The 57,671-nt window shown below is 42.6% G+C and carries 58 protein-coding genes, 1 pseudogene and 2 other annotated features (2 of these 61 cut by a window edge); of the genes and pseudogenes, 10 read left to right on the top strand and 49 right to left on the bottom strand.

Translation table 11 applies throughout. From position 1 onward, the window contains the following. Window positions 1-705: the 5' portion of a beta-ketoacyl-ACP synthase III gene (locus FPZ44_RS01480; RefSeq protein ID WP_144986743.1), read on the bottom strand. 285 nt of this gene lie to the left of the window's left edge; 705 of the gene's 990 nt are visible here — the first part of the coding sequence; the start codon lies at window positions 703-705; the stop codon falls past the left edge of the window. 426 nt (window positions 706-1,131) lie between these two features. Between FPZ44_RS01480 and FPZ44_RS01475 the strand changes: the two genes are divergently transcribed. Further along, window positions 1,132-1,581: a general stress protein gene (locus FPZ44_RS01475; protein ID WP_144986741.1), complete on the top strand. Its 450-nt coding sequence runs from the start codon at window positions 1,132-1,134 to the stop codon at window positions 1,579-1,581. Between the two features lie 57 nt (window positions 1,582-1,638). Then, the gene (locus FPZ44_RS01470; RefSeq protein WP_144986739.1) at window positions 1,639-1,965 is read left to right on the top strand and encodes a YflT domain-containing protein; all 327 of its coding nucleotides are present in this window, start codon (window positions 1,639-1,641) and stop codon (window positions 1,963-1,965) included. Window positions 1,966-2,236: 271 nt separating this feature from the next. Here the strand turns inward: FPZ44_RS01470 and FPZ44_RS26290 are convergent, their stop codons facing one another. Both FPZ44_RS26290 and FPZ44_RS01465 read right to left on the bottom strand, forming a co-directional pair. Beyond that, a complete protein-coding gene (locus FPZ44_RS26290; RefSeq protein WP_186785875.1) occupies window positions 2,237-2,374 on the bottom strand; it encodes a hypothetical protein in 138 nt (45 codons plus the stop codon). Then, window positions 2,359-2,946 (bottom strand): accessory gene regulator B family protein, encoded by a 588-nt coding sequence (locus FPZ44_RS01465; RefSeq protein ID WP_186785874.1) that lies wholly within the window; start codon window positions 2,944-2,946, stop codon window positions 2,359-2,361. The genes FPZ44_RS26290 and FPZ44_RS01465 overlap by 16 nt, the downstream gene beginning before the upstream one ends. 992 nt (window positions 2,947-3,938) lie before the next feature. On the opposite strand from FPZ44_RS01465, the gene FPZ44_RS01460 reads away from it, so the two are divergent. Beyond that, entirely contained in the window at window positions 3,939-4,442 is a 504-nt protein-coding gene (locus FPZ44_RS01460) for a hypothetical protein (RefSeq protein WP_144986735.1), read from the top strand. Window positions 4,443-4,504: 62 nt separating this feature from the next. Here FPZ44_RS01460 and FPZ44_RS01455 read toward each other — a convergent pair whose 3' ends face one another. The 13 genes and pseudogenes from FPZ44_RS01455 to FPZ44_RS01395 form a co-directional block, all read right to left on the bottom strand. Beyond that, on the bottom strand, window positions 4,505-5,365 hold the full coding sequence (locus tag FPZ44_RS01455; protein ID WP_144986733.1) for a CPBP family intramembrane glutamic endopeptidase: 861 nt from the start codon (window positions 5,363-5,365) through the stop codon (window positions 4,505-4,507). A 25-nt stretch (window positions 5,366-5,390) separates the two neighbouring features. Next, window positions 5,391-6,041, bottom strand: a complete 651-nt coding sequence (locus FPZ44_RS01450; protein WP_144986731.1) for a TetR/AcrR family transcriptional regulator — start codon at window positions 6,039-6,041, stop codon at window positions 5,391-5,393. Window positions 6,042-6,232: 191 nt separating this feature from the next. Then, the gene (locus FPZ44_RS01445) at window positions 6,233-6,841 is read right to left on the bottom strand and encodes an undecaprenyl-diphosphatase (RefSeq protein WP_144986729.1); all 609 of its coding nucleotides are present in this window, start codon (window positions 6,839-6,841) and stop codon (window positions 6,233-6,235) included. A 541-nt stretch (window positions 6,842-7,382) separates the two neighbouring features. Beyond that, window positions 7,383-7,490 (bottom strand): annotated as a pseudogene (locus FPZ44_RS01440) (TCP-1/cpn60 chaperonin family protein); the annotation flags it as partial. Window positions 7,491-7,497: 7 nt separating this feature from the next. After that, entirely contained in the window at window positions 7,498-7,929 is a 432-nt protein-coding gene (locus tag FPZ44_RS01435; RefSeq protein ID WP_144986727.1) for a hypothetical protein, read from the bottom strand. A 71-nt stretch (window positions 7,930-8,000) separates the two neighbouring features. Continuing rightward, a complete protein-coding gene (locus tag FPZ44_RS01430) occupies window positions 8,001-8,921 on the bottom strand; it encodes a hypothetical protein (RefSeq protein WP_144986725.1) in 921 nt (306 codons plus the stop codon). A gap of 135 nt (window positions 8,922-9,056) precedes the next feature. Next, the gene (locus FPZ44_RS01425; RefSeq protein ID WP_144986723.1) at window positions 9,057-9,302 is read right to left on the bottom strand and encodes a hypothetical protein; all 246 of its coding nucleotides are present in this window, start codon (window positions 9,300-9,302) and stop codon (window positions 9,057-9,059) included. 22 nt (window positions 9,303-9,324) lie between these two features. Continuing rightward, window positions 9,325-9,486 carry an aspartyl-phosphate phosphatase Spo0E family protein gene (locus tag FPZ44_RS01420; RefSeq protein ID WP_144986721.1) on the bottom strand — a complete coding sequence of 54 codons (162 nt, stop codon included), beginning with the start codon at window positions 9,484-9,486 and terminating at the stop codon, window positions 9,325-9,327. A 316-nt stretch (window positions 9,487-9,802) separates the two neighbouring features. Continuing rightward, window positions 9,803-11,098 (bottom strand): helix-turn-helix domain-containing protein, encoded by a 1,296-nt coding sequence (locus FPZ44_RS01415; RefSeq protein ID WP_144986719.1) that lies wholly within the window; start codon window positions 11,096-11,098, stop codon window positions 9,803-9,805. Window positions 11,099-11,490: 392 nt separating this feature from the next. Further along, on the bottom strand, window positions 11,491-12,003 hold the full coding sequence (locus FPZ44_RS01410) for a hypothetical protein (protein WP_144986717.1): 513 nt from the start codon (window positions 12,001-12,003) through the stop codon (window positions 11,491-11,493). Between the two features lie 13 nt (window positions 12,004-12,016). Continuing rightward, a complete protein-coding gene (locus tag FPZ44_RS01405; protein WP_186785873.1) occupies window positions 12,017-12,883 on the bottom strand; it encodes an AlbA family DNA-binding domain-containing protein in 867 nt (288 codons plus the stop codon). A gap of 400 nt (window positions 12,884-13,283) precedes the next feature. Further along, the gene (locus FPZ44_RS01400; RefSeq protein ID WP_144986713.1) at window positions 13,284-14,282 is read right to left on the bottom strand and encodes an HNH endonuclease; all 999 of its coding nucleotides are present in this window, start codon (window positions 14,280-14,282) and stop codon (window positions 13,284-13,286) included. A gap of 141 nt (window positions 14,283-14,423) precedes the next feature. Beyond that, window positions 14,424-15,020 carry a restriction endonuclease gene (locus FPZ44_RS01395; RefSeq protein WP_186785872.1) on the bottom strand — a complete coding sequence of 199 codons (597 nt, stop codon included), beginning with the start codon at window positions 15,018-15,020 and terminating at the stop codon, window positions 14,424-14,426. A 348-nt stretch (window positions 15,021-15,368) separates the two neighbouring features. Here FPZ44_RS01395 and FPZ44_RS01390 point away from each other — a divergent pair, with 348 nt between their 5' ends. Further along, complete coding sequence (locus FPZ44_RS01390) at window positions 15,369-16,022, top strand: hypothetical protein (protein ID WP_144986709.1); 654 nt, start codon at window positions 15,369-15,371, stop codon at window positions 16,020-16,022. Between the two features lie 394 nt (window positions 16,023-16,416). Here FPZ44_RS01390 and groL read toward each other — a convergent pair whose 3' ends face one another. From groL to FPZ44_RS01355, 7 genes are all read right to left on the bottom strand, one after another. After that, window positions 16,417-18,045 carry a chaperonin GroEL gene (gene groL, locus FPZ44_RS01385; RefSeq protein WP_144986707.1) on the bottom strand — a complete coding sequence of 543 codons (1,629 nt, stop codon included), beginning with the start codon at window positions 18,043-18,045 and terminating at the stop codon, window positions 16,417-16,419. Between the two features lie 93 nt (window positions 18,046-18,138). Further along, window positions 18,139-18,420, bottom strand: a complete 282-nt coding sequence (gene groES, locus FPZ44_RS01380) for a co-chaperone GroES (RefSeq protein WP_028593286.1) — start codon at window positions 18,418-18,420, stop codon at window positions 18,139-18,141. A 326-nt stretch (window positions 18,421-18,746) separates the two neighbouring features. Continuing rightward, entirely contained in the window at window positions 18,747-19,529 is a 783-nt protein-coding gene (gene tatC, locus FPZ44_RS01375; protein WP_144986705.1) for a twin-arginine translocase subunit TatC, read from the bottom strand. A 109-nt stretch (window positions 19,530-19,638) separates the two neighbouring features. Continuing rightward, window positions 19,639-19,938, bottom strand: a complete 300-nt coding sequence (locus tag FPZ44_RS01370; RefSeq protein ID WP_144986703.1) for a twin-arginine translocase TatA/TatE family subunit — start codon at window positions 19,936-19,938, stop codon at window positions 19,639-19,641. A 154-nt stretch (window positions 19,939-20,092) separates the two neighbouring features. Further along, window positions 20,093-20,584 carry a MogA/MoaB family molybdenum cofactor biosynthesis protein gene (locus tag FPZ44_RS01365; protein WP_144986701.1) on the bottom strand — a complete coding sequence of 164 codons (492 nt, stop codon included), beginning with the start codon at window positions 20,582-20,584 and terminating at the stop codon, window positions 20,093-20,095. A 27-nt stretch (window positions 20,585-20,611) separates the two neighbouring features. Then, complete coding sequence (gene moaC, locus FPZ44_RS01360; protein ID WP_144986699.1) at window positions 20,612-21,094, bottom strand: cyclic pyranopterin monophosphate synthase MoaC; 483 nt, start codon at window positions 21,092-21,094, stop codon at window positions 20,612-20,614. 3 nt (window positions 21,095-21,097) lie between these two features. Further along, window positions 21,098-21,769: a 5-formyltetrahydrofolate cyclo-ligase gene (locus FPZ44_RS01355; protein WP_144986697.1), complete on the bottom strand. Its 672-nt coding sequence runs from the start codon at window positions 21,767-21,769 to the stop codon at window positions 21,098-21,100. A gap of 217 nt (window positions 21,770-21,986) precedes the next feature. On the opposite strand from FPZ44_RS01355, the gene FPZ44_RS01350 reads away from it, so the two are divergent. Then, window positions 21,987-23,972: an ABC-F family ATP-binding cassette domain-containing protein gene (locus tag FPZ44_RS01350; RefSeq protein WP_144986695.1), complete on the top strand. Its 1,986-nt coding sequence runs from the start codon at window positions 21,987-21,989 to the stop codon at window positions 23,970-23,972. 470 nt (window positions 23,973-24,442) lie between these two features. Here FPZ44_RS01350 and FPZ44_RS01345 read toward each other — a convergent pair whose 3' ends face one another. From FPZ44_RS01345 to FPZ44_RS01320, 6 genes are all read right to left on the bottom strand, one after another. Next, a complete protein-coding gene (locus FPZ44_RS01345) occupies window positions 24,443-26,053 on the bottom strand; it encodes a 2-isopropylmalate synthase (protein ID WP_144986693.1) in 1,611 nt (536 codons plus the stop codon). A gap of 104 nt (window positions 26,054-26,157) precedes the next feature. Beyond that, window positions 26,158-26,414 (bottom strand) — a binding site (T-box leader). Window positions 26,415-26,808: 394 nt separating this feature from the next. Then, window positions 26,809-27,105, bottom strand: a binding site (T-box leader). Window positions 27,106-27,373: 268 nt separating this feature from the next. Then, on the bottom strand, window positions 27,374-28,435 hold the full coding sequence (tsaD, locus tag FPZ44_RS01340; RefSeq protein WP_418789160.1) for a tRNA (adenosine(37)-N6)-threonylcarbamoyltransferase complex transferase subunit TsaD: 1,062 nt from the start codon (window positions 28,433-28,435) through the stop codon (window positions 27,374-27,376). A 58-nt stretch (window positions 28,436-28,493) separates the two neighbouring features. Then, a complete protein-coding gene (rimI, locus tag FPZ44_RS01335) occupies window positions 28,494-28,940 on the bottom strand; it encodes a ribosomal protein S18-alanine N-acetyltransferase (RefSeq protein ID WP_144991623.1) in 447 nt (148 codons plus the stop codon). Between the two features lie 133 nt (window positions 28,941-29,073). Next, the gene (gene tsaB / locus FPZ44_RS01330) at window positions 29,074-29,913 is read right to left on the bottom strand and encodes a tRNA (adenosine(37)-N6)-threonylcarbamoyltransferase complex dimerization subunit type 1 TsaB (RefSeq protein ID WP_144986691.1); all 840 of its coding nucleotides are present in this window, start codon (window positions 29,911-29,913) and stop codon (window positions 29,074-29,076) included. 4 nt (window positions 29,914-29,917) lie between these two features. Next, entirely contained in the window at window positions 29,918-30,394 is a 477-nt protein-coding gene (tsaE, locus tag FPZ44_RS01325) for a tRNA (adenosine(37)-N6)-threonylcarbamoyltransferase complex ATPase subunit type 1 TsaE (protein WP_261378165.1), read from the bottom strand. 330 nt (window positions 30,395-30,724) lie between these two features. Continuing rightward, window positions 30,725-30,913, bottom strand: a complete 189-nt coding sequence (locus FPZ44_RS01320; protein WP_144986686.1) for an H-type small acid-soluble spore protein — start codon at window positions 30,911-30,913, stop codon at window positions 30,725-30,727. A 283-nt stretch (window positions 30,914-31,196) separates the two neighbouring features. Between FPZ44_RS01320 and ku the strand changes: the two genes are divergently transcribed. The 3 genes from ku to ligD all read left to right on the top strand — a co-directional run bounded on the left by ku (window position 31,197) and on the right by ligD (window position 34,785). Continuing rightward, window positions 31,197-32,654: a non-homologous end joining protein Ku gene (gene ku / locus FPZ44_RS27055; RefSeq protein WP_144986685.1), complete on the top strand. Its 1,458-nt coding sequence runs from the start codon at window positions 31,197-31,199 to the stop codon at window positions 32,652-32,654. Then, window positions 32,647-33,792 carry an ATP-dependent DNA ligase gene (locus FPZ44_RS01310; RefSeq protein WP_186785871.1) on the top strand — a complete coding sequence of 382 codons (1,146 nt, stop codon included), beginning with the start codon at window positions 32,647-32,649 and terminating at the stop codon, window positions 33,790-33,792. Before ku ends, FPZ44_RS01310 begins: the two co-directional genes overlap by 8 nt. Before the next feature lie 105 nt (window positions 33,793-33,897). Next, a complete protein-coding gene (gene ligD, locus FPZ44_RS01305) occupies window positions 33,898-34,785 on the top strand; it encodes a non-homologous end-joining DNA ligase (RefSeq protein ID WP_144986680.1) in 888 nt (295 codons plus the stop codon). On the opposite strand, the gene cls is transcribed toward ligD, so the two are convergent. Continuing rightward, entirely contained in the window at window positions 34,771-36,192 is a 1,422-nt protein-coding gene (gene cls / locus FPZ44_RS01300) for a cardiolipin synthase (RefSeq protein ID WP_144986678.1), read from the bottom strand. The two genes, ligD and cls, sit on opposite strands and share 15 nt — an antisense overlap. Window positions 36,193-36,376: 184 nt before the next feature. On the opposite strand from cls, the gene FPZ44_RS01295 reads away from it, so the two are divergent. After that, window positions 36,377-37,417 (top strand): M23 family metallopeptidase, encoded by a 1,041-nt coding sequence (locus FPZ44_RS01295; RefSeq protein ID WP_144986676.1) that lies wholly within the window; start codon window positions 36,377-36,379, stop codon window positions 37,415-37,417. 29 nt (window positions 37,418-37,446) lie between these two features. After that, complete coding sequence (locus tag FPZ44_RS01290; RefSeq protein WP_144986674.1) at window positions 37,447-37,971, top strand: bactofilin family protein; 525 nt, start codon at window positions 37,447-37,449, stop codon at window positions 37,969-37,971. Between the two features lie 80 nt (window positions 37,972-38,051). Here the strand turns inward: FPZ44_RS01290 and FPZ44_RS01285 are convergent, their stop codons facing one another. The 19 genes from FPZ44_RS01285 to FPZ44_RS01195 all read right to left on the bottom strand — a co-directional run. Continuing rightward, window positions 38,052-38,264: a diaminopimelate decarboxylase gene (locus FPZ44_RS01285; protein ID WP_144986672.1), complete on the bottom strand. Its 213-nt coding sequence runs from the start codon at window positions 38,262-38,264 to the stop codon at window positions 38,052-38,054. Window positions 38,265-38,373: 109 nt separating this feature from the next. Further along, window positions 38,374-39,408, bottom strand: a complete 1,035-nt coding sequence (locus FPZ44_RS01280; protein ID WP_144986670.1) for an LCP family glycopolymer transferase — start codon at window positions 39,406-39,408, stop codon at window positions 38,374-38,376. A gap of 1 nt (window position 39,409) precedes the next feature. Next, complete coding sequence (locus tag FPZ44_RS01275; RefSeq protein WP_144986668.1) at window positions 39,410-40,069, bottom strand: hypothetical protein; 660 nt, start codon at window positions 40,067-40,069, stop codon at window positions 39,410-39,412. Between the two features lie 27 nt (window positions 40,070-40,096). Further along, window positions 40,097-40,975 (bottom strand): dTDP-4-dehydrorhamnose reductase, encoded by an 879-nt coding sequence (gene rfbD / locus FPZ44_RS01270; protein WP_261378164.1) that lies wholly within the window; start codon window positions 40,973-40,975, stop codon window positions 40,097-40,099. Window positions 40,976-41,170: 195 nt separating this feature from the next. Next, window positions 41,171-43,024, bottom strand: coding sequence for a glycosyl hydrolase family 28-related protein (locus tag FPZ44_RS01265; protein WP_144986666.1), 1,854 nt, complete (start codon window positions 43,022-43,024; stop codon window positions 41,171-41,173). A 146-nt stretch (window positions 43,025-43,170) separates the two neighbouring features. Next, on the bottom strand, window positions 43,171-44,292 hold the full coding sequence (locus FPZ44_RS01260; RefSeq protein WP_186785870.1) for a lipid II:glycine glycyltransferase FemX: 1,122 nt from the start codon (window positions 44,290-44,292) through the stop codon (window positions 43,171-43,173). A 22-nt stretch (window positions 44,293-44,314) separates the two neighbouring features. Continuing rightward, window positions 44,315-45,076 carry a formyltransferase family protein gene (locus FPZ44_RS01255; protein WP_144986663.1) on the bottom strand — a complete coding sequence of 254 codons (762 nt, stop codon included), beginning with the start codon at window positions 45,074-45,076 and terminating at the stop codon, window positions 44,315-44,317. Window positions 45,077-45,112: 36 nt separating this feature from the next. Further along, a complete protein-coding gene (locus FPZ44_RS01250; protein ID WP_144986660.1) occupies window positions 45,113-45,730 on the bottom strand; it encodes a sugar transferase in 618 nt (205 codons plus the stop codon). A gap of 79 nt (window positions 45,731-45,809) precedes the next feature. Beyond that, window positions 45,810-46,967, bottom strand: a complete 1,158-nt coding sequence (locus FPZ44_RS01245) for an aminotransferase class I/II-fold pyridoxal phosphate-dependent enzyme (RefSeq protein ID WP_144986658.1) — start codon at window positions 46,965-46,967, stop codon at window positions 45,810-45,812. Window positions 46,968-46,992: 25 nt separating this feature from the next. Continuing rightward, on the bottom strand, window positions 46,993-48,336 hold the full coding sequence (locus FPZ44_RS01240; protein ID WP_144986656.1) for a UDP-glucose dehydrogenase family protein: 1,344 nt from the start codon (window positions 48,334-48,336) through the stop codon (window positions 46,993-46,995). A 1-nt stretch (window position 48,337) separates the two neighbouring features. Next, window positions 48,338-49,282: a UTP--glucose-1-phosphate uridylyltransferase GalU gene (galU, locus tag FPZ44_RS01235; RefSeq protein ID WP_144986654.1), complete on the bottom strand. Its 945-nt coding sequence runs from the start codon at window positions 49,280-49,282 to the stop codon at window positions 48,338-48,340. A gap of 44 nt (window positions 49,283-49,326) precedes the next feature. Next, on the bottom strand, window positions 49,327-50,277 hold the full coding sequence (locus FPZ44_RS01230; RefSeq protein WP_144986653.1) for an NAD-dependent epimerase/dehydratase family protein: 951 nt from the start codon (window positions 50,275-50,277) through the stop codon (window positions 49,327-49,329). Further along, window positions 50,274-51,620, bottom strand: coding sequence for a glycosyltransferase family 4 protein (locus tag FPZ44_RS01225; RefSeq protein ID WP_144986651.1), 1,347 nt, complete (start codon window positions 51,618-51,620; stop codon window positions 50,274-50,276). The genes FPZ44_RS01230 and FPZ44_RS01225 overlap by 4 nt, the downstream gene beginning before the upstream one ends. 29 nt (window positions 51,621-51,649) lie before the next feature. Beyond that, entirely contained in the window at window positions 51,650-52,306 is a 657-nt protein-coding gene (locus FPZ44_RS01220) for a sugar transferase (RefSeq protein ID WP_144986649.1), read from the bottom strand. A gap of 57 nt (window positions 52,307-52,363) precedes the next feature. After that, window positions 52,364-53,410, bottom strand: a complete 1,047-nt coding sequence (locus FPZ44_RS01215) for an NAD-dependent epimerase (protein WP_144986647.1) — start codon at window positions 53,408-53,410, stop codon at window positions 52,364-52,366. After that, window positions 53,407-54,618 (bottom strand): glycosyltransferase, encoded by a 1,212-nt coding sequence (locus FPZ44_RS01210; RefSeq protein WP_144986645.1) that lies wholly within the window; start codon window positions 54,616-54,618, stop codon window positions 53,407-53,409. Before FPZ44_RS01210 ends, FPZ44_RS01215 begins: the two co-directional genes overlap by 4 nt. Beyond that, complete coding sequence (locus FPZ44_RS01205; protein ID WP_144986643.1) at window positions 54,615-56,006, bottom strand: glycosyltransferase; 1,392 nt, start codon at window positions 56,004-56,006, stop codon at window positions 54,615-54,617. Before FPZ44_RS01205 ends, FPZ44_RS01210 begins: the two co-directional genes overlap by 4 nt. 15 nt (window positions 56,007-56,021) lie before the next feature. Further along, on the bottom strand, window positions 56,022-57,485 hold the full coding sequence (wzy, locus tag FPZ44_RS01200; protein WP_144986641.1) for an O-antigen polysaccharide polymerase Wzy: 1,464 nt from the start codon (window positions 57,483-57,485) through the stop codon (window positions 56,022-56,024). Window positions 57,486-57,488: 3 nt separating this feature from the next. Continuing rightward, window positions 57,489-57,671, bottom strand: partial view of an MATE family efflux transporter gene (locus FPZ44_RS01195; protein ID WP_144986640.1) — the 3' end only. It continues 1,152 nt past the right edge of the window; only the last 183 of its 1,335 coding nucleotides appear in the window; its start codon lies beyond the right edge, outside the window — the gene reads right to left on this strand; its stop codon occupies window positions 57,489-57,491.

Genomic DNA, 57,671 nt, shown 5'->3' with positions numbered 1-57,671 from the left:
AAACTTCAACATATACGTAGAAGATAGTTTGAAAATAGCTCTGCCATTCATATCGAATAGGAAGTCTTCTTTTCTCTCTTCGCTGTATTCCCTAGAATGAATCATCGTTCCACCGCCACGAATTTCTGATAGATGAGCACCAGAGCTATAGGTTTCCATATGAGAAGCTATAATGAAAGATGTATGATCGCTTTTTGCTACAACAACAGCTGCAGCACCGTCACCGAATAAAATGCTGCTTTCATTTTGTCCCCAATTTAATCCCACAGAAGAAATTTCAGAAGAAATGATAACCACATTGTTGTATCTCCCGCATTCCATTGCGTAAGAAATCGTATCAAGTGCTGTTACGAAGCTTAGGCAGGTTGAGTTGACATCAAAACAGGGAATACCAGAGTGCTGTAGCCCGAGCTGTTCTTGAATAAGTGATGCAGTAGAAGGGATTGCCTGTTGAATCGTTCCGCTTCCGCAGATGATACAATCGATATCAGCCCATGTTAGCCCCGCATCTTCCACCGCTTTTTTTGCAGCTTCAGCCCCCATATAAGAAGAGGTTTCACCATCAACAAAGTATCGTGTTTTTACCCCAGATTTTTTTAATGTCCAGCCTTCTGGCACATCTAACATGCGATCTATTTCGAAAGAATCTACTTTTCGTTTTGGAAAATATGTGCCTATCCCTTTTATGCTAATATATCTTTTCATTCTCTATCTCCTCTTAATCTTTATATATCTATTTAAAAACTACGTTGTAATCTATATATTGTTGTGGAGAAATACAGAAATTTTTTGTGAAATTTAGGTTTTCCCTTAGGACCTTCTATTCATGTCTCTCTGCAAAAAGAGCAAGTTCTCAAATAGAGAATTTGCTCTTTTTGCATGAGGGTTCTTCAAATATATAATTTAGTAAAAAATTTCAAATCATTAATCATATTATAACAACTATATGAAAATGTTTAATAGTATATTTTTCACAAATTACAGATTTCAAATTCTATACATTACCAAATGATTCAAACACTTTATTTTCTTTTAACATCTAGAGACCCTGTTTTAAAAAATCAGAGCGAGGGTATTTCTAAATTAACCAAGCGAGCAACAACTTCAAAATTAATCTGGAGGTGCTTTAACATGAACAAACAAAGAATAGTAGGCTATTACAATTCAGAATCTGAAGCCATATCCGCAATTGAAGAGCTGAAAAGACAAGGATATGCAACCAATGAAATTTCGATTATTAGTAAAAATAAAGAAGATACAACTGCTATAGCAAATGAGACAGGGACACAAGTAGCAGAAGGTGCAGCAACTGGTGCTGTAGCTGGCGGCCTACTCGGCGGCTTCGGCGGATTACTTGCAGGAGTAGGCGCGCTCGCTATTCCTGGTATCGGACCTATTATTGCGGCAGGACCGATTCTTGCAGGTCTAACAGGTGCAGCTGCAGGAGCGGGAGTCGGTGGGTTGACAGGTGCTCTTATAGGTTTGGGTTTACCAGAGGAGGAAGCCCATCTATATAGTGCACATGTGAACGAAGGAAAGATTCTAGTTCTTGTCGATAACGATAGATCATCTATGTACTGATTTACCTAATCGACCTAATCATTAATAGATCAATAATTATAATTGGAGGGATTTATCATGAAAGTAAATCTAACAGTAGAAAACGTAAAGCAAGCTAAGCTAGAGGTAGAGAAACTAGAAATGCAAGGATATTCAAGAGATCAAATTTATATTTTCGCTCATTCCAAAAAGAGAGGCGAGCATATTTCAGATGCACTGCATACCGAAGAAGTGGGAATTAGTGAACAAGGCTTTATTGACAGCATGAAAAATATGTTTAACTCTCGCGGAGACGAGCTTCGCAACAAAATGGAAGCAGTCGGTCTATCTGCACATGAGGCAGATCGTGCAGAAGAGCAACTAGATAGAGGCAAACTCGTTATCGTTGCTAATAAACACGTGTAATAACATTATCATTTTATAAAACTCTGTGCAGAGTGAATGTGTAAATAGGAAGCCCCCATTGAAATGGACTGTAACGTCGATTTCGATGGGGGTTTATTTTTATCCCGCAGTTAGTCAGTAAAATTAATCTATTATTATGACGGAGTTAAATAAAAAGAAAAGGTCTCTCATAAGTTCGTTATACTTTATAAGCGGCCTTCTATAACTAATTGTAGGTTAGTACAATCTCCGTCACGAGTATATTGTTATTATCATTCATGTAATCACTTTTTTAGTTGGCTTGCTCTTTAGATGTTTTAAGTTCTTTTGGAAACGGTTGAGCACCAATCCACAACTTTCTCCCTTTAGATCCACGCTTAGCGCTCTTGCCCAATAGATTCCCCATCATTATAGCTATCCTTTGACCCATGATATCACCTCCCCCCAAGAAATTAATAACATCGCCTGTGCAAAAAATGCCAACCCTAATACATCAGACATGATAAATAAATTGGATGATACTATCAGTACAGATATTACTTTTAAATAAGGATCCAGCTTTGAAGGGTTGACCTCTATAAAATCATTAGGCGCTAATATCGCAAATAATAAGATAGACAAAAGCGTAATTATTAAAGTTATGGATTTGTTTAACATTATGAACGGTATCAGGGTAAATAATACAGATGAAACGAAAGCACATGTTGTTAGTGACCTCATATGCCAGCCACCCGAAAATCTACGTGATACAGCGAAACCAATCAATGCTATAAGCGATTCTGTTAATCTTCCCGTAAATAAAGCGAATATTACAGTAAGTAAAATCGTAGCAATTAAATTTAACCTGACCCCAAGTTCATACTCCATTATCTCCACGCTAGTCGGTCCTTCTGGGTCACTTTGCTTTATCTTTAATGCGATATATTTTGATAGCTTCTCTAATACCAGCCAAATCCCCCCTTTAGATTCATATGTATGAAATATAAAGCTTATAGCAGACATTATGACCACTACAGGCGGGCTTGCGTTAAACAGCATAACCAACGGAAATCCAATTTTAATACATGGTGAAAACAATGACTGCCCTTATAGATAAGTCTATTAGCTCCTTAGCATCATCATAACCACATGAATGGGTACAATACTGAAATAAGTAAATATACCATGTTCAGAACTAAGGATTAATAATGTTAGGAGTTGGCATGCACTATAAAACAAGCCGTGGAACCTTAACTTAAGGATCCACGGCTTGTCAAAGTAATTACCTTAATCAATTTATGTCGCATAATGAGTAGGTTCTTGATAAGATCCCTATACGCACCGTATGTGATAATATATACTGGATGCAAAAACCGGGATTTATATCTAATTTTTCTTTATAACATAATAAAGAGCAAGCAATGCTCTTAATAAAAAAACAGTATTAAAAAATATGACGAAGGTTAATACCAGTACATTGTTTAAATATCCATTCATATATCCTACAGAGAAGAGAAAAATAACTAGTACAAGGTTACTAATGAAGTTTGCAATATTACTTGATACTGTTCTCTTAGATACTAATTCAACGTAATTCCTTATAAACTTCCTCATTGTGACTCCCTCCATAATATAGAGTCTCGCCTAATCCGATGTCTACATTTTAACAATGGAAATGAAGCATGTTATACTGGATTTAAAAACCAAAATAATCCAAGAAAAAGGATGTGCTTTCATGAAATACTCTGTGGTGGGATTAGTTCTTATTGTATTCTCGGCTTTTTTGCATACATTAGAGCGTATAGCAGCTAGGATATGTTCATATATGTCCGCAATCGGGCAACAAGGAGGGTTTGACACTAGGCCGACGTATCCTTCTATAACTGATAACATCTTCGTTTTAGCATTTTTAGTAGGTGGATTAATTCTTCTCTTTATTTCATTACTCCAGAAAAAATCAACAAAACCCAAGCTATAGTCTTCATTTCCATTTTGGAATACATGAGGGTGGTACTATGATAATAAAAAGTTTGGCATTAGCCCTAGCTATCACGTTACTGTTTGGAATTACGGCTTGTGCTCAGTCTAGTGGTGATGTAGATGCTATACAGTTCTCATCATTAAGTGAAGCAACAGACTATGGACTAAAGTCTGAAAAAGCAAACTTGCTGTTACGTAAAGAATTTAAAAATAAACATTACAGGTTGATTGAAAACCATGAAAAGTTCTTTGCTCTAGCTGTTATTGATAAGAGTGGAAATTTGTATGTGTGGAACAGAGTAACTGCCTATTTAAGTACACCGTCATATATAATGTTTTCTTACAACCAAGGTTTAGACGATGAAGTAAATATAATAATAGGGAAAACTGATAAAGGAACTAAAAAAGTTAAACTCGATAATAAATTAGATGCTGTAGAACAGGATGTCTATAATGGCTACTACATGTGGTTTGATGTTCCTAAGAGCAACCATGCCTACAATGTAGAAGTGGTTGACACTTTCTGTTCTAACTGTTAATCGATTATGTGAGAAAAAAGGAGCTGCCTCCATGCAAGCTCCTAGATTGTGGACTAATTCTATTATATATGCAACTTCTCAGCCTTTTGTAAGCTGCTAGCATTGATAGCCTTTACTTTCGGCTTGATCCGATGCAACAGAAATGAAAATACGAGTCCAATTAGAAGTGCTGGTACAAATTGAAGCGCATTAAATAAATCCGTCCTTACAATACCACTGTGTGCTACATCTGAAAAGAAGGTGTACGCCCAATGAAATAATACTACAGCAAACAAATTGTACTTTGTTTTGATATAGATGTAAGTATAAATAAAGCAACTGCTCGTTATCGATATCATGAAAGTGAAAAATAACTGTTGATGCTCCTGCTGATTCGTACCGATGATATAGAACAATGGCAAGTGCCAGAAAGACCACACTACCCCAATGATTAAACTCGCCATGTTAGGACTCACAATGTTTAATAATCTCTTTAAAGCAAAACCTCTCCAACCATACTCTTCGGATAATGGGCCTAGTATTAGCAACGGAAAAATAGTAGGTAGTACAGACAATAATGCAGCATAATGAAAGTTTCCACCCAAAGCTAAATAGATAACCATCCAAGATACAGAAAAATAGGCTGCTGTTAGAACAATCGCCGTAACCCATTTCAATCCAATTTTAACTCGAAAGGCTTCCTTCATAAATGGTTTAACTCGTTGTTTACCTTCAAAAACGGTAGTAAGAATGATACCTGTTATCGAAGGGACAAAGCCTCCCATTATAAACAATATAATGGCCCACACCGGTCCAACTGCTCCACCTTTAAAGCCGATAGTTGGAACTCCCCATACAGCAAGCGGCCCCCAAAATACAAATAAGCTTAAGAAAATAGTAATGATGAAAAATACGATAACCTCTTTTAATTGTTTATTTTTCATACATAGTCCCCCAAGGAAATTTATATTATTTAACCCCTAACATATGTACAACGGAGCAGGATATCATCTTGAACATCTGTCTGACATCAATAGGATTGGCATTGACGTTATAACATCTTTGCATAACTACTTTATGAACGGCACCATCAATGGAGGTCGTAATAAAAGTAAAGATATCATGTAGCGGAAAGAGAGCCTGAAACTCTGCCTTATTTACTCCCTTCGTTATCTCGTTAAACAGTGTGCTTATGAAATATTGACCATTTTCCTGTTCTGTGAGATTGCTTTTAAACTTTTCTACCTTTTCAGGGTGATTGGCATAATATACAGTAAGTTCAAATTGAAATTTACCCAGTGTAGCGGGACTGTTATGAATATAATTTGCCAGAAAATCAAATAGTGCTTCGATGGTACGTACTGTTGTATCTGTACTTGCAATTAGCTCATCAATTTGATGCTTATAATTGTTTTTAGCCGTTTCTCTATTAAGTAAAGCGATAATCACTTCATCAATATCACCAAAATATCGATATATCCCCCCTTTGCTTATACGCGCTTCCTTAATAACATCTAGCATCGTCATTTCATATAGTGGTTTTTGTTGAAATACTACAAAGGCCGCATCTAATATTTGCGTTTTCTTTTTATAAATATAGTCTTCATTTACTTTTGGCACTCGTCGCTCCCCTTTCTTAAAATGAGATAACTCTCATTTTTGTATTCTCATCTTACTACCAATAACAGATAATGACAATACAAAAATAACCACTCCCTAATAAAATGATTAAGAAGTGGTTATTACTCGATTTATTATGTATAGCGAAAAGTCCTATTCAACTCTAAAATAGTCTTGATTATAGAAACGATCTAAACGTTTTTTGACTTGTTTTTCATTGTTCTACTGAATAGAAATTTACTTTCATATTTTTCATATAACTGTATGATGCTTTGTGTGACACTCCTTTTAGGGGCTATTACAAATATAAAAGTCGCAGACGCTAAGCTAATCAATATTCCTGTAAAAACATCTAAAGGATAATGAACCCCAACCCATATACGAGAGATTCCGACTAGAACAGCTAACAATACCCATAACATTGACCAGCCTCTCTTAAAGAGCCAGAATGTAAAACAATATGTAAAGAATAAAATGGTATGATCACTTGGAAAAGAATTGTCTTTTTCTTTATGTACCAATGTATTAACGTCGTTTAATTCATAAAAAGGTTGGTAATTCGAGTAAAATACGCCAGAAATTTTCCCTATCGCAAAAGCACAGATGAAAGCGATTGATGCACAAAGAATCATCATTCTATTATTTTTATCTCTTGTAAACCAATAAACAAGAACACTTAGTGCAAGTAAAACAACCATATGTTCAGCTATAAAGACAAATGTGGGATTCAAAAAGGGAAATTCTTTTCCTAAGTCATTAACCCACCTAAACAATGAATGATTCACTTCTGAAATATCCAAACTCAACACCATCCAATCTCTTTTTAGAACATAATAAAAAAAGATTAGACGCTCTCCCATCGAATCAACTTACATTATTTAGATTGAACTTACATGTTTGTAACATCGGTGTCACATAACATGTCAATAAATAATACTGATGAAATTCCTAGACCGTCCAGGCACTCTTACGCGGTATCTTACATTATCGAGTTGAAAATTTCATCATTATCAGTGTCAATAAAATCATTTATATTTAATTCATCGGTTTCATAAAATGGTATAGATATTTCGAAAAATCAACTGTAAAGAATCGTGTCACCATCCCAATTCTCACTTTTTGAAAATTCTTGAGATTTACTATGGTCGTATTTTTAAACTTACGATTATCAAGAAAATCTCAAAACAATAACTTTAACAAACAAAAAAACCACTTCTCAATAAATGCGAGAAGTGGTCTTTCATCATTTGTAACAGTGACCAGTGACAGCTTCATAAATCCCCGTTCAATCTGAACGAAAATTCACTCTGCTAGGCACATGATATAAAGGGCTTAAAAGCCTTACATCATACCGCCCATTCCACCCATGCCGCCCATATCAGGCATGCCTGGTTTGTTCTCTTCTGGCTTGTCAGCGATTACCGCTTCAGTAGTCAAGAACATAGCTGCATCTATTTCAAGGTTCTTCTTTAAGAACTTTAAATATATTCACAGGTATTTCATAGAAATTTGACTGATATCGAATTATTGATGAACTTTCCGTAACAGTAAGAATATCTAAGACAGCACTCGTCTGTTTAGTATTATAATCTTTTCCTTGTTCAGAAGTTAAAATTGATATCTCCCCTTGCGGATTATCATCTAATTCAGGGTCTCCAATAACTTTTACATCTGTTAAATAATTAATAACATTCGATATCTTAGCAAGATCATCTATAATAATATGCTCCTTATTATTATGATCTTTAAGCTCAATTCTATCAATATAGTCAAAATCAGTTTTGTAGGCTCTATTCATCTTTTGTTCTAAATCAGACTTTAGCGGAGAGGAATCACAACCTAAAATAAATAAAAATAAAATAACCACTACGTATTTTAAATATTTCATAGTAATATATCCTACTTTCATATATTAATTAAAAGAATCCCCTATGATAAGGGGACTCTTCTTTATTTTCATTAGCAATATGTTTGATGCCACCAATAACAATAATGTGCCCAATCCATATGAGGATGAGTATAAGAGTGAATTTCGGGATTTGGTTCATTCAACTGTCTAAGTACTTTATACGTTCCATCTTTGTTATCAGATAGAACCATATGGTTTCTGTACACACCTTTACTACAATTGTTGTGTTCTACAGGCTTTGTAAAATCTCTTGCCGGATTCTCAGGCAAGCCACCACCTGCATATGTTGCAGTCCTATGATAACCACTATCATAAGCAAATTTTTGAGCTTTCGCAAGCGATGTACTAGCAATTAATTCGTCTCTATTAGGACAAGGATCGGGATTCAGAGCGTCACCAACAGAACAACTGGCTTTCAAAACAAATTCAGTTTTTGCCAGGTGCTTCATATACTCTTCAAATATTTTATTAAAATCTGTATCTAGTTTAACATCATCAAATGTCCCACCATTTAATGTTACTGTAATTATTCTATTTTGATTATCATAAAATTTCTTTACTAACTTGATTGCAGCATCATTAATATTGTCTTTTTCGGCTTTAGCAATATCAATTTCCACTAAATTGTGCTCTTTAACAATGAGGTATGGAGAAAGTAATTTTATTTGAGCTGCTATCTCTTCTCCTGTTAATGCGGTTTTAATTGTAGAATCTGTTTCAGATGTGCTTTCAGAGGAGCTTTTGGAGATATAATAATGGGTGTTCCTTACAGCATTTGAATCTATTTTAAGATATTCATAACTACCTACAGTTAAGTTGAACGACTCCGAAATTTGAGCACTATCTGCTAATATCTGAGATTGACTGCTTATTTGCGTATTTTCTAGTGCGATTACTAACGAAAATGGACTAACTAGTGTAATAATTAATGCAACTGCGCAAAACGATAATAATACTTTTTTAAGCTTCATGCAAAACTCTCCTATCATAATTATTTTAATTTGATGTAAGAAAATTTGCAGGCTTACAACGTAACACTTCTTATTTAATTTGCTCTCACCCCTTTCATATGCTGAACGAATACAGTATAAATCTATGTATTTTACCTACCAGCATTTCATTTGATTAGCTGTCCACGCACCGCATGAACAAGCAAATACATCAATAAATGTTTCTCCAAAGTCAAAACGCTTGTAAAAAGATTTTTTGTATGTGCATCCACATCGGGTGTAATAATGGGCTTTATTAGTTAAATCTATTTCTTTAATCTCTTCTCCTACCAGTTTATATATCAGTTCTTCATTCTCTTCTGCGAATGCGTCTTTACGAAGATGATCAAATCTTAGCTTCATTACGAATAACACTCCCTATGTATTACTCGTCCAATAAATCTTTCATGTGTTTTTCTGTTTGATAAACTGTAAGCAGCTTATCTAAGTCTTGACTCATTTCAACCATCTTACCATCGGTCAATTCCAAGCCTTCTTTATAAGCTTCATTCATACGAAATCGTAAATGTTCAATTTCATCAAGCATCAATTATCACCCACATTAAATGCTAGTAACGTTGATGGGGTGAATCTCCCCTTATTCACCCCATCATCTATCAATGCAAGTCCTCTTCCCCTTTGCCCATTATTAAATTAACACAGGTTTCCACAAAAACCGCTAAATTAATTTATTGACAAAATAAAACAGACACCATTGAAAGGTGTCTGTTCGGGATAAGAGGACTTTCTTTTTTTATCTGCTGATTATCCAAGGATACTCAGAACCAAACGTTGTGACTGAATCTGTAATGTTGGGAGCAACAGGTAAAATCAAGAAGAGTGCAAGAATCATTTTGGAGACTTTATTTTTCACACATAATCCCCTCCTTCTTGAATCGTTCATAGTAGCGGTCCACTTTATCTACAGTTTCTGCATCTACTATGACTTTGTTATTTCTATATAGATAATACATTAACCGCAAGCATTCGCGCTCGTTGTCAATGTCATCTATCTGAGAGTATTCATATGCCCCATCCATATAAAAATCGAGTGCTTGATTGACATTGTTTATTTGAGTATGAAAATCCCCTTGAAGTTTATAAAAACATGCTAACTCTCTTCTTCGAATCGGAGTTGCAAACGTCAATTCATTAATTTTATCCTCCAACTCTGGAAGAATTTCTTCAACTTTTGAAGTCTCCTTATCTAAAAGTAAAAAGGAAATGTACTCATTTGCCACATAAGCAATAAAGCTTTCAGCACAAGTTGCGAGACAATCTTGAAACTGTAGTTCTGCAAGCTCTTTGTTCCCTTTTTTCGAATTGAGCAATGCAACGTATAATTTATCGTTGTCGGAGGTTTGGGATGAATTTTGTTTTTGACATTCAATCGAGTACTTTTCTGCTAATTCAAGATTGCCAAGATATAAATAGGAGTCTCTCAACATTCCATATGCATAAGATTTCTCTACTTTGCCATGGGAAGTGTCTTCCTGTACAATCACATTACAATGTTTGATGGTTTCATTATGTAGTTGCAAAGTAAAAGCGTGGACAGCGAGTTTATAATACAATGAAAGTCGCTCTTTAGAAGGTAGGAATTCTACGTACTTCAAAACATATTCTCCTGACTCATATGTCTGACGGAGCTTCGTGAAGTCATTTCTTTCAACAAGATATATTTGATAAAGCGATCTTGCTAAGAAATGCATAATACCGTGACTACGTGAATAGTCGAGAATTGTTTTATAAATTGAAAGTTTAATCGTAGTGTTCTTGGCAAGCTCGGCAGTATTGTAGATTTGCTCCACTGCATCATAACTATCAGAAGCTAGTTTCAGATATGTTAACATTATCTTTCGAACGAGGTTTGTTCTGGTATCATCGATGGTTAAGGACTCTTTGAATATTTCGAACATAGTGTCTGCATTTTTCTCAAGAGCTATATAAATATTTATGTACTCATTGTAAGGTATCTTCAATACGGAAGCAATAGATTTAACCGTGCTGTATTCAGGTTTCTTACGCCTTCCATTCTCAATTTTAGATATTGCCCCTTTAGATAAATTAGTCTCAATTGCTAAATCATGAAGGGTCAAACCTAATTTTAACCTGTGGTGTCTGATCATGTCTGCAAGTGAAAAAATTGAATCATTCATCTCACATTCACACCCTTATTTTAATAAAAATCAAATTCGAATTAACTTTGAGATAGTAATATGAATGTCTAAGGTGAGATTAAATGCATGTCAGTAAAAGTTTCGAAGTGAATTACTTGGGGAGTTTTACAGAAACTTGTCTTACGAGAGATTATTTTAACATAATTTTACCAGCTGTCAATACAGATCATTTAATATTATGTAGGGTAACAATATGACCTGATAATTTCTTATATTCACCTTTATCGTATTTTTCAGCTCACAATCAGTAAGAAAATCTTAAAATTCCAACTTCAGCAAAAAAAGACCACTCTTAATAAGATTAAGAAGTGGTCTTTGCTTCATTCATCTCTTATTATATTTTTTGACCTTAATATAGGTTATAGAGCCTCTTATATATCTTCTACTAACTCATCCAACGTACGTTCAGCTTTAAAAATTACTTTCATATTCTTCTCATCATATGTTCTAGAACGAATCAATTTATTCTCTACATCATATATAAAATTATACTCTATACGAAGTTCTCCATCTATTATATGTATATTTCTAATCAATTCTGAAATAAATTTGCACACATACTCTGTACTGCTATATGTTAAATGAGTAAGTGTTTTTTCATTAAGGAAACTTACATCTATGTTCGGTGTTTTTTCTAATTCCTTATAATATTGAATACGTAGCTTCCTTTTAAAGGTGTTGTATGATGATTCCTCAACATTTTCAAAATGCCTCTCATAGTTTTCATACATCATATTTTGATTAGTCAATCTGCTCCATACATTTTCTTCGGGTTTTAATTTTTCTCTTTCATCACAGTACAACCATTTTTTAAAATAAGAGAACTCTCTAGCTGTATCATAGAGTATTTCTAGTATTGCTTTACCGAATCCATAATTAAACAACCCTGCCTTATCTTCAGTTTTCTCTAATATTACATATGTAATTAAAGGTTCCTGTATAAACGGTTTTTTCATCAAAATTGTAGTTTGAAAAAAAGTAATCATGTGGTAAATCAAACATTTCAACAGCACGTAATAAATGCTCTAGTTTAGGAAATCTCTTACCTTCAAAGTAATCATCAATAGCATTCACTTCGAAGCCTAATAAAATTCCCATCTCATATTTAGTATACTCAGATTGATAAAAAGTAAAAATAGTATTCAATTTATCAGCGAATGTAGCTGCACTAAATTTAAACTCACCTCTAAAAAAGGCATTTTCATTTTTGAAGAATGCATACTCTGATTTTTTACTTTTAATCAAATCAATATCTTCTTTTTTAAATTCATATTTACCTAATTGACTTACTTTATAAATCAGAGAATTTAAATCGTCTATATTCGCCTTAATCGAACTAGCATTTCTACGATAATAAATTGTATTTTCATTAACTATTGGCCTTCCTTTATCGTTATTTAAATTTACTGGTGAAACTAACAACTTCTCAGAATTGTACACATACAATAAACCAACTGTTTTTACTGATTCTATATAAATGTCATAATAATTTAAATCAAACATTATTTGCTCACCAATAATGTCTTGTATTTTTTGTCCTAGTGATGTCGGGTCAACCTGCTTCTCTACCCCCAGTATTTCACTATTATCTTCTACACCTAAGACTAACCATCCACCACCACTATTTGCAAACGCTAATATATCCTTCAATAAATTAGCAAATGAATTATTAGGATTTAACTGAATATCTCTTTTATAATCCCATCTATTATTCTCTGTTCCTTTTTCGACTAATTCATAGAATTTTTCTAAAGAATTATACATATAAATGCTCCTCATAAAGATGTTCTAGATTTTATCAGACTATTGTTCATTAACTTAACAAGTTTTATCTTCCTTATCTTGAGCATTCAATATTTATAGCATTTTAATCGGTATATTAATTTCTTGCTAGGTTTTCTTTACATAATTGACAGCAGATACGAGATTCCACAAATCATAGTATAAAAATACGATTAGGGAATTATATAATCAATAGTAGAGATTCATTCTCAATCTTTAAATCACTAAGAAAACAATTTTTATGTGGAAGTATTGTTCTTCGTTAGCTCAATATGAAATAACTTCAATGCTCAGCCTCGCAGCTCACTGAATCTACCTCTATTGGACACTAAGAGCAAGCACGTAAATTCGGTGTGAGAAGATATAGATTTTTCAAGTGCGCTCATGTATTTTTAAGGAATTCTGGATCATTTGCATCCTTTCCTACTCCAAAACAAACATCTCTAGTACTTCTAATCTCTTTAAATTTATCCAGTCCGGGATACAGCTCTGTACTCCTATTCTTCTCTTTATATTGAGTTCGAAAAACCCTCATACTCAAATCCTTATATGGCCCTGATACGATTAATAAAAGACCTTCATTTATTCTGTATGAAGGTAGCAAGAATCTTCTAACCATATCGCAAATATGGTTTACTGCTCTAGTCAATTCAAGCAACAAGTCCTGTAACAAATCTACATGAAAATTATATTCACATAATAATCCATGATACTTTTCTTCATCCCCATCTCTTACATTGTAAAATCTTTCTGTATAATAATATTCCCCCCGTCTTTCACTATGCTTGTGAAAAACACCAAAAAAATCATTTAAAATAATTGTAAAATTCTCAAATGAATCATTTAATTCAAGGTATCTTTCAGGCCAAATCCGAGAAAAAAGATATTCTTTTACCTCTTGCAATTTATCATTCATCTGTATTGATAGCGAGTACCCTCCTGCAAAGAATATATTGGATGTCCAAGACTTCCAATTCTCCAATTCACACAACTCAGACCATTTGTCTATAAACGTCATATAGACCTCTTCATCACGCTGTTTTACAACATCAAGATCTAAAGCCTTGTTTACCCATTCCTCATGCTTTTCCTTTAATTCAGTCAAATATTGAACTGAATAGCTAAATGACTGATCATCAATAACTTTATGATGCACTTTACATAAGAGAATTAAATTTGTATATTTATCTCTCTGTTCTGATGTAAGGACTGAATCTCCACGTGGACCATCTTTTTCTCTTGCAACAATATGACATTCATCCCCTATTACTGATTCATCATCAGTTTCAGTTTCATCCATAACCAGATTCATTCTACAAATTGCACATCTGTTAGCTGATCTGCCCCAAAGCATCTTTCTAGTCTTAGAAGTAATACCCATTTATTTTATCCTTTCATACTTAATCGATATCTCTAACCATCTTGCATCTACGAATCGGAATTGAGAAGTTCTATCTCTTCTATGAGATAAGCCCCTTCTTTCTTAATTTCAATAATGGTATTTTTTTGAGATGGTTTCTTCTTATTTGTTATTTCCGTAATATTGCTTCAATATCTTCTTATGAATTTCCAATAACATAGTTTTTGATGGATATATTTGTTTGTCAGGAAAATCATTCAGCCTAGTGCTCCATTGGTAGGCGTAATATTTAGGAGACTGTTTAATAAATTCTATGAGTATATGATCTATTTGCGGATTACTGGAGTTTTGAATATGCATAATGGACTTATCGAATATTTGCAAGAGCGCGATTCCATGCTGCCTTGCATATTCTATTGCTCCACTTTGAAAACCAGATGTAGAAATTAATATCCCTTTATGTGCACCTAAGCTTCGCACCTTGTCAGCTAAAACCACAATTTTCTCACGTTCCACTGTCCGCATATAACGCTTACATTCAACAATCACTTTAAAGCTTACAGATAGTGCTATAAATTCGGCGATAATATCAATTTGGTACTCTCCATCATTGGTCTGAACTTTTTGATTATGAAGTATGGAGAAGTCTTTAAGTGCCTCAGCTTCAGCATAAGCATTCAATATTTCAAAACAAAACTTTTCAAATTCCGTAGCTGAGATACTTGCGACAAACTCACGATATGGATTAATTTTGTCCACCTCACGTTTAAATTCCTTTGAACGTATTTATTTGAATCTAACTATATCATATCTTCAAGTTTATATAGCATTTAATAGCATTTCACATAACACTTTTGTATCTACGAACCCTTACCAACTTAAGGCCAACAACCCAATCTCAACGCGGTTAGGTGGTGCAAGGATGTCCGCTGACTTTCACGTCCTCGAAATCCCTAGGCAGACCAAGGAGCGTAAATATGCTGTTATTGAATGTACTTGCCTTCTAGAACAACTTAGAAAGAAACTTCAGTGAAGACGGGGAGGAAATCAGAATTTTTTGTTGAATATTGTTTTAAATCAATATATTGAAATGGACGTGTATCTATCATGTTATGTGAAAAATGTAATACTAATGTTCCCCCTCACTCTAAATATTGCAATATTTGTGGACCTGAAGTTGGTCAAAATAATAGTTATTCAAATAACAATATTACCAATTTAGGTAATATGCATTTCGGTGAAAATATTAATGTTGTTACAAATTATTATGGCTCAGATAATCAAGAGTTAGTTCAATATGAAAAGGCAGACCAGCGAATACTTAGATCCCCTAAAAAAATAGTAAAATGGTCTTTATTATTAGGAGTAATAAGTATAATTGGCAATATAGCTTCTATTGGAAGTGTATTTGGATTAAGTCTGACTACACTCGAACTGCCAAATTGGTTAAAAATAATTTCATGGATTGTTGTATTTATTGGTTTGGCAATCGGCTTCATAGCAATAGAGTTAAGAATCAATAAGAACACAAAGATCCCTACTGGGAAAGGTAATTTTATGTATCTTGACCTTATAGAAAATAATGAAGTATTAATATCAAATAATGTAATAACAGATTGTCCTATTTGTCCCGGAACAGTTTTTGTACGTAGATTGATAGAAAACAATAAATCATACTATGTCGGCATTTGTTCCCATAATCCTCAACATGTTTTTACATTCGATTCTACAACAATGACAGGAAGTCGACTTCACTTATAAGGCTTCATTATGAATTCTGCAAGAATTTCCGATAATGTCACGATAACAATTTATGTATATATTATCATATACAGTATTTATGAGATTTATAATTTATCCTGTCTATAGTACAACAAACGGATGTTATATCTAAAATTTTTATGCAACACTTAACAAACTCACCCAACATGATCTGATAATTTTTGAGATTTATCTATATCGTGTTTATAAACATACGATCATCAAGGTAATCTTTAAATGCGAGAATTAACAACAAAAAAAGACCACTTCTTAATAAGATTAAGAAGTGGTCTTTCATCATTTATAATCAGTGACTGCATCATAAATTTCCCGTTCAACATGAACGAAAATTCACTCTGCTAGGCACATGACGTACAAGGACTAGAAGTCCTTATTACATCATGCCGCCCATTCCACCCATGCCGCCCATATCAGGCATGCCTGGTTTGTTCTCTTCTGGCTTGTCAGCGATTACCGCTTCAGTAGTCAAGAACATAGCTGCAACGGAAGCAGCGTATTGCAACGCAGAACGAGTTACTTTCGCAGGGTCTACGATACCTGCTTCAAGCATGTTAACCCACTCGCCAGTAGCTGCATTGTAACCAACGCCAACTTTCTCGTTCTTCAAGCGCTCAACGATAACAGAGCCTTCTTGACCAGCATTCTCAGCGATTGTGCGAACTGGAGCTTCAAGTGCACGCAATACAAGGTTAACACCTGTTTGCTCGTCGCCACCAACTTGAACTGCTGCAACTGCATTGTATACGTTCAAGAGTGCAGTACCACCACCAGCTACGATACCCTCTTCAACTGCTGCGCGAGTTGCGTTAAGAGCATCTTCGATGCGGAGCTTGCGCTCTTTCAATTCTGTTTCAGTAGCTGCGCCGACTTTGATAACTGCAACGCCGCCAGCCAATTTAGCCAAGCGCTCTTGCAATTTCTCTTTGTCGAACTCAGAAGTTGTTTCTTCAAGTTGAGTACGGATTTGTTTAACGCGTGCGTCGATATCTTCTTTCGCACCGCTACCGTCTACGATAATTGTGTTCTCTTTAGTCACGCGGATTTGACGCGCGGAACCAAGTTGCTCCACAGTTGTAGATTTCAACTCAAGACCAAGCTCTTCTGTAATCACTTGACCACCAGTCAATGCAGCGATGTCTTGCAACATTGCTTTACGACGGTCGCCGAAGCCTGGAGCTTTAACAGCTACGCAAGTGAATGTACCACGAAGTTTGTTCACAACAAGTGTTGCAAGTGCTTCGCCTTCAAGATCTTCAGCGATGATAACAAGCTGCTTACCTTGTTGAACCACTTTCTCAAGTACAGGAAGAATCTCTTGAATGTTGGAGATCTTCTTATCTGTGATCAAGATATATGCATTATCAAGAACTGCTTCCATCTTGTCTGTGTCAGTAATCATGTAAGGAGAGATGTAGCCGCGGTCGAACTGCATACCTTCTACGACTTCAAGCTCTGTAGAGAAGCCTTTGGACTCTTCTACTGTAATAACGCCGTCTTTGCCAACCTTCTCCATCGCTTCAGCGATCAATTGGCCAACTTCGTCATCAGCAGCGGAGATTGCAGCTACTTGAGCAATGCTTTGCTTGCCTTCGATTGGCTTCGCAATAGTTTGCAACTCTTCAACTGCAGCTTTAACTGCTTTCTCGATACCTTTGCGAAGAACCATAGGGTTCGCGCCAGCAGTAACGTTCTTCAAGCCTTCGCGAATCATCGCTTGAGCAAGAACTGTCGCTGTAGTTGTACCGTCACCAGCAACATCGTTTGTTTTTGTAGCTACTTCTTTAACGAGTTGAGCACCCATGTTCTCGAATGCATCTTCAAGCTCGATTTCTTTAGCGATTGTTACACCGTCATTCGTGATAAGTGGAGATCCGAATTTCTTCTCCAATACCACGTTACGACCTTTAGGTCCAAGTGTAACCTTAACAGCGTTAGCAAGTGTATCAACACCGCGAAGCATCGCACGGCGTGCGTCTTCTGAGAACTTGATTTCTTTAGCCATTATGAAACCCTCCCTGAATCGTTCAAATTGTTCGTACTATATTTATCCCGCCGCTCTCGACGGTCTCATTTACAAGTAAGTATGTGCAGGCAATTACCCAAGAATAGCGTGAATATCGCTTTCTTTCATAATCAAATACTCTTTGCCTTCGAATTTGATCTCTGTGCCAGCATATTTAGAGAAGATGACACGATCGCCTTCTTGTACTTCAAGCGGAATGCGTTGACCGTCTTTGATTGCACCGCTACCTACTGCTACTACACGGCCTTCTTGCGGCTTTTCCTTAGCTGTATCTGGCAATACGATACCAAATGCAGTCGTTTCTTCTTTCGCGATTGCTTCAATCAATACGCGTTCACCTAAAGGTTTGATCATGAAAAATAGCCTCCTTCTTACTCAAAAGGTTATATAGTTAGAGCAGCAACTACGTATAGCAGCGCGCTCCAGTAAACCACTTCGTCATTATTAGCACTCGTAATCGGTTAGTGCTAATAACAATCTCTATGATACTTATTTTATGTCTAGTTTGCAAGTAGTAAGCCAGCATTTTTTATAATAAAAATGGCTTGCGAGCCTATCCGTCATGTTCCGACACTACTTACAAACACCTTCACCATCATACCCGAAAACGTATGAAAAAAAACAACCCAAGCCACTTGTAAGCAATGTCGCTTGTTATGGCTTGAGCTGAGAGATAGTGTCTAGCTAACAGAATGCGGATGTCCTGCCTCAAACTCTTCTTCCCACGCCTTATCTCTAGCAAGCTGATTGCGATAGATAAAGGAAGATAACAGCACACTGAATTCATACAGCAATATAAGTGGAATCGTTATCAAAAAATCTGATATAAAATCCGGGGGCGATATAGAAACCCCGATAAGCACCAATCCGAAGTAAGCAAACCGCCGCATTTTGCGTAGTCGCAATGGATTCAAGATCCGAATGGCTGTCAGAAACATAATAACTAAGGGCAGTTCAAACAATAAGGCCATCGGCAGCACAAGATTAAACAAGAACGTTAAGTAATGTGTAATCCCATACAGCTCCTGCAGTCCTAGCTGCTGGTTCACATTCGCAGTGAACTGGAATGCCATCGGTGCAACAATATAGTAAGCGAAGCACATCCCTGCAATGAATAATACAAATACGAAAGGTATGTACTTCAATGTTGCCTTTCTCTCATGCTCCCTTAAGCCTGGACAAACAAATGCCCACAGCTGATACATGATGAAAGGAAGCGTTAACGATAATGCTACGAGAAATGCAAACTTCATATAAATACCTACACCATCCCAAGGTGAAAAGCTCTTGAACGTATAGGTATCAGCCGGAGGTCGGCTAATCACGTATTGGAACAGCGGTTCCGCCAAAAAGAAACCGCCGATGAGTCCAGCGACTAGCACTGCCACAATATACATAATTCGTCTGCGCAGCTCCGTAATATGCTCGATAACAGATAACTGTTGTTCAGTATCTTGCGACATGCCTACACACCAACCTGTTCTTGCAGTATTCCGCACAACGCTGCTTCACGTCATAAATGGAAGCCTCAGCTCTGCTGGCACATACCTGCCCTTTCGCCATGCTGTCCAATTATTCTGGCAGACGACGTGATGTGCTGGACTGACTTGGCGGTTCGCTGGACAGTGTTGCGGCTTGTCCATTCGAAACGTTAGTAGAGGAAGACACAACGGTGGACTCCGCTTGAACTTCCTTGCGCTCCGTTCCCTTGTTATCCTCATCATCTCGCATAACATCACGTGCGCCAGCCTTGAATTCACGAAGTGTCCGACCGAATGCACGGCCAAGTTCAGGCAGCTTATTAGGTCCGAACAGCAGTAAAGCCAAGATCAAAATAAGAATAAGTCCTGGAATACCTATACCGGATGGCATACCTGGATCGACTCCTTTCACCCATGTCTACATACAAATGCTGTAATCATCATACCACAACATTCGCCTATAAAATACCAACTTTTATTGTAGATGAGCAAAAGAAATCAATTTATAGCCATCACTTGCACGGAATTAGATTAGCAGGGGTGATTTAATCATGATCATGGTAACGTCCGCTCGCTACTTCTAAGGCATGGGGCAATTGATCAATAACAGCCATTAAGTTGTCGTGGACGCCTTTTGGGCTTCCTGGCAGATTGAGGATGAGCGTGCGATTCCGAATGCCGCACACACCGCGAGACAGCATAGCTCTGCGCGTCTTCTGCATGGACGTGTATCGCATTGCCTCTGCTATGCCTGGCACAATCCGATCTACTACCTTTAGTGTCGCTTCAGGTGTCACATCCCGGGGAGCAAGACCTGTACCGCCTGTGGTCAGAATCAAATCTGCTTTATGATAATCCGCCATTTCAATTAAGGATGCTGAAATATCATTCATCTCATCCGGTACGATGCGATAGTCCACGATAACACCGCCCAGCTCCTCTTCTACCAATTCACGAATAACCTGTGCGCTCGTATCTTCCCGTTCACCGCGTGATCCTTTATCGCTTGCGGTCAATAGCGCTACTTTCCAATTCATAACCAATCCTCCTCCCGACCGTTAACCTTACTGCTCGTCCTCAACCCGATAATCGCCATTTTTCCCGCCTGACTTCTCAACGAGGTAAGTTGGCCCTATGACGATATCTTTCTGGAGAGCCTTGCACATATCATATACCGTAAGCGCAGCAGCAGATACCGCCGTCAGCGCTTCCATTTCGACGCCAGTTTTGCCTGTCGTCTTCACTTCCGCTTCTATAGTCAATGTATCTTCATCGTTGTCTGAGAACGTAATATTCATACCTGTAAGCATAAGAGGATGGCACATTGGAATCCACTGTGCAGTCTGTTTGCCAGCCATAATACCAGCTACTTGCGCAACGGCTAGCACGTCTCCTTTTTCGATCTGACCTTGCTTAATACGCTGGAGCGTCACGGGGTCCATACGAACGGTCGTGCGAGCTGTAGCTATTCGCTTCGTCACATCTTTGCCTGTAATATCAACCATTTTCGCATGTCCTTGCTCGTTAAAATGCGTCAACACGTCCATTGTTCACCGATCCTTCCCACAAGCTATGCCTGCATATGTCCATTGTACACCATCTGGGCAAATAATGAGATGTACAGGCAGATCATGGTTCTCCATCGGTATGCTTTCTACCTGCTGCCACTCGTAAATAAGCGCAGCGATATAAGGTAGCTCTTCGCGTTGCTGCTGCAACTTCGCTAAGAAGCGGTCATAATAGCCCGCCCCCATGCCTATTCTGCCTCCAGCTAGATCAAAGCCCAAGCCAGGCACGAGTACAGCATCAACTTCAACGAATCGCTCAACGCTCAATGCGGGAACCGTTTGTTCCGGTTCTTGGATGCCATACAATCCGGTCTGCATCTTCACATCAGGGTGCCATGCATGCCAGCTCATATCGCGGTTTGCTTCATCAGCAACAGGAACATAGACCTCATTGCCCTCATGAGCAAGTTTCGTAAGCATAGGTACAATATCCAACTCTTGTCCAAATGGCATGTAGGCAAACACCCGCAGCGGTCTATTGGCATCCGCCCTTAACTGCCTGAGCCAGCTCTCAGCATGCGTACAGGCTTGTTCACTAGCCTGTTTACGCTCTTGAATCGTCACCGCTGATCGGCGCGACTTTAGCTGGACGCGAAGCACATGCTTCGAAGAAGCAGCAGCAAGCTTGCGCTCATCTTCATTAAGCTCTACCAATAGCTCTCACCTCCTGCCAAGTTAAACGTTGGTCATCCCTCACACCACATGAAGATACTTGTTTATTTCAGTTGCTTCCATAAAAGCACGTTTATGATTTTCTTCTTTAAGTGTATCACCCTTACGCCGCTACGGCTAGCAATGCACGAACGTTTGTGGTCGTTTTCCGAGAATTCATGTACACTATAATCAGCTAGTGACACGGAGGAGAATTAGTATGCTGCTTCAAGTAAACAAAGTGACGAAATACTACGGCATTACGCCTGTATTAACAGATATATCTTTTCATATCCAAGCCCGAGAAAGAATGGGTTTAGTAGGCGTCAACGGCGCGGGTAAATCCACCCTGCTTAAAATTATTGCAGATGAGCTATCGCCCGATTCGGGGCATGTGTACAAGGCGAAGGAAACGACAATCGGTTACTTGGCACAAAATAGCGGCCTGCAATCCAACTTGTCCATATGGGAAGAAATGATAAATGTATTCCAGCATCTGATCGAAGCAGAGGCTGAACTGCGCGAATTGGAGAAGCAAATTGCGGATCCAGAGCTGGCTCAAGATGCTGCTCGTTATGAAGAAACGATGCACCGCTATTCAGAACGATCCGATTGGTTCCGGGAGCAGAACGGCTATGCTATGGAAGCTCGCGTCCGCGGCATTCTTCACGGCATGGGCTTCGGTTCCATGGACCCGAACACGCCTATTCATACGTTAAGCGGCGGACAAAAGACACGCCTTGCCTTGGCACGCATGCTGCTGCAGCAGCCAGACGTTCTTTTGCTGGACGAGCCGACGAACCACTTGGACATCGATACGTTAACTTGGTTAGAGCAATATCTGCGCTCCTATCCGGGCGCTGTACTCGTCGTATCTCATGACCGCTACTTCTTAGATGCCATGGTAACAGGCATCGTGCAAATTGAGCGCAATCAAGCGAAGCGTTATACGGGAAATTACAGCAGGTATATGGAATTAAAAGCTGCTGAATACGAGCAAGAGCTAAAACAATACGAGAAGCAGCAAGAAGATATTGCGAAGATGGAAGCATTCGTTCAGCGTAATATTGTTCGCGCTTCGACAACCAAGCGTGCTCAGAGCCGCCGCAAAGCTTTGGATCGAATGGAACGCGTCGACAGACCATTAGGTGATCTTAAGCGAGCTTCCTTCTCCTTTGAGATTACACGAACGAGCGGACGCGACGTACTACGCTTGAAAGATGCATCTGTTTCTTATGAGCCTGACAAGCCGCTATTCAAAAATGTCGATCTCAATCTCGATCGCAGTGAAACTGTCGCGTTGATCGGGCCTAACGGGATTGGTAAATCAACATTGCTCAAGAGCCTGATCGGTAAGCATAAGTTGGATCAAGGACAATTCCAATGGGGCACACATGTGTCCATTGGCTATTATGATCAAGAACAGGAAGCACTAAATCCGAGCAATACCGTACTAGAGGAAGTATGGAGTTCATATCCACACCTAGATGAAGTGCGTATTCGCACAGTGCTTGGCAGCTTCTTATTCAGTGGAGATGATGTGCTCAAGCTGGTTAGTTCGCTAAGCGGCGGCGAGAAAGCTCGTGTTGCCTTAGCCAAGCTTATGCTGCTGCAAGCCAATATGCTCATTCTAGATGAGCCGACGAACCATCTTGATTTGTTCAGCAAAGAAGTGCTTGAAGCAGCCTTAATGGATTATGAAGGCACATTGCTGTTTATTTCACACGACCGTTACTTCTTAAATAAGATGGCAGAGCGAGTTGTAGAGTTGACGCCTCAAGGTGCAACCTCCTACTTCGGCAACTACGATGATTACGTAACGAAGAAGCAGGAGCTGGAAGAAGATGCTGCTGAGCAAGAGCAGCGTAGACGGACACCACCTGCTACCGTGCATACATCGACTTCACCTGCCTCCAGTTCAACTGCTACTAATGACGCTGCTGCAGATACTACAGGACGTTCCGGCGCAGCCCAATACGAGTTGGACAAGCAGAAACAGCGCGATGAACGTGCCCGCCAGCGTAAAGCGGAACAGTTGGAAGCTAAAATTGCAGAGCTGGAATCAGAAATTGAACAGCTAGAGACAGAATTGGCTGACCCTGAAGTATACAACGACTATGTACGGATTCAAGCGATTCAAGAGCAAATGCAACAGAAGAAATCTCAATTGGAACAGCAGTATGCTGACTGGGAAGCTTGTATGTAATCTGGCATGAAATTTGGTATGTACTTGTGTAAGTGACACGCAACTCGGAAAATGTCGTAAATAAACAGGAGCCCACTGTATTTCGTAGACTACGAGAATACAGTGGGCTCTCTATTTTTTATTTCATCGCTTTTAAGGAAATATGTGGATAGAAAATTTTATTCACAACATAAATTGGATATATTTACATTCCATTCATAATTAACAATCGTTAATCCCGCTTAATACCAGCATTTTCAACAAGATATCCAATCTTATCCACCGTTTTATACACAGTATCCACAATTTTGAAAATGTTACATGAAAAATTGATCCCCTATTTTCTTCATTGCCAACTGCTTACCCTAGTTAGCCTCATGGTACTTTTCCCCATAAAATATCTAATATGTGGATAACTATTGTCCACATGAAGAATGTCACACTTTGTCGCTTTTCCTCTATTCTCGCAAGTTTACGTCCGCAGGACGGTTCTATCCTTGCACAGCAGACTTTTGCGTATCCGCTTCTTCGCTATCTGACAACCCTGAACTGCTCCAAGCTTGGTTACATGCAGCCATATAAGCTTCTGCTATCGCAAGCATAATATCGCAATGAGCAGCTGTTCCGCGATAGGAATGACCATCCACTTGTACCGTAACTGCGGCTTCCCCCACAGCCTCTTCACCAGACGTAAGGGAATGCAGCTCCAGATCCTCAAAGCTAATCTCATTACCGTGCGCCTGCTGCATCGCTCGAATAAGCGCCTCAACAGGGCCAGCTCCGATACCTGCATACGTGTGCTCGGTTTGTTCATGGATATTGAAGATCGTGACGCTTGCTACTCTTGCGCGGGAACTTCCCGCCACTACCTGCACATCAACGAGCTTGAAACGTCCCCACTCTTGATCAAGTGCCTCGCCTACACAGGTCAGCAATTGTTGATCCGTTACAACCTTCTGATTGTCTGCAAACTGCTTAAAGCGATCATAGACATCATTAAGCTGTTCCGCATTCAGTTCAATGCCATATTGACTTACTTTGTGCTTGATCGCATGGCGTCCTGAATGTTTGCCAAGCACGATCAACTCATGCGGAATGCCAAGACGGACAGGGTCCATAATTTCGTACGTGTTGCGGTTCTTCAACAGTCCGTCCTGATGAATGCCAGATTCATGCTGGAACGCATTGCGACCGACGACTGGCTTATTAAATGCAATTGGCATATGCATCATGCGACTTACACTGCGAGAAACATCATACAGATGCTCCATCTGTACATTCGTTTCAATCTGCCAATAATCTTTGCGGGTATCAAGTGCCATGACCAGCTCTTCCAATGCACAGTTGCCCGTACGCTCACCGACACCGTTGACGGTTACTTCGATTTGATTCGCCCCTGCTTCAATCGCGGCTAGGCTGTTCGCAACAGCAAGGCCCAAGTCATTATGACAGTGAGCGCTGAAGCATACGTTCTCAGCGCCGCGTGCTTCTCGGCGAACGAAACGGAACATTTCGCCGAATTCATGCGGCATGGCATACCCGACCGTGTCGGGCAAGTTGATGATGCCGGCGCCTTCCTCGATGGCGGCTTCTACTAGCTCCGCCAAGTAGCTCTGGTCAGCGCGCGTAGCATCCATCGCGCTGAACTCGACGCAGTCGACGAATTGACGCGCGTAGGCGACCATTTCGCGAGCGCGCTGTTTTACTTCGGCACGCTTCATGCGCAGCTGATGCGTGAGATGGATGTCAGACGCGGAGATAAACAAGTGGATGCGGCGCTTTTCTGCATCCGCGGTTGCTTTTACAGCCGCGTCGATATCACCGCGCACGGCACGCGCGAATCCGCAGACTTCGATCTGCGGATAGAGGCGGGATATGCGCTGCACTGCCTCAAATTCCCCTGGGCTGGAGACAGGAAATCCAGGCTCCAGCACATCTACGCCCAAGCGCACCAACTTATCTGCGAGCAGCAACTTCTGCTCGAATTGAAGTGCGGCGCCTGGTGCCTGTTCCCCGTCTCTCAACGTCGTATCGAAAATCGTAATGCGTCTCTTTGCCTCGTTCGTTACTGGACCTTTACCCGTAAAATTAGTGTTCGACATGTTCATGCTCCTCGCTTTCGTTTTATATGGATTTTTGATGTGAATATAGAAAATGTGTGTGAAACGAAACGCCTCAGGTACAAAAAAAGACAGGCCTGCATCTCCTAAGAGACGACAGACCTGCCGCGGTACCACTCTTGTTGGAACACGTGTTGGCTGTATCAGCCTCGTATTCCCCCTTATCCTCATAACGGCGAGGTTCCGGAACGACCTACTTCAACTTGTCGCATTGTGCAACATTGGATGAATATCAGCCCTTCTTGCTCCCAAGCGAGTTCGAACGTCTCCCTACTGCGTCGCACCAACCCGCAGCTCTCTGGAAAGAGGATATCGCTCTACTACTCCTGTTCATTGCATGTATCCTAGGTATGTGATTGTGATATTTATTTGTCCACTTCTTGTGGATTTTCGATGATAAATGTCTTTCAAATAGTGGACACTGATGTGGTAAAAGGAGTTGTCTGCTCAAATTTGCAACATACCATATATAGCGTGACGTCTGATGAAACCCACCATATACAGCAATTATTTGATTTAGAGCGACCAACAACCATGTAATGCCTAGTGTCCACCTTTGTATGGACATTTCTGTACTTTGTCCACGTAACAAGTACATTTCCTAGTCGATTGACCCATGTATTTCTATTTTAGATTTAGATTTAGATTTTGTATTATCGTTTATGTGTTGGTTAATGTGTTGATTTACCTCAGACGCTAACTCTGCCCTTGTGCATACAAAAAAGCCCGCCGTCTCCTAAAGAGACGACAGGCTGCTGCTGCCGTGGTACCACTCTCATTGGTGAACCGCCTTTCGCAAAAAGACGAACTTCACCCACTCCACCGCACACGTCCTATGTCCGGACATCGACCGTGCGCGTACCTGATGACGGAGGCTTCCGTAACGAACTACTCAGAAGGAGGTTCTGTTAACTCCCTAATCCTTCGCTCGCTCCGCTCAAAGGTGAGTTCAAAGTCATCCACCTACCGCATCGCACCTTACTGCGGCTCTCTGAAGGCTTCACACTTCTACTGTTCCTTGTCATAGCGTTTGAACTATAATTCATTTTCCAGTTATTCGGAAAAGGTTTGTGATTATTATATTGCCCCAATTATGAATAGTCAATAACATTATTTCTTAAAAAATGAATCACTTTGCTCTGTCAAAACATCCGGGCCTATTCCGTGTATATCAGCGCCCATAAAAAATAACCTGCATGCTTTCGGGAAACATAGTATGCTTCTCCAATCTAGCTGCAGGCTATAAAATAACCACTATTTTTTCTATCGTTATTGCGTTCCATGTATGAAAATACGTAGGCTTTAGCTTACAGACCAGCCCTCCAAGGAGAATGATGGGTGCGCATTAAAGTCTAGTGACGAGAAGTCTTGCTGCTTCCATTTCAAATATCCAGCAGCACCAATCATAGCCGCATTATCTGTGCAATATTCCATTGGCGGCACAAGTAATGGCACACCCTCCGCTTCGCAGCGAGCGGTCAGCTCAGCGCGCAAGCCTTTGTTCGCTGCCACGCCACCGCACAATAGAAGCTGTTTTGCATCGTATTCCTTAACAGCACGCATCGCTTTGCCAACAAGTACGTCGATGACGGACTCTTGGAAGCCGCGAGCGATAGCTGGATAGTTAGGCTCATTGCCTTTCATTTTCGACTGGTTCACTACGTTAAGTACCGCAGACTTCAAGCCGCTGAAGCTGAAATCATAGCTGTCTGCTTCCAACCAAGAGCGAGGCATCGCTACCACTTCGTCTGCTTCACAAGCAAGCTTATCAATATGCGGGCCACCTGGGTATGGGAGATTAGCCGCGCGAGCGACTTTGTCATAGGCTTCTCCTACTGCATCATCACGCGTACGTCCGATCAGCTTGAATTGCCCTTCACTCTCGATATGAACAAGCTCCGTATGCCCACCTGATACAACAAGGGCCATGCAAGGATATTCAATCTTTGCAGTAAGTTGATTCGCATAAATATGACCTGCTATATGATGAGTTCCGATAAGCGGAATGTTAAGTGCCATCGCAAGTGACTTGGCAGCTACGATCCCAACAAGCAAAGCCCCTACTAAGCCAGGACCTTGCGTGACAGCGATCGCAGACACGTCGTCCAATGAAATACCTGCTTCCTCAACAGCCTGCTCGATCATTACCGTGATGGTTTCCACATGCTTACGCGAAGCAATCTCTGGTACAACACCGCCAAAGCGACGATGCACATCGATTTGGCTCGAAATCATATTCGACAACACTGCATGCCCATCGCGCACGATTGCTACGGACGTCTCGTCACAGCTTGTCTCAATCGCTAGTATATAAATAGGTTTGTCCGACGGCGTTGAAATGCTTACATCATTTATGCCGTTCACGGTACTACCTGTATCCTTCTCATTCACCGTTTGCTTTCCCACCTTTAAGTTCTATAAGCTAGTAACTGCTTGCACGTAATTGATCAATATTCGTCCACATAATGAGCGCATCTTCGTTATTATCAGAATAATAGCCTTTACGGACACCAGCAGGTTCAAAATCATATTTGCGATATAGCCGCTGAGCCACTTCGTTTGTGACACGTACTTCAAGCGTCATTTTGTTCATACCTTGTGCGGCTGCTTCTGTGATAAGTGTCTGCATAAGCTTCTCGCCAAACTTACGTCCTCTGCTGTCAGGATGAACCGCTATGTTTGTAATATGTGCTTCATCGATCACTGTCCACATGCCCGCATAGGCAACGATCGTATTATTTTCCTCAATGACCCAATAATGTGCAAATATATTGTTCGTAAGCTCATTGTAAAAAGCATCATTCGTCCATGGTAGCGTGAACGAAGCTTGCTCCACGATCTGTACAGCTTCAATATCTGCGACCGTCATCGGCCTTACTTGTGCAAGTTCACAATGATGGCTTGCTTGTTCCACCGGGTTCACGCTCCTTATCTAGCATTTATTAAATTCTAATCCTATTGAGATAGTTGATCTCATCAGTATTTAAAATCGGTTATCCCGTTTATTGACCCTGCTGTTGCTGCTTCAGCTTCGTTTCCGCTTCCGTCAATTGGGTATAGTTCGGCTCCAAGTGATGAACTTCATCTGTATCGTCTACGAGGAGACGAGCTAGACCGAGTATACCTATCCACGCAGCATCCAAAGCTGATGATTCCAAATGAATGCGAGTGCCAAATACAGCCTGCAATTCTTCCAACTTGGCACGATGCTGATCGACATCTCCAGCGAAAATAATATGCAGCTCTGGATTGTTTTCCAACGCCTGTGCTGCTTCATCTGCAATATCCACCAACATGCGAATGCCATCTACGGATTGACGAGTGCAAGCTTCCTGTAGCGATAACCTTCCCGTTATTAGAGGCTGTCCATTGATATCAAATGAAGCTGTATATACTTGACCACGACGTGCGTCCATAATCGGATAAATGCGAACAGGCGCATGGCAAGCAAAAGAGAGCTCTGAGTCATTTGTCGTTTCCACTGCAAGAGTGCTCATTTCTTTTCCATGCGCTGCAGCAGCCAATCCGCTCAATGCTAGTGCATGCAAGCTCGATACGCCCACAACTGGTTTGCGCCATGCCCATGCTAGCGTTTTAGCTGCGGTCACAGAAATACGTACACCTGTATAAGAGCCTGGCCCGATTCCGACCGCAATACCATCGATTTGGCTGCCTGTCCAACCTTGTTCCGTCAACATAGCCTGCATCGTAGGATTGAGTCTAATCGAATGATTGCGCTCCTCTGAAGACTGAATTGTATTTATAATGCTTGTCCCTTCCAACAATGCAGCTGCCATCGTAGCTGTCGAAGTATCGAGGGCCAACATTTTTTGTATATGCATTAGATTAAATTCCTCTCCACTTTATCTCGTTCAGCTGTGTCGCAAAAGGTTCACCGTATGCCGTCAGACGAATAGTGCGGCTCTGTTCACCTTCATATTGAATGAATAGGTGCAAATATAGGGGTGGCAGCAATGGTGTAATAATGCTCGACCATTCCACAATCGTCACTCCATCACCGTAGAAATATTCATCAAGACCAAGTTCATCCGCCTCGGCCATGCCAACACGATAAACGTCCATATGATAAAAAGGCATTTCACTGCCTTCATATTCTTTAATAATTGTAAAAGTCGGACTGTTAACGACCTCCGTCACACCTAGCGCCTTGGCAAACGCCTGCGAAAAGCGTGTTTTGCCCGCTCCCAAATCCCCATCAAGCGCAATGACAGCACCTGGGCGGCATCCTTTAGCCAAATGTTCCGCCAATTTTACCGTATCTGCTTCACTGTTTGATATATAGGTCATATCCACTGATTGCATTGCGTTCACTCCAAACGTTAACTGAACAGCGTTCAGCTGTAGCTTTACCCATTCCATCATTAGCTGGCTGTTCAATAGTATTTCTATATTATATCGGTGCATAAAGTGTTGCCGCAAGGAATTTACCGAAGACACAACGATATGAAGGGGGAAATTTCCTGAGGTAGGCTTTATTGTATAAACGCAAATAAACAGACGAAGGAGATTACTCCGCCCAAGCCCCCCTTATTGTGCCAGGTACAGCCTCGACCTTCTCCTTCATCTGTAATGATGAAACTAGGATGATTTTATTTTATTGCATTTATCGCAATACGCATAACAATGAAGACTTTAATGGTGTTCTTCTTTCAATCGTTCAACAGATACGGTCTGTGTATCAGCAGGGTTCGTCCCCACCTGAACCGTAGCCATTCCATTCGCAACATCAACACTTTCAATCCACACAGAGTGCTCCCCATCAAGCTGCACAACGTAATTGGTTGATGAATCGTAAATTTCCTTAGCTCGATTTGCATTCATTCGCTGCTTCCTCCTTCATATTGCTGAAAAAGCTTCTTTTTTAATTTTTTAGCCTGTCATGCTAATGCAGAAATTGTTGAAACTGCTTGATGTTTCTAAGCATTATGTTCATTTCTATAGCCAGCATTAATAACGTATCCCAATCATTCAAGTTCATGCATCTAAATATGATCTCGCACTTGTATCCAACACTTACCCGTGTTGACTTTCCCCGCTGATCTCATACTAATAGCATTATTCATTCATGAACTTGAGCCTTTCGCATGAAAAAGGAGGGAAAAGCATGCACACGGTGTGGAAAGGGGCTATCAGCTTTGGGCTTGTCCATGTCCCCGTTAAAATGCATACGGCCACCGAAGATAAGGACATTTCGCTGCGCATGATTCATAACAAATGCGGCAGTCCGCTATCTTATATACGAGAATGTCCGGTATGCGATACAGAAGTGCCCTGGAACGACATCGTAAAAGGGTATGAGTACGAAACAGGTCATTTCGTGCTCTTTAGTAAGGATGAACTGGATGCACTTCAAGAAGAAGCAAGCCGTTCCATTGCGATTCAAGACTTTGTCGACTTACAGGACATCGATCCGATTTATTATCAAAAAACCTATTATTTATCGCCTGATCAGGCTGGAACAAATGCTTACCAACTGCTCCGAGAAGCACTTAGGCTTACAAATAAAATTGGCATCGCCCGTGTTACACTGCGAGCGAAAAGCAGCTTGGCTGCGATAAGAGTGATCGATAATTGCCTCGTCATGGAGACAATGCATTTTCCAGATGAAATACGCGCATCCGGTGCGGTACCAAATGTACCCGCACAGGTACAAGTCAACGACAAGGAGCTGGAAATGGCAAAGCTGCTCATCGACCAATTATCCACTTCCTTTGAACCACATAAATATAAAGATGAGTATCGTGAGCGACTACTGTCACGCATTGAGCAAAAAATAGCTGGCAGAGAAGTGAAGGCGGCTCCACAACTCCATCAAGAGACACCTATTGTCGACTTGATGGCGGCATTGCAAGCAAGTATCCAAGCTACTAAGCCTGGGATGATGCCTGCCATGATGGCGACAGACACTGGTGTTCCAGCGGCGGGAGCGCAATCATTGGGCGCTGCTGGCGCCGCGGCAAGTACAAGCAGTGCAGCTAAGCCGCGCAGGCGCAGAGCAGCCGCTGGCACCGATGCTGTTCAAGTGAGCAATGAGGTGCCAATGCCAAGTGCGCCAGCAATGAGCGACGCGAATACGGTGACACCGCCGTTAGGTGTGGGTGGCGCACCACTAGGAGGAGCGGCCATTAACACAGGCGCGGAATCGGTAAGTGCAGGCACCGCAAGCCCTTCTGCACCAGCAGCGAGCGGACGTGGACGCCGGCGCAGGCAAGCAACTGAAGCTGCGCCTGAAGCAGCAGCAAGCACCACTGCGGCGACGACAGCACCCGCGGCAGCGACTGGATCTCCACGCGGACGGCGACGCAAAGCGAATGCAGCGCCAGAGGCTGCCACTGGGGCAGGCGCAGTTGCAAGCAGCGCGTCAGCCCCGGCTGCGCACGGCATGAACGCTGTAAGCGCTGGCCCAGTTGATGCCAGCGCGCAGCCGCGCAGCTCGCGCCGTCGACGCATGCAAGCAGCTGAAGCTGCACCTGAAGCAGCAGCAAGCACCGCTGCGGCGACCGATAACGCCGCCAAACCTGCACGGCGCACGCGGCGGCGCAAGAGCGAGGCGCATGCCTAGGGCGCCTCGCTTGCGTACCGTCGCAGGGCAAGCTAAGCAATTTGCGGCAGCAACGGGAACCGTGAACATACCGCTGCAAGCGTATCCCTCTTCAGCGGCACGGCCTGCCGCAGCAGTACCTTCGGCAATGCACATAAGCTCCATTGATCCGCACACTTTTGTGCCGATGGCGCCCATATTGGCAGATGCCATCCCACAAGGCCCCCAGTGGCTGCATCAGCTGAAATGGGATGGCATCCGCCTTATTGCTGACTGTAGCCTTGCAACTAAAGAACGCAGCGTAAAGCTCTATACGAAGCGAATGCTTGATCGAACTTCCTCATTTGCGATGATCGAACAAGCTCTCGCTCAGTTACCCGCGCTGCAAGGTCGTTCTGTCATACTGGATGGCGAAGCAGTCGTAATCGACCCACGATTGCATAGACCTTCCTTTAGTCTTATTTTGCAGCGCCAGCGTTCTTCGGCCGCAAAGCAAAACGAGCTAGCCGCCCAGCATCGTTGGCCGTTATCCTATGTTTTATTTGATCTTATCGCCTTAGATGGTCATGATTTGCGATCGCTGCCTTATGAAGCTCGACATCAGCAATTATTGAATTTATTTGCACAACAAGCGCAGGATAGCTCTCTTTCAAACACAGTCTCCATTCAGGTAGCAGACGTTTATGATGATGGACAAGCACTTTGGTCCTGGGTAAAGGAGCACCAATGGGAAGGGGTTGTCAGCAAGCTAAGGAATGCTCCTTACAGCAGCGGCAAGAAGCATCAAGCTTCATTTAAATGTAAAAAGGAATTAGAAATAATAGCTTTAACCTACGGACTTGTCATGAACGAAGGTCGCATAGCGAGTCTCATCCTCTTCACCGAAGAAGGGAGCTACTTAGGGCGTGTATCCAGCGGTCTGCATCAGCAGTATCGCGAGCTATTAGAAACGTGGGCACAGCATCAGCAGCATGATACCAAGGAACAATTGGCGAAACAAATCTCTTGTCCAAGCAACTCACTGCCACAAGAACTGCGCCGACTAACGATACGATGGTTTCACGCTCCTGTGCCCTGCCTCGTATCTGCATTAGAAAGGAATGAATCGGGATTGCTTAGACATCCGAAGCTGCTTGCACTCCCTTACTTGCCCGAATAAGCAGGACATTGACTATGTATTGATCAACTATTATTTATTCTGCTATTTCAACATCAATCTCAATTCAATTAAAATGCTCAGTAAAATATAAGGAGTGTATCGCGGATGACAGCCCCCTTCATCATGCTGCAAGTCGAAGGCCATGAAGTAAAATTATCTAACCCAAACAAGCTTCTATGGCCAGATCTTCATATTACAAAAGCAGATTACTTGATGAAGCTGCTCCAGCTTGCTCCCTACTTGCTGCCTGCTTGTGCCAATCGTTATTTAACGACAATACGCTATCCCGGCGGGATACCAGGCGAGTCCTTTTATCAAAAAAATTGTCCCGACTCTGCCCCCGACTTTGTAGAAACAGCCACATATGGCGATATTCGATATGTATTGCTGAACAATACGGCTACCCTGCTATGGTTAGCTAACTTAGCTTGCATCGAGTTTCATCCATCTTTGCATACCGTAAATAATCCACTGCCAGAGCAGTGGATTATCGATCTTGATCCTTCTGTATCCGTTGAACCGCGCATCATGGAGGCCGCTAAGCTCGTTGGGGAGCTGTTATCTTCTCTTGGTATTAGCAGCATTCCAAAAACATCAGGCGCTACAGGTGTTCAAATTATCGTTCCTATTTCCAAGGGCCCTACATTCGATGAACTGAAAGGACTAGGGCTATTTGTTGCCCGCTACTTATGTGATCGTCATCCTGATTTGTTCACGATCGAACGATTGAAAAAGCATCGTGGCACACGCATTTATATCGACTATGCTCAGCATGATGCAGGCCGTACGATTGCCGCCGCCTATACGCCCCGTGCTACTCCCTACGCCTCAGTTTCTATGCCTTTGACATGGGAGGAAGTCTCGCGTAATCCAAGCCCGCAGCACTTCACGCTGTTGAATGCAGCAGAACGCTTGAACCAAGTTGGGAATCTATTGTCTCAAGTACCTCCGCAGCAAATGGAGCCTATTCTGCTCGCTTTAAAGCAGCGGTGATAGCATTCGAGAAATAGCCTCCATCATGCGCTGCTTACGAGGTCTAGCTGTGAAATGATGATATTCAAGCTCACTGCTAACATCAAAGTCTTTGCTAAAGTCGGCTTCCAAACGGTGAATAGTCTTTCTATCGAACATAACGGCGTTAAGTTCAAAGTTCCAATAGAAACTGCGCATATCCATGTTAGCCGTGCCGATACAAGCTAAAGCCTGATCGATGATGAGCGTTTTCGCATGGCAGAACCCTTTTTGGTACTCAAAAAATTTAACCCCTGCCTTCATCAACTCCTCTAAATACGAGCGAGCTGCCCAATCAACTATTTTCGAATCTGACTGATACGGAATAATAATACGAACATCGATCCCGCTCATCGCTGCTGTCTTAAGTGCCAACCGAATACTAAGATCGGGTACAAAATAGGGAGTCATCATCCATATTCTTTCTTGTGCGCTCACAAGGGCTCCGAAGAACAATTCTTGTGTTGCTGCAAGATTCGCATCAGGCCCACTTGATATCATTTTAACTTGCTCATCTCCCTTAGACTGATGCAGCGGGAAGAACTCCTCCTGCCATAGCTTCTGTCCCGAAGCAAATGACCAATCATGCAAAAACACAGCTTGCAGCGCATAGACCGCATCACCCTCGATCTGCAAATGCGTATCACGCCAAAAACCAAGCTTCTCGTGTTTTCCAGCATATTCATCTCCGATATTGAGACCGCCAACATATCCTATTCGCCCATCTACAACGACTATTTTCCGATGATTGCGGTAGTTCAGTCTCCTTCGAAATAGTGACACTGCAAGAGGAAGGAAGAAGTGAAATTCGACTCCTGCTTGCTGCAGCTTGCTCACATAAACTTGATTCAACTCCAAGCTCCCAACTCCATCCGCGATAACACGGACTTGTACACCTTCGCTTGCTTTTTGAATGAGCAGTTCCTGAATAATACGACCAATTACATCGTCTCGAATGATGTAGAACTCCATATGGATATGGTGTTTGGCTGACTTCAAACCCTCAATTAAGGCGTTATATGTTTCCTGTCCATTCGTCAGTACAATAGTGCGGTTCCCACCAGTTACAGGGATGTTCGACAAGGCGGATACGAGCCCGAACAAGCGCGGCTGCATTCTCATGGATTCATTTTTAATGCTGCTCAGATCGGTAACTTTATTGATTCTCTTTATGTCCCCTAGTAGATCATCCTCGTAACGATTGTTTCGCACTCGCCTTCTCGCTGTATAATCTTGAGCCACAAAATAATACAGCACGAAACCTATAAGCGGAAAGCAAAAAGAGATCAATAGCCACGCTACAGTCTTTGAAGGATGCTTATGCTCCAAAAACACAATCATAACTAACTGAAAAATGTAGATGACTAGTGCTGCAACGACCCATAACATCTCTTCACCCCCTGCTTATTTACCACATCACGACAAACTCTTTGGAACTTGTAGTCATGTTCTGTCCTACTATCGAATAAATTTGTATTAGAGATTGTACAAGATAGTTTGGGTATTCTATCCTTTGTTATTCAACCCTCTTTAACCTTGCAAGTCTAGACTGTATAGAGTGAGGTGATAACTTATGAAGCGGCGGTGGTGGAAGCAATCTACAACGCTACTCGTCATCCGAGAAGCGGAACAAGAAGTCAAGCAAGTGAAGATTCCGAAGCTGCTCATCGTATCCGTACCAATTGCAGCTGTTATGTCTCTTTCCGGATTTATTTTACATTTAGAATGGAAATCGGCCCAACAGATTCAAGAGCTCCAAGGACAGTTATCTAAGCAAGCTAAAGTACTGGATGTCACCGTAAAAAATAAGGAACAAGCCGTAAATAAACTTCAACAGGAAATCATCCGTCTGAGCAAAGAGACAGAAAATGTGAAACAGCGCGTATCCAAAATTAGTCATTGGGAACGACAGCTTGAACAGTTTGTCCAAGGAAATAAAAATCAATCGAAGGATGCCCCTGCTGGCAGCTTATCCCGAGCATCGCTGCCTATTTCACGTCTTAACAGCAAGCAGCAAGGAGGCGAACTTCAAGCTCTGACGGATGAACAGCTGTTGAAGCTGTCTCATCAGTCTCGGTTCGATTTACAAGAAGTGAACAAGCTTATTACCGAAATGGAACGTTCTCTCCCAACATCGATAAAGCAAGCGAAGAAGAAACAGGCCGTTATTCAAGGCACGCCTTCCCTATGGCCAACACAATCACAGCAGCTTACTTCCGGCTTTGGCTATCGGAAAGACCCTATAACAGGACAGGCATCCTTCCATGCTGGTGTTGATATTGCTGGCGACGTAGGCGATCCGATCTATGCTGCTGCTGAAGGAACAGTAACCACCGCTGAATCTCATTATGCAAGGGGCAACTATATCATTATTTCTCATGTGAATGGATTAGAAACGTGGTACATGCATCTGAACAGCATTCATGTACGTGTGGGAGATCGTATAGCTAAAGGAGATAAGATTGGAGAGCTCGGAAATACAGGAAGAAGTACAGGGCCGCATTTGCACTTTCAAGTGATGCAGGGAGGAGAAGCAACAAACCCTTATACATATATCGGATCTTCAGCCTCCTCCCCTGCCTCTCACAAACCACATAAAAAGATAGATGCCTAGCTATTTATTCGACAAGGAGTTGAGACTCGATGTTCGGAAAAAGCTCACGTCCTAGTATGACAGATACCATTATTAGTTATGGAACAGCAATAGAGGGGCAGCTGAACTGCCCATCCAACTTACGCATAGACGGTCAATTCAAGGGCACGATAACATGCCAAGGAACGGTTATTATAGGCAATAATGGGGAAACTCACGCAAACATCGAGGCGAAACAAATTATCGTTGCAGGAACGATATATGGGGAACTTACAGCCGAAGGTAAGCTAACGATAACATCGACAGGACATGTAGCGGGCAATTGTGTATCACAATCGCTCGTTATTGAAGAAGGCGGTACATTGAACGGCATAAGCAAAATGAAGGGCCCAGAATCAGCTGCCGAACAAATACAACCATCTATCTCCCTGCCCATTGATAATAGTGACGCCCCATCATCCTCTAATAACACTCATGAATCAGAAATAGAGACGGATATCATATTTTCACAAGATCATCCGAACCGCTATCATCACAATAAGAAGAAAAAACGTAAAGAGAAGCAAGCGGGATAATGCTTGCTTCTCTCTTTTTTTGCGAAGAGAAGTACGAAGGGAACTGCATCGTTTCACATCGTTATTACATTTTATTATTTTCAGTAGAAATGCCCAGTCTTTAAAGAATTCCACAATTGAGCCAATATTGCATGCTCAGGTGTGCAGCGATCACAGCTCCCAATTGGTATTTGACCTTTATAGAAGCCTGTACGGAATTGGAGCACCGTACGCTCCGCTGGTACCCTTTCTTGACAGCCGAGACAATATACAGGGTTGTGAGCAAGTGAGGGGGATGAATCCGACACATCCATGGCAATATAAGCCTCCTCATAATCCTAAAAAAGGACCTTCTAATCACTAAAAATCGACATTATCGACACTATAGTTACATTTCGTATCATAAATGTACGATTTCCTGTTTTATTTGTCAAGATTAGGAACCAAATTGTTGCTCAGCAAGTTATGAATACGCAGACGCTCCTGTTTGGACACCTTCCAATAATAAATGCCTGCAATCCGCTGCGAAGAACCTGTTAAGGTTGTTTTTTCGATTTGATTAACAGACGAAACATGCTTAGCAGCAAGTGAAATCCAATCCTCGAATGCCAAATTGGTTCTTGTATGTTGTTTCAACACATCTATAATTGCACCTAAACGCACAACACCATCTGTAGAAGCGGCTCTTTGTGCCAGTGCACGAAGCACTAGACTTTGTCGATCCATTCGCCCAAAGTCTCCCTTCGGGTCCTGCTTGCGCATGCGTACATAGGCCAATGATTGCTCACCGCTTAACTTAATATCCCCCAATGCAAATTGGTGCCCGTCCGTTTCAAATGGAATTTGGTTATGTACTTCAATGCCGCCTAACTCGTCTATGACAGCCTTAAATCCCTCCATATTCGTCTTAATATAATAATGTATCGGGATCTCAAATAGCTGCTCGACGGTAGCGACGGTCATAGCTGTCCCGCCATAGGCGTAAGCATGATTAATTTTATCCAGCTTCTTCAAGCCTGCCAGTTCTGTTCGTGTATCTCTTGGAATATGTACGATGACAGCACTACCTTGCTTAGGATTGACAGAAGCCATGATCAAAGTATCAGAACGACCGCTGTCATGCGCTCGCTCGTCTACGCCCATTAACAGCATCGTAAACGGCTCACTATTGCTGACATCTGGCTGTGCATCCTTTGTCAATGGCTTTATCACTGGAACCGAGGTACTGTTATTTGATTGACGATTATGTATTGGATTTACTGGACTCGTCTCTAACGGCTCAATAGTCGAACGAAGTGATTCCTTACGCTCTGGCAAAGCCTCGTACATCGAATCCGCCGCATTTTTTAGTGTCATCCCAATGATGATTGCAGCGATACAACTTCCAATTAGCATAATAAAGCAGCAAGAAAACATAACTTTCTGCCAAGTCCGCCAGCGACGCCATATTCGAAACATGCTATGACCACTCCGCTTCTCTTATTCGCTCCAAGCCATTAAGCATTGTCCTAGACTGTATCTGATGCCACCATGCATAGGCTTCTCTTGCTTCCTTACTATTGCGAAACGACGATGAAGAAGTAGAGGGCCTCCTTTCAGCAAAACACTGTACATATTCGGCTACTTGGTCCTTCATCCTATAGTGAAGGCGAGGCCAACCGTCCAGCACTTGCTCCAATGCTATACATCGATCACCATGCTCTGTCCCTATGACAAGCGGGTACGGACGATGCAGCAATGCAGGAGGCACATATACAACAGCTCCTGAGAAACGTTTACATTGATTCAATTTTTGCCGCATCATTGATGTCATCCCAGGCTGTACATCAGCCGCAATGACAATGAGCGCCTGTTCAGCCACTATAGGCTGCAACCATTCCACGAGTAATTGTGGATCAAGTGAAGTAGACGCGCTCCTATTGACGAAAAAGAGTACATCTGAGCGCTTCACTGCATACGATTCATTGATCGTACACAGCAGCTGATCACCCAACTCCTGCCGCCATCGCTCGGCACATGCTGCGCTGTTCGCTACGAGCCATACATCATGCTTCAAGCCAGCGAGTCTAATTGCCAACGACAAGCCTTGGAGATCTCCCCCTAGTACAGCGCATCTCATCACCTATCCTCCTACAATTGATAGTTGTTAGTTGCGTACTTCCAACGCTTGAATGCAATCCGCCAACGCCTCACGCCATGGTCGTAGTGGAGACAAGCCATGAAGTCTGAGCGATCTTCCTTCTAATACCGAGTAAGCTGGGCGTCTCGCTGGGCGAGGAAACTGTGAAGTTGGCACCGATCTTACTTTGACATTCAAACTTGCTTCCTCCATAATTGCGCAAGCGAATTGATGCCAAGAACAGCTGCCCGTATTCGAAATATGATACGTTCCATACCAATCTGTGTTAATCAATTGAATGATACTTTCAGCTAGGTCCTTTGTATAGGTAGGACTTCCGATCTGATCGTGAACAACTTTTAGTTCATGATTGGTTTTGCCCTGTTCCAGCATCGTCTTTACAAAGTTGGAGCCATACCTGCCAAAAATCCATGAAGTACGCACGATAAACGCACGACGGTTCAATTGACATACGATTTTTTCAGCTTCCCGCTTGGACGAACCGTATACATTTATCGGTCTTGGCGCAGCAAACTCATCATAGGGTCTCGTACTTCGCCCATCAAACACATAATCCGTACTAAGCATAAGTATCTTTGATCCAATCGATTCGGCAGCAGCAGCTACATTGCGCGAACCATACACATTGACTCGATATGCTTCATCACTCTCGTATTCTGCTTGATCCACCTTCGTATAAGCAGCCGCATGTATAATACCCCACGGCTTTATCCGGCCAATTACTTCATGAACCTGCTCACTATCGGTAATATCCAAATTCGTACGAGTACACCCTACCGCAGGTATATTATGCTTGCTTAGCAACTCCATAACGTCTGTCCCAAGCTGCCCTGCTGCACCTGTAACCAATAACGGTCTGTTCATCTGCATTTCTGTTCCACTCATACATTCACCACCATTTCTCATCTGGATGCACATTCACGGTTTATAAGTATGTCGTTGTCAGAGTAAGGCAGATCGAAAAGTGAGCGAGACTACCATGAAGTGGTTAGAAGCGAAGATATAACGCTGCCTCCCGTAACAGAAGAAGAGGCGGTGCCATTCCATCCGCCCCTTCCCCGTCATTGTACGTTTTACCTATTAGAATGGTGTCTGTACGATAATTGGTGTATTTCCAATCGCTACGGTCTTTTCACCACTTAACGGCGTCATTTCCGAAACGATCGTATTGTTTATCCACGACAGCTGTTGATGTGCTCGGTCCGTTGCCCCTAAACTTCTCAACAACAATCCCGCGAACATCTTAGAAGTCGTTCGATCTTCTACAACCACATTATTTCGTACGAAAGAGTTGGAGAACAGCGGGTTCTCATATAAAGCAATACCTGAGCTGTATCCTTCCTTACCGCTGTATAAGGAGCCCGGGTTAATAATCGTATTTTCTTCGATGACGATATTGTTCTGCACCCCTTCAATGTTCCAGGTGATGCCATTCGTATATGCATTTCGTATAATGTTGCCTTTAATAAGAAGACCTTCTACTTTCGTACCGCTGCCTTGTAAGGATAAGTCGATGCCTGCAGCGTGAGGAGCAAGTGTCATATAGCCGCCGCCAGGATTTTTGAAGTCGATAAAGTTATCTGTAATGGCTATATCAATCCATGCGTCTACACTAGGATGGTAGAATTGAATCCCTGCTGATTCTGCATTCGTGGACATGAAACCGCCACCGCGAGCATTAACAATAATACTGTTGTTCGTTATCGTTAGCTGCTTAACATCGCCTCTAGATGCCCATAAACTCATACCGAATACTGCATCTTCGATGCGGTTGTTTGCAATGAGGTTATTTTCATTCTTGTAGTCTCTGTTGGATGTGGATGCATAGATGATGCCCGTGCGGAATTTCTTAGTTACGTTATAACTTACTACTTTGCCGAAGCCATGTACTTCAATCGCAGTATTACTGCCTGGGCCTCCAGCTTCAAAGTAGTTTCTTGTAATTTTGGCATTATTGCCGACGGAGTAGATCGTAGAGGTATCAAAGAAGAATGGAGCTCCAACTCCCATATTAAGAAATTGGCTGTCTTGCACAACAAGATCATTAACTACGTTAGCCATAATACTTTGAATAGCTAAACTATTTCGAACCGTAACGCCTTGAAACTGTGCTCCTGTACCTGTATAAAGGGTAAATACACGCATCGCATTGTTAGTATCAGAAGGCTTTTCTGTAATTGGATTGTTCTGGGCGTTGCTATCCACGGTAAGTTCCCTAATATATATATGATCGATCGGCTTCGTAAATTCGAACACCGTATTAAACTTGCCCATATTATTTCTAATTTTCAATGTTCCACGGCCTTCAAGAGAGACATGCCCTGGCATGCTAATAATTGTCTGTTGAGGTACGGTCATTGAACCGAGCACGTAATTTCTATTTTGAGTAAAATGAACCGCTGCCCCCTTCTTTAACGAGCTTGCAAAGTTCACCGCCTCTTGAATAAAAGGTCGATCATCTTGGATCGCATTCCCTAGTGCGCCGAACCACTCAGGATATACTTTCTTAATTGTACCTGTGGCGACAACGCTTCCATCTCCAGTAAAGAGTGTATACAGACCGCCTTGCAAGCCACCATCCAACTTTAACGTCTTGCCTGAGGCAACTTTAATATTCGCATTTTGCCCAAATACAAGGGTCAACTCTTTACGAAATACGAGATCATCATTCAGCACATAAGTTCCTGTTGGAAAATAGATTTTGCCCGACAGCATTTCGCTTGCTTTACGCAAAGCCGCAGTATCATCTGTCGTACCATTCCCTATAGCTCCAAGCGACTTAATATTCGTACCTTGCGGTGCAGGGGTCTCCAATGCCGCGGCTGTATTCTCTGAAGAAGGATTCCACTGTAATCCAGCGATAACAAAAATAACACCAAAAACAAGCAGCCATTTCTTACAACGTTTTAAACACATATTCGTTTTATGCCCCATCCTTTCCACCTCTTTAATGACAGCATAGCTCTATACCATTCATATCCTCTTGGTATCAGCTTCATGCATCATATGCCGAATCCCCTTTGTCCGTATGGTCAAGCACCCCTCTGCACTTGTCCTTCTTAAGGGACGGCAGGCTCCACTTACCCAGATGAGGCCTCAGAACAGCTTGATTCCGTTGAAGTATTAAAGAGCAATGGGTTGCGGTACATTGGAAAATAGGCGGATTCAGCTCCAGCTATGCCGTACTGCTTATTCAATATTAGCGCGGCAGCGTCATACAGTGATTGATGCCGAATGCGTCGACCGACATAGAAATCAGCCCATTCACGTTCGTTGAAGCTGCGCTTAAATCGAAACAAGTTGTCGTTCCCAGTTAGCCCTCCTCCTAAATGAAGTTTCTTGCATCCTTGTGACTTCGCCCATAGAGCTGCTTCATAGATGAGCAAATTAATCGGGGCAGCCTTTAAATATGCTTGATCAGATCCCATAAGATGATAATGCGCATAATCACCTTCATGCATAAAGAGACAGGAAGCAATCACCTTATTATCTGCATGAACCTCCATTAGCTTCACATATCCCTCTAAATAAGACGTTGTATTTTGGAAAAAGTTGCTATTGAAGTAGTAGTATGCACTTGCCTGTTTTTTTAGCATGGTCGCATCGTACAGACGAGTAAGATTATCCAGCCTCGTCGGTTCCTCAATGGTGACGTAGAACCCTTCTCTTTGAGCACGCCTAATGCGATTGCGATTATCTCGAGAGAACGCCTTTAGCATTTCCTCTTCAGAAAGCGTAAGATCAACAAAAACCGTATTGCGCTCAAACTGAGGGCTCACAGCATTATAATCTCGCCAATTGTTCAACAAAGGATGGAAGCGTACGAATTCGGAGACAATACGATGCTCGTGGCAGTATGCATCAAATTGTTGCTCAAATTTGCGGAACAACCTTGCTCTCCTGTCGGCATCGGCTACGTTCGATATTGGTCCACCATACCCATACGGAGTAGTAATATCATAGATAGGCTTAGTTACATTCAGCTCACGCAATCCCGGGAGATGGCTCGCATCGCGCAATAGATAAGGGTAACAAACAAACTCGTCCCCCTCCTCATAGACAAACAGCTGCGACTTGCCTTCCCCATTATCTTCATAAACCCGACAGTAATCCGCAGAGAAATATACATCTGTATCCCGTGCAGCTCGCGTATATGTATTCCATTTCTCACGATTCGCCATATCAAGAAGGAAAACACTCATGAATACTCCAGTCCTCCGTACATCATGTATTGTCACTAGCAATCGAAACATAGACTTTGCCGTTTGCGGTTTGCATGTATGCAGGTTCATGACCCGGAAACTGAAAGGCACGCGCCGTATTCCATATTTGCTGCGCAGTAGCTTGCTCTGGAATCTGCTTCCAAGCTCTAACCTCTTGCACTCGATACGTTTTGGGCTCAACATGTAGTTCCTTCGCTAATTCCAGTTGGTCAACCCCCTTTACATGCCCTTCCAAAATGCGAGGCAGCCACTCCTTTAACAGCTCTAGTCCAAATTGATTGCTTGCTTGAAACAATTCATATACCGTATCCAAAGGTCGGATTCCGAAACGACTCACCGCAATAAGCCAGCCCTCGTCTACTTTTTCATTCATCCAGTGGATACTCGTTCCGTATTCCTCTCGCCCTTCTATAATGGCAGCTGCATCACACATAGACCCGCGCATTTCAGGCAGTGGAGCTCCGTGAAGATTGACGACTCCTAACTTAAAGCGTTCTAGATGACGGGCGCGCAGCAACTCGTGGTAACGAACGCTAACACCTAGATCCGCTTCCAGTTCGCACACCTGCTCTAGCTTCAATATAGGAATTCCTAACTTTGCTGCCTCATCGTACATATTTTCATCTTTTTGGACGAGACGCCATGTAGATAAGGGCTCTGTCGAGCATACGACCCCCAGTACTTCTACCCCTGGCTGACGCAGCAGCCATCTCAAGCAGTCGACTGCTACGCCCATACTTCCGAATACAATGACTCGCTTCATTTTATCTCTACTCTCCTTGCAGAGGTGGTTGGTAGCTTACATTGTTTTTGACTTCAAACTGACGCGCCGTTCTCGATCTAGTTCTGCAACGAACATAGTTGGGCATACTGCATTGTTCTTGCCTACAACAACTTGAATAGCTGTCTTGAACAAAATGACGATGTCCAGCCACATACTTTGTCTCTCTACATAGTCGCGGTCACATTGAAATCTCGCTTGCCACGACAACATGTTGCGGCCCGAAATTTGTGCTAGCCCAGTAATGCCTGGCCGTACAGTAAACCGAACCCGCTCCGCTTCGTAATAGTAAGGGTTATATTTACTAGGAAGTGGGCGTGGACCTACCAGACTCATATCGCCCTTCAACACATTGAACAGCTGTGGAAGCTCATCCAAGCTGCTCATTCGAAGAATATTGCCTGCTCTCGTCAAGCGCTGTTCATCAGGCAGCGGCTCCCCATTTGGCAGGAATTCATCACTCATTGTACGGAATTTATATAGCTTAAATGACTTCATATGCAAGCCCGTACGTTCTTGATTGAACATAACGGGCTTGCCAATAGTCATCCGTACATATATTGCGATTAACAGCAGGAAAGGGCTAAATATGATAATTAAAATGAAAGATAATACAATATCAAACAAACGTTTCATAATGATCTCCTTTAATATCAAAAGAGTTGTTCACTAGCGACTATATTCATTCATCCGTTTATTCAAACTTGATCATCATTCATGATAAAGAATAGACGGGTCGAAGAGCGGATTGCACACCGTCAATGACTCTGTTCTGATCATCAACGGCCAAGCTTGAGCCTGATGGCAAACAGATTCCTCTCTCGAACAACATGTCGCTAACACTCTCATTTTCTTCATGCCGATAATAGCGGCAGCCTGCGTACAGCGGCTGGGCATGCATCGGCTTCCATACTCGTCGAGATTCAATGTTCATGACTTCCAGCTCCTGCACTACATCAAGCGGTGTAGCCTCAATAAGATGCGGATCTAGCGTTAAGGCCGTAAGCCAACGCGTTGAGCTTCCCCATAATGGATCTGGCATAAATGAAATGCCCGGTCTGTCCCCAAGCGCCTGCTGATATCTTTCGAACACAGCACGCCGCAGTGCGATTCGCTCGTCGATCACATTCAATTGGCTGCAGCCAATGGCAGCAAGAATGTTGCTCAGCCGGTAATTGTAGCCGACTTGATTGTGCTCATAGTGATAGGCAGGCAGCTTGGCTTGAGCTGCCAAATAACGTGCATAGTCCAACTTGTCAGTGTGATTGGATACAAGTGCCCCGCCAGCTGAAGTCGTAATCAGCTTATTGCCGTTGAAAGAGTATACCCCGTAATCCCCAATCGTTCCCGCCATCTGTCCCTTGTATGTCGCTCCCATCGCTTCCGCCGCGTCCTCAATTACACATATGCCATACTCCCGGCATATTTTCATAATGGCATCCATATCAGCACATTGGCCGTATAAATGCACGACGATGACTGCCTTGGGCAGTTGTCCAAGCATACTAGCCTCATACAGAGCTCGTTCTAGTGCACGTGGAGACATGTTCCATGTCGCAGGCTCTGAATCTATAAATACAGGCTCTGCACCTAAATAACGAATCGGATTCACACTAGCAACGAACGTAAGCGAAGAACAAAACACGATATCCCCTTCTTTTACCCCAGCCAATTCGAGCGCAAGATGTATCGCTGCTGTGCCAGAACATAGAGCTACCGTTCCTTCTATTCCTACTAATTCGCTTATCTGACGTTCAAATTGATCAACCATTGGTCCCAAAGGCGCAATCCAATTGCTTGCAAAAGCTTCTGCAATCTTTGCAAGCTCTTCTCCGCTCATATGCGGGGGGGATAAGTATATACGGTCAGACATCCTCAACATTCTCACCTTCTAATCATTAAACTGGTACTCTCAGTGATGTCTCCCGCTGCGGCACAAACGGTCTTCCCATTGAAATATATTCAAATCCTAGTTCAGCCATCTTTTCTGCGCTCCAACAATTTCGACCATCAATAAGTAAAGGTCTGGACATTGAACTATGCAGCTTCTCCCAATCGCTTTCAACGATCTGTTCCCATTCCGTCAAGATTAGACATGCATCGCAATACATCACGGTATCTTGCACAGAAGGCATATATACAACTTGATCACCTAGTACATGACGAGCCTCTTCGGCAGCAACAGGATCATAAGCACGAACGATAGCACCAGCTTCTAGCAGCTTTGGAATAATCGTCAACGAAGGTGCATCCCTTACATCATTTGTATTCGGCTTGAATGCTAGGCCTAGTACTGCAATTCGTTTGCCAGCAAGCGTACCTAGTGACTGCTTCAGCTTATCAATGACAATAAGACGCTGCTGTTCATTCGTATCAATAACGGCTTCAAGAATCGAGAACGAGCAGCCAGCTTCTTTCGTTAAATGACGAAGCGCATACGTATCCTTCGGAAAGCATGAGCCTCCATAGCCGATTCCTGCCTGCAAAAACCGATGACCAATTCTGCTGTCGAGCCCCATGCCTTGAGCCACTTCATCTACGTCAGCACCGAGTTGGTCACATAGATTAGCAATCGAATTGATATAGGAAATTTTCATAGCAAGGAAACAATTAGAGGCATACTTAATAAGCTCTGCGCTCTCGATAGATGTCTTTAAAACAACAGTGCCGAACGGCTCGTGAAGCTCTGCAATAATAGCAGCAGCCTCAGGCCGATCGGCACCAATTACTGTCCGTTCCATATTTAAGCAATCATAAACAGCTGACCCTTCTCGCAAAAATTCAGGGTTCGAAACGATATCAAACGAATATTGATTGTGTGATGCCTCTCCGATCCACTGAGCAATTAATCGCCCTGTTCCAACTGGAACCGTACTTTTGGTCACAATGACTTTGTAGCCATTGATCACCGTTCCAATCATGCGAGCAGCTTGCTGAACGTAGTCCAGATTAGCTTCCCCCGTCTGCGACATAGGCGTCCCCACTGCGATGAAAATAACATCTGCAGCTTGAATGGCAGCATCTATATCTGTCGTAAAACGTAATCTTCCTTGTTGCATGCCTTCCGCTACCAGCTTATCAAGTCCAGGTTCATAAATAGGAATTTCACAGCGTTTCAAACGTTCTATTTTAGATGCATCCACATCGCAACAGACCACTCGATGCCCCACATAAGCGAAGCAAGTGCCTGATACGAGCCCAACATAACCCGTGCCAATTACCGCTATTGAATAGCTCTTCATCCTATGATCCTCCCGCCGTATATTCCATCATCTGATTACGTCTACCTGCAGCAACAGCATCGTTCAGCACTTGATGCTGTTCGACGGTCTCAATGAGGTATGCGAGCATGTCATTAGACAGTTCCTCTCTCCTCAGCGCAAAGTCTACCGTCGCTTTCAAGAAGCCAAGCTTATCCCCGACATCATATCGAGTGCCTTGGAATTCATAGGCAAGTACCGCCTGCCATTGATTGAGCGTCATAATTGCATCTGTCAGCTGAATTTCATTGCCAGCCCCAGGCTGCTGATGCTCCAGCACTTCGAAAATTTCAGGTCGTAAAACATAGCGTCCCATAATGGCGTAGTTCGATGGTGCTTGCCCTACAGGAGGCTTCTCCACTAGGGATTTCGTATGCATTAGGGAAGGCTCTACAGAAGGACCAAGTGGATCAATAATGCCATACTTGCGAACATCTTCATCTGGAACATACTGTACGCCTACGACAGAACTATGGTAACGATCGAACACATCCATCAACTGTTTGATACAAGGAACTTCAGACTGCACAATGTCATCGCCGAGTAAGACTGCAAACGGCTCATTTCCAATAAACGTGCGCGCGCATAATATGGCATGCCCTAAACCTTTAGGTTCTTTTTGACGAATATAATGGATGTTAGCCATCTTAGAAATATGTTGAATCTCTTCTAGCGCCTCTAGGTTCCCCTTCGCTGCTAAGCTTTCCTCCAACTCAAAGGACTTGTCAAAATGATCTTCAATCGCCCGCTTGCCACGACCGCTGATAATCATAATGTCCTCTATGCCCGATGCAATCGCTTCTTCCACAATATATTGAATCGTTGGCTTATCTACGATCGGCAGCATTTCCTTGGGCTGTGCCTTCGTCGCAGGAAGGAATCTTGTACCTAAGCCAGCGGCTGGAATAATTGCTTTTCTTACTTTCATTTCTTCCCCTCCATCCAGTTCTGTCTCTGCCCCATAAAAATATATCAATAAGCTCCGCTCAGGACTGATACTGAATTACGTCCAGCCTCTCTTGTATAGGCTAGCGTACGCGCAAGTCCAGCCTGCAAATCTATCGTAGGCTCCCAGCCCAGGCGATTACGCGCCTTTGTGTTGTCCAAATAACTATGCTCTATATCCCCAGTACGCGGTTCCGAAAATATTGGATCACCTACTCCTGTATGTGCTTGCAGTTGTCGATACAACTCGATAACACTCGTAGGTTCTCCAGTGCTAATATTAACCGTCATACTCCCCTCGGACGTAAGTGCAAGCACATTCGAACGTGCAACATCCTCTACATGTACAAAGTCTCGCGTCTGATTACCATCTCCATAAATAATCGGACGCTTGTTATTGAGCATATGATCGATGAAAATCGATACGACACCGCCCTCGCCTTTCGAAATTTGCCGCTCTCCATATACATTGGCATAGCGCAAAATCGAATACTGCAAATCAGGCAGTTGTTCATGGTACATTTTGATATACCTTTCAGGCGTATACTTGGAAATGCCGTATGCTGACATAGGCTCTATCGGATGCCCCTCATCAACGGGTAAATATTGCGGGTTTCCATAGGCAGCAGCCGAAGAAGAGTAAATAAAGCGACTAACTTCGTGTCTTTCGCAGCACTGCAATAAGCGGATCGTACCTACAATATTTACTTCTGCGTCAAATATCGGCTCACGAATCGAGCGCTGTACGTCGATCTGAGCAGCCATATGAATAACGGCATCAGGTTGCTCTTGTTCAAAGATTTCAGTCAATTGGTCATCCATAATCGACATCGAATACAGCTTCGCTTCACGCGGTACATTAGCCATATTACCGCTGCTGCCGTCATCAATCACAACTACGTTATGATTCGCCTGCAACAATTGATCGACGACATGCGATCCTATAAACCCTGCTCCACCGGTTACGAGTACGTTCAATGAAATCCCTCCTCCCTGCTGCTATTTGTATAAGAAGCCTGTTCATTATGATGAGCTGTGCCTTTACCACGACTAACCCGCTGCTTGTGCAACGAATGATAAAAATAAGCATGCGCCTCAACAACATCTTCAGGATCAAAATCTCGTAAAGCTCGAATATGTCCATTCACCCCTAAACGGACACACTCTTCAGGATGCTTGATAAGCCAAATCATACGTTCTGCCAGTTCATGCGTATCACCAGGCTCAATGAGCAAACCTGTAATTCCATCTATAACAGAATCCATCATTCCCGTTGCTCTTGTAGCTATCGTTGGCTTCCCTGCTACCGCAGCCTCGATCAACACATTAGCAAACCCTTCACGATATGACGGTAATACTAAACAATCTATCGCTGCATAGAACACACCAAGCTCCCGCTGAAATCCTACATGAATGATGCTGTCATCATTTTCAATCGTTTCAACAGTGTTTGCCGAGATCGGATCTCCTTGCTCCTTTTCTCCAACTAGAAGCAATACAGCATGTGGAATGACTTTTTTAACGAGATGAAAAGCTTCAACGAGAATGTCTACCCCTTTGTCCTTCGTTAACCGACCAATAAAGCCAATCACCGGTGTATCCTGAGCAATTCCCAATGATTGACGCAATGCTTCTGACTGCTTCTGCCGTTCGTCGGTTAATATAAACGGCTCTGCCTTCACACCTTTGCAGCTGCCGTTGTGGAGCACTTCTACTTTCTCAAGGGCACAAATACGATCGCGATGCAAAACATCCTTCAAGCTTGGACTAACCGCGATCACCTTATGCGCACAAGCTGCCGATAGACGCTCAGTCGTCACCATAAGGGTCCGCTTCCATCCCTTTAACGTTTCAAACCGCAAACCATGGCAGGTATAAATTCGAACCGGCACTCGGCATAACCAAGCTGCAATACTTACGAGCAAGCCAGCCTTGGGCGTTCCAGCATTAACGATATCCGGCTTAATGCGCCGAATAAATTGAATGGCATTCCAGAGCGACACGATGTCTTTCGATAATGATATTTCACGCTCTATAGTGAGCTTAACATGCGTTGCTCCTTCTAACGTTTGTGAAGAAGGAGCGCCATCACTCATAACAAATACCTCATATCCCTGCTCCTGCAAGTAACTGAGTTGGCGTTCAAGAAAAGATACTCCACTCTCAGCAGTAACGGCGAATAGGATGCGATGATTTGCTTTTGATGTTTTCGATACTTCCGATGCTTTCGGTGTTATGGAATTATCTGAATGCTGCAAAGCCGTTGATGATGGTTTTTCCTCAGTTGCAACTGCTGAATCGCGCTTTTCCAACCTCGACATAATGGCACTATCCTCCTTGTACTCAAATTTCAACGTGCTCCTTTTCCAGTCAAAACGACCTTGATCGTCTTGAGAAAAATTTTCGTCTCCATCCGTACAGAGGGATTGGTTATGTAGTACATATCATGTTGAAACTTCTCTTCCGGAGAGAGATCGTACCCACCATTTACTTGTGCCCAGCCTGTTAAACCAGGTTTAACGAGCACTCGATTCATAAATCCGGGTATTTCTTGATGAAACTGCTGCATGAATGCATTTCGTTCAGGACGAGGCCCGATGAGGCTCATCTCGCCTTTTAGTACATTGACCAGTTGAGGAAGCTCATCTACTCTTGTCTTACGAATGAACTGTCCAACCTTGGTAACACGCTCATCATGTGCGGTTGCCCACCGGGGACCGTCCTTCTCTGCATCGATGACCATGGACCTTAATTTAATGAGCTTAAATTCCCTACCTCTATAACCAACGCGATCCTGCACATAGAAAGCCGGACCTGTGGAATCCATCTTAATGCATACAATGACTGCCACCACGATAGGTGCAGTTAGCAAGAGAAGCACTGTCGCTAGCACAAAGTCAATGATTCGTTTAGCCATTAGAAATAAGATGGAATCGTTCACTTTGGGCTGAATAAAAACGGTTTCCGAGCTCTTTTCACTTAACGTGAGTTCTGTTATTTGCCCCATAACGAACCTCCCACAGTAAGAACTGGTATCCTAGTGAATGATCAGCCTAAACCTCTTCTACACGTGAAGAACACGCTCTGCTGTACGTTGCTCTTTATAGGTCAAATACCATTCAGCAAAGCGTTGAATACCTACTTCAATCGACGTATCTGGACGGAAATCAATATCATTTTGCAGGCTGGAAATGTCCGCATAGGTTTGCGGCACGTCACCAGGCTGCATTTCCTTCATTACCAGCTCGGCTTGTACGCCAAGATGCTTCTCCAATACACGAATGAAGTCGAGCAATTGAACAGGCTGATGATTGCCAATGTTGTATAACTTGTATGGAGCTTGTTCCCCATCTCGTTGTGGAGCACGTGGAAGCAGCCTCATAATTCCTTCTACAATGTCGTCAATGTAAGTGAAGTCGCGCATCATGTTGCCAAAGTTATAAACATCGATCGGCTTGCCTGAAGTGATCCGTTCTGCAAATGAGAAATAAGCCATATCAGGCCTTCCCCAAGGTCCATATACCGTAAAGAAGCGAAGCCCTGTTGTCGGCAAATCGTACAAATGACTGTAGGAATAGGCCATTAATTCATTTGATTTCTTCGTAGCTGCATACAAGCTAACAGGGTTATCAACTCTGTCTTCCACGGCGAATGGAATTTTCTTATTCGCTCCATACACAGAGCTAGAAGAGGCGTAGAGCAGATGCCCTACGCCTTGTAAACGGGCAGCCTCTAATATATTGGCTGTCCCAACGATATTCGATTGAATGTACGCTTGCGGGTTCGTCAAACTGTAGCGAACACCCGCCTGTGCAGCCAGATGCACAATGACATCCGGCTTTGTCTCCCGCATTAACTCGTGAATTGTATCAGCCTCTTCAATAGATAAGCGATAAAACCGGAAAGGTTGTTGCGGAATTTGTGCTGGTTCTCCTGTTTGCAGTAGTAATTTAGATTGTGCCAGCAAACGTTCCAGCCGCTGCTCCTTTAAGGTAACATCGTAATAATCATTCATATTGTCGATGCCGACTACTTGATAACCTGCTTCCAAACAACGAGCCGCAACATGAGAGCCGATGAAGCCGGCGACGCCTGTGATCCAAATGTTCATCCTTTCACCATCCCCGGATTTGATAAAATGGATCTACGTACTGCTTCTTCCTTAAAAGACTGCCAAAAAGCTGTACGTCTCTTGTCCAAAACATCCTTCGTATATTGTTGCGCAGTCGCAAAGTTTGCTGCTGCAGCATTTCGCCTCATATCAAGATTATTGGTCATTAATTGCATCTTTTCCGCTAACCCAGCTGCATCACCTGCTCGGAAAATCCACTCCTCCGGCAGTAATTCAGGGATTCCTCCAGCGGTAGAACCGATAGCTGGCAGCGCGCGGCTCATTGCTTCAATTAATGCGCGAGGAAGTCCTTCTTGGAAGCTCGGCTGCATGTAGAAATCCAAGTCATCTAACCAGCGGAATACTTCCTCACCGCTCGGCACAGGATCACAGAACTCCACGCGATCCGCTACGCCCCAACGTTCAGCGAGCTCGATCCATTTTCCTTTATCCCCTTCACCTAGCACTCGAAGCCGGAGCATTTGACCTTTTAACATGGATAGTGCTTCGATGGCAGTATCAACACCTTTGTTATTCGATGCCAAAGAACCAACAATCCCTACCGTTTGCCAACCATCTGTATGTTCATCCAATCGTTTCAAACGGTGATCCAACACCTGTTGAGGTACTGGGGGAACTTCCACATTTGAACAGTTGATATGGTATCCCCAGCTTGGATAATGATGCTGTAGAAACGCACGGGTTACATAGAGCGCATACGGTGCTTGTCGAACCGCATTCTTCGTCCGCCACGTCATAATCGGTGCGTAGCATTTGCCCTGCCATGAGCCATGATTCATCAGCGCGTCCCAAGCGTGGCCAACTACTTCTACGGCCCATGGCTTGCCAAGCCGCTTAGCGACACCAATCGCTACCGTGCCTATTTCGCTAGGTAAGCGCGCAATCAATCCATCAGCATCTTGCAGTTGCTCCTCTAATATACGAGTAACTTCTTTACGCTTAGTTAACTGCGAGACAGGATTACTTATGGAAGGAACATTATGAAAACTCACGTTAGGACCGCTCGATATTTTACGGTTTAAGCGCGGTTCATTCTCTCCAACCTCCACCACTCTCGTTACAATGGCCAGCTTCTCACAGACTTCCAAGTAACGCTGCCATACGGTGTAATCAAAATAATTATGATAATACTGCTCAGTACCTCTTACTTGCTCAATACGCACGTCATAGGCAAATACGAACTTCATCGCGATACTCCCCTCCTCACTGTACCGCCTTCCTTGGTAATAGCCTCAGTCGGACTAAAGTTGTTTGGAAGCGGCGTTTCTTCTATTCCATGCTTTTGCAGTACATCGCGGATAAGCGCCTCATACTGTTCAACAACATAAGATAAGGTAAATTTGTTTAAGCGCTGAAACTGAGTATCCATAGAGTCCGTATAAGAGACCGCAATTTCACGGCTGGATTCAGATTCGGTATAATCACCAATACCCGAATGAATCGGTACATTCGGCACTTCGTTATCCTGCTGTTGGACATCCAGCTGCTCCAATTGTGCTTCCAACGCATCTACCATTGCTTCAACATCTCCGCAAGGCACCAATAAAGCGGAATGAATCCCTTCCAACACTTCTTCTGTACCTGTTGCCGTACGCGTAGCGACGATGCTTGTGCCCAAAGCGACAGCCTCGATCAGTGCTGTAGGCAATCCCTCTACATCAGAGCACTGGACATAAATATCGGCTAAACGCAAAATAGGCAGCGGGTTAGAAGCATATCCCGGAAGCTCTACCCACGATTCCAAGCCTCGGTCCCCAATAAGCTGTGTTAGACGTTCACGCTCTGCACCTTCACCAATAATAAGCGCTCTCACTTTGTGCCCACGCTGATGAAGCAGATACACAGCCTCGATGAGCAGATCATAGCGCTTTTCAGGGGACAATCTTCCGAGTCCTAATAGCACTGGTATTTTCGATGCCAATCCCCCAAGATGACCAGCTTGATCTGCTGTATCTTCTAAAACCTCGCTATCACGACTTGTTCTGCCCTTCACCATACCCTGCTGCAGCCAATGATGCTCAACACTTTCATTCGCACGTCTATAGAAGCTTTCATTTAACACTGCATTATAGATCACATGGACCAATGACCGAGGAACTTTAAGAATATCCTTCAATTCCTCGCCCATCATGTGCGAGCAACCAACAACCGCATCGGCTCTTTTATAGCACCAGCGTCTCATCATGTTTACACCTTTGCCTCGATGACGGCTAATCGAGCTGTGTTCACACAGTACAGTACCGAATCGCAAACCGGATAAGCGACGCCCTACAACATTAAGCACATTGTTTTCCCACATATGCGAAATGACTATATCAGGACGAACTTGGCGCAGCGTTCGAATATAGGCCTTCCAAGCACTCCGAAGTCGAGGAGCATTCATTTCTGATACGTGCACATAAGAAGGAAGGAGGGACAGATAAGGTCCCTCCTTCCGATTTACGATAAGATGAAGTTCATATCGCTCAGGGTTAAATCCCTGAAGCAGCATACTAACAGCCTTCTCCGCACCTCCACCAGCCAATGATGTAATTAGCATAGCAACACGCGGTTTTTTGCGAGTCTCCCCTATCATTGCTCTCACCTCAACTCAGCTACTTCCTCTAACACGAAACGTACTCGCTTTATGACGTTCTGGAATTCTCTTCATAAATTGCTCCAGCACTTTCGGTCTCATAATTGCGGCCAATACCACAATAAATATGACGAATAGAAACGCATAGGCTATATCCATCACGACAACGTTCATAGGACTTCGCTGGAACATAATCGCTAGTGGCAAGCAAATATATTTGAGCATCGAAGTGCGAGATATCCACACTAACAGCACTCCTACTACGAAAGATTGAGCCGCTATCCCCATGTGTCCCCCAACCATCCATGCTTGTGCAATCGGGGAAAACCCTCTTCCTCCACCTTCATTGAAGATGTACGGGTAAAAATACCACACATACCAATCACCCAACGTTTTCGGTTTACCATGCCCGAATACAGATTGATAGATGACAGAAGGCAGCATATACGCCACTGATGTTAAGTAAGAAGGATCCGCTTCTGGATAATGGTCAACACTTGTAATATCTAATGTGACAAGAAAACCCGCCCCGGTCTCTCCAGTAGAAAATGCCCATCTCTCAGGAGGAAAAGAAGATAGCGGAACATCTTCGATAAGACTGAGCCTGGCATTATTGAACAGCGACGAAATAAATACCATCATAATTAAAATTAGGACGACATGCTGGAATCGACTTATCCGAATGTAACCACGATCGATAAAGAGCGCCAAACTCGGCAGCAGCGCGATGACAACGTAGAGACGACTTCCTATTAAGAAAAAGAAAAAGAACGTTAACAACAATACAATAAAGCCGAACAGTTTCAGTTGAGCGCGTGTACGCACAGACATCGCCAATAGCAACAAAGAGCTAGTTATAATAGATTTCCAAGGCAGCGATATTCCCTCAACGGTACTAATTGCTTTAAACCGTTCAATTCGATTGGCTGCCCCTAAAGAGGCGAATCCACCTAAGCGTGATTGATCATAGGCCATGATCACTATTCCTATAAGCAGTACAATTAGCGCAGGCCAGAACAACAGCGGCCGGAAGAGGCGCTGCTCTGCTTCTTTTTGCTCGATATGTTCAGGCGTCCACAGCGTTTTACTAAATTTCGGGCGCCCTTTTTTCACGCGAATGACCGATGCTACCGTTATACCGAGCAACATGCAAATATTCGCCAATACATACAACTGTATAACGTTGACTAGTTCTTCTTCCGTTCGCTCTTGAAGCGAGCCAATAATATGGTCCAACGGATACGTAATACTGTAAAGGGTGAAAAACAGTAGAAATAACGTAATCAAATTATTGAATATGGAGCGAATTTGATTGCGTTTTCCATACCATATACTGAACAATAAATTCATGACAACAAGCAGCACGATATAAAATAACAATGGCTGTTTGTCCAGCCACTCATAAAGACCATAAATGATAGCCAGCATAACTAGGCCTGATAGAATCGTTAAAATGGCTAGTTTGCATGTACGTCCCATTTGTCACCCACCTGTCTTTTCAGAAAGAAGTAAGTTAGTTTTCAATTTTTGACGCATCAGGACTTTCATACAGTTACGCCAAGCAATACCCGCCAGTACTACTGATAGCAAATTGGAAACTAGCAGTGTATAGCCTGTACTTTGCATAGGCATATCCATAGCAGTTACCGCATATTGCAGCACAAC

It is taken from the genome of Paenibacillus agilis (assembly GCF_007786455.1).
Classification (GTDB): Bacteria; Bacillota; Bacilli; order Paenibacillales; family Paenibacillaceae; genus Paenibacillus_B; species Paenibacillus_B agilis.
Note: the sequence above shows the minus strand (reverse complement) of the source record. Positions and strands in the feature narration are given on the sequence as shown.

Excerpts from the sequence above, each read along its gene's own strand:
- FPZ44_RS01475 (WP_144986741.1), top strand. The coding sequence starts at position 1,132 with ATGAACAAACAAAGAATAGTAGGCTATTACAATTCAGAATCTGAAGCC.
- FPZ44_RS01470 (WP_144986739.1), top strand. The coding sequence starts at position 1,639 with ATGAAAGTAAATCTAACAGTAGAAAACGTAAAGCAAGCTAAGCTAGAG.
- FPZ44_RS26290 (WP_186785875.1), bottom strand. The coding sequence starts at position 2,374 with ATGGGTCAAAGGATAGCTATAATGATGGGGAATCTATTGGGCAAGAGC.
- FPZ44_RS01465 (WP_186785874.1), bottom strand. The coding sequence starts at position 2,946 with ATGTCTGCTATAAGCTTTATATTTCATACATATGAATCTAAAGGGGGG.
- FPZ44_RS01460 (WP_144986735.1), top strand. The coding sequence starts at position 3,939 with ATGATAATAAAAAGTTTGGCATTAGCCCTAGCTATCACGTTACTGTTT.
- FPZ44_RS01455 (WP_144986733.1), bottom strand. The coding sequence starts at position 5,365 with ATGAAAAATAAACAATTAAAAGAGGTTATCGTATTTTTCATCATTACT.
- FPZ44_RS01435 (WP_144986727.1), bottom strand. The coding sequence starts at position 7,929 with ATGAAATATTTAAAATACGTAGTGGTTATTTTATTTTTATTTATTTTA.
- FPZ44_RS01430 (WP_144986725.1), bottom strand. The coding sequence starts at position 8,921 with ATGAAGCTTAAAAAAGTATTATTATCGTTTTGCGCAGTTGCATTAATT.
- FPZ44_RS01425 (WP_144986723.1), bottom strand. The coding sequence starts at position 9,302 with ATGAAGCTAAGATTTGATCATCTTCGTAAAGACGCATTCGCAGAAGAG.
- FPZ44_RS01420 (WP_144986721.1), bottom strand. The coding sequence starts at position 9,486 with ATGCTTGATGAAATTGAACATTTACGATTTCGTATGAATGAAGCTTAT.
- FPZ44_RS01415 (WP_144986719.1), bottom strand. The coding sequence starts at position 11,098 with ATGAATGATTCAATTTTTTCACTTGCAGACATGATCAGACACCACAGG.
- FPZ44_RS01405 (WP_186785873.1), bottom strand. The coding sequence starts at position 12,883 with ATGTATAATTCTTTAGAAAAATTCTATGAATTAGTCGAAAAAGGAACA.
- FPZ44_RS01400 (WP_144986713.1), bottom strand. The coding sequence starts at position 14,282 with ATGGGTATTACTTCTAAGACTAGAAAGATGCTTTGGGGCAGATCAGCT.
- FPZ44_RS01390 (WP_144986709.1), top strand. The coding sequence starts at position 15,369 with ATGTTATGTGAAAAATGTAATACTAATGTTCCCCCTCACTCTAAATAT.
- groL (WP_144986707.1), bottom strand. The coding sequence starts at position 18,045 with ATGGCTAAAGAAATCAAGTTCTCAGAAGACGCACGCCGTGCGATGCTT.
- groES (WP_028593286.1), bottom strand. The coding sequence starts at position 18,420 with ATGATCAAACCTTTAGGTGAACGCGTATTGATTGAAGCAATCGCGAAA.
- tatC (WP_144986705.1), bottom strand. The coding sequence starts at position 19,529 with ATGTCGCAAGATACTGAACAACAGTTATCTGTTATCGAGCATATTACG.
- FPZ44_RS01370 (WP_144986703.1), bottom strand. The coding sequence starts at position 19,938 with ATGCCATCCGGTATAGGTATTCCAGGACTTATTCTTATTTTGATCTTG.
- FPZ44_RS01365 (WP_144986701.1), bottom strand. The coding sequence starts at position 20,584 with ATGAATTGGAAAGTAGCGCTATTGACCGCAAGCGATAAAGGATCACGC.
- moaC (WP_144986699.1), bottom strand. The coding sequence starts at position 21,094 with ATGGACGTGTTGACGCATTTTAACGAGCAAGGACATGCGAAAATGGTT.
- FPZ44_RS01350 (WP_144986695.1), top strand. The coding sequence starts at position 21,987 with ATGCTGCTTCAAGTAAACAAAGTGACGAAATACTACGGCATTACGCCT.
- FPZ44_RS01345 (WP_144986693.1), bottom strand. The coding sequence starts at position 26,053 with ATGTCGAACACTAATTTTACGGGTAAAGGTCCAGTAACGAACGAGGCA.
- rimI (WP_144991623.1), bottom strand. The coding sequence starts at position 28,940 with ATGACGGTCGCAGATATTGAAGCTGTACAGATCGTGGAGCAAGCTTCG.
- tsaB (WP_144986691.1), bottom strand. The coding sequence starts at position 29,913 with ATGCATATACAAAAAATGTTGGCCCTCGATACTTCGACAGCTACGATG.
- tsaE (WP_261378165.1), bottom strand. The coding sequence starts at position 30,394 with ATGCAATCAGTGGATATGACCTATATATCAAACAGTGAAGCAGATACG.
- FPZ44_RS01320 (WP_144986686.1), bottom strand. The coding sequence starts at position 30,913 with ATGAATGCAAATCGAGCTAAGGAAATTTACGATTCATCAACCAATTAC.
- ku (WP_144986685.1), top strand. The coding sequence starts at position 31,197 with ATGCACACGGTGTGGAAAGGGGCTATCAGCTTTGGGCTTGTCCATGTC.
- FPZ44_RS01310 (WP_186785871.1), top strand. The coding sequence starts at position 32,647 with ATGCCTAGGGCGCCTCGCTTGCGTACCGTCGCAGGGCAAGCTAAGCAA.
- ligD (WP_144986680.1), top strand. The coding sequence starts at position 33,898 with ATGACAGCCCCCTTCATCATGCTGCAAGTCGAAGGCCATGAAGTAAAA.
- cls (WP_144986678.1), bottom strand. The coding sequence starts at position 36,192 with ATGTTATGGGTCGTTGCAGCACTAGTCATCTACATTTTTCAGTTAGTT.
- FPZ44_RS01295 (WP_144986676.1), top strand. The coding sequence starts at position 36,377 with ATGAAGCGGCGGTGGTGGAAGCAATCTACAACGCTACTCGTCATCCGA.
- FPZ44_RS01290 (WP_144986674.1), top strand. The coding sequence starts at position 37,447 with ATGTTCGGAAAAAGCTCACGTCCTAGTATGACAGATACCATTATTAGT.
- FPZ44_RS01285 (WP_144986672.1), bottom strand. The coding sequence starts at position 38,264 with ATGGATGTGTCGGATTCATCCCCCTCACTTGCTCACAACCCTGTATAT.
- FPZ44_RS01280 (WP_144986670.1), bottom strand. The coding sequence starts at position 39,408 with ATGTTTCGAATATGGCGTCGCTGGCGGACTTGGCAGAAAGTTATGTTT.
- FPZ44_RS01275 (WP_144986668.1), bottom strand. The coding sequence starts at position 40,069 with ATGAGATGCGCTGTACTAGGGGGAGATCTCCAAGGCTTGTCGTTGGCA.
- rfbD (WP_261378164.1), bottom strand. The coding sequence starts at position 40,975 with ATGAGTGGAACAGAAATGCAGATGAACAGACCGTTATTGGTTACAGGT.
- FPZ44_RS01265 (WP_144986666.1), bottom strand. The coding sequence starts at position 43,024 with ATGGGGCATAAAACGAATATGTGTTTAAAACGTTGTAAGAAATGGCTG.
- FPZ44_RS01260 (WP_186785870.1), bottom strand. The coding sequence starts at position 44,292 with ATGAGTGTTTTCCTTCTTGATATGGCGAATCGTGAGAAATGGAATACA.
- FPZ44_RS01255 (WP_144986663.1), bottom strand. The coding sequence starts at position 45,076 with ATGAAGCGAGTCATTGTATTCGGAAGTATGGGCGTAGCAGTCGACTGC.
- FPZ44_RS01250 (WP_144986660.1), bottom strand. The coding sequence starts at position 45,730 with ATGAAACGTTTGTTTGATATTGTATTATCTTTCATTTTAATTATCATA.
- FPZ44_RS01245 (WP_144986658.1), bottom strand. The coding sequence starts at position 46,967 with ATGTCTGACCGTATATACTTATCCCCCCCGCATATGAGCGGAGAAGAG.
- FPZ44_RS01240 (WP_144986656.1), bottom strand. The coding sequence starts at position 48,336 with ATGAAGAGCTATTCAATAGCGGTAATTGGCACGGGTTATGTTGGGCTC.
- galU (WP_144986654.1), bottom strand. The coding sequence starts at position 49,282 with ATGAAAGTAAGAAAAGCAATTATTCCAGCCGCTGGCTTAGGTACAAGA.
- FPZ44_RS01225 (WP_144986651.1), bottom strand. The coding sequence starts at position 51,620 with ATGTCGAGGTTGGAAAAGCGCGATTCAGCAGTTGCAACTGAGGAAAAA.
- FPZ44_RS01220 (WP_144986649.1), bottom strand. The coding sequence starts at position 52,306 with ATGGGGCAAATAACAGAACTCACGTTAAGTGAAAAGAGCTCGGAAACC.
- FPZ44_RS01215 (WP_144986647.1), bottom strand. The coding sequence starts at position 53,410 with ATGAACATTTGGATCACAGGCGTCGCCGGCTTCATCGGCTCTCATGTT.
- FPZ44_RS01210 (WP_144986645.1), bottom strand. The coding sequence starts at position 54,618 with ATGAAGTTCGTATTTGCCTATGACGTGCGTATTGAGCAAGTAAGAGGT.
- FPZ44_RS01205 (WP_144986643.1), bottom strand. The coding sequence starts at position 56,006 with ATGATAGGGGAGACTCGCAAAAAACCGCGTGTTGCTATGCTAATTACA.
- wzy (WP_144986641.1), bottom strand. The coding sequence starts at position 57,485 with ATGGGACGTACATGCAAACTAGCCATTTTAACGATTCTATCAGGCCTA.